The sequence below is a fragment of the Flavobacterium sp. FG68 genome (genome assembly GCF_057808895.1).
Genome location: NZ_JBMDIY010000009.1, coordinates 57,672 through 115,342, shown reverse-complemented (window position 1 = coordinate 115,342; position 57,671 = coordinate 57,672). Strand labels below are relative to the sequence as shown.

55 protein-coding genes (1 of these 55 only partly in view) are annotated in these 57,671 nt (G+C 34.1%); 24 read left to right on the top strand and 31 right to left on the bottom strand.

From position 1 onward, the window contains the following. Positions 1 to 191 precede the first annotated feature (191 nt). The 3 genes from ACODSB_RS08050 to ACODSB_RS08040 all read left to right on the top strand — a co-directional run bounded on the left by ACODSB_RS08050 (position 192) and on the right by ACODSB_RS08040 (position 4,666). Complete coding sequence (locus ACODSB_RS08050) at positions 192 to 1,283, top strand: hypothetical protein (protein WP_488936662.1); 1,092 nt, start codon at positions 192 to 194, stop codon at positions 1,281 to 1,283. Positions 1,284 to 2,087: 804 nt separating this feature from the next. Then, the gene (locus ACODSB_RS08045) at positions 2,088 to 2,579 is read left to right on the top strand and encodes a CinA family protein (RefSeq protein WP_256634758.1); all 492 of its coding nucleotides are present in this window, start codon (positions 2,088 to 2,090) and stop codon (positions 2,577 to 2,579) included. Positions 2,580 to 2,932: 353 nt separating this feature from the next. Beyond that, positions 2,933 to 4,666 (top strand): FAD/NAD(P)-binding protein, encoded by a 1,734-nt coding sequence (locus tag ACODSB_RS08040; RefSeq protein ID WP_488936661.1) that lies wholly within the window; start codon positions 2,933 to 2,935, stop codon positions 4,664 to 4,666. A gap of 130 nt (positions 4,667 to 4,796) precedes the next feature. Here ACODSB_RS08040 and ACODSB_RS08035 read toward each other — a convergent pair whose 3' ends face one another. Beyond that, the gene (locus tag ACODSB_RS08035) at positions 4,797 to 5,960 is read right to left on the bottom strand and encodes a zinc-dependent alcohol dehydrogenase (RefSeq protein ID WP_488936660.1); all 1,164 of its coding nucleotides are present in this window, start codon (positions 5,958 to 5,960) and stop codon (positions 4,797 to 4,799) included. A 235-nt stretch (positions 5,961 to 6,195) separates the two neighbouring features. Continuing rightward, positions 6,196 to 6,843, bottom strand: a complete 648-nt coding sequence (locus tag ACODSB_RS08030; RefSeq protein ID WP_180860326.1) for a YciE/YciF ferroxidase family protein — start codon at positions 6,841 to 6,843, stop codon at positions 6,196 to 6,198. A gap of 417 nt (positions 6,844 to 7,260) precedes the next feature. Between ACODSB_RS08030 and ACODSB_RS08025 the strand changes: the two genes are divergently transcribed. The 9 genes from ACODSB_RS08025 to ACODSB_RS07985 all read left to right on the top strand — a co-directional run bounded on the left by ACODSB_RS08025 (position 7,261) and on the right by ACODSB_RS07985 (position 13,277). Next, positions 7,261 to 8,925, top strand: coding sequence for a hypothetical protein (locus ACODSB_RS08025; protein ID WP_488936659.1), 1,665 nt, complete (start codon positions 7,261 to 7,263; stop codon positions 8,923 to 8,925). A 113-nt stretch (positions 8,926 to 9,038) separates the two neighbouring features. Then, on the top strand, positions 9,039 to 9,443 hold the full coding sequence (locus ACODSB_RS08020) for a hypothetical protein (RefSeq protein WP_488936658.1): 405 nt from the start codon (positions 9,039 to 9,041) through the stop codon (positions 9,441 to 9,443). 55 nt (positions 9,444 to 9,498) lie between these two features. Further along, positions 9,499 to 10,257 (top strand): SDR family oxidoreductase, encoded by a 759-nt coding sequence (locus ACODSB_RS08015; protein WP_488936657.1) that lies wholly within the window; start codon positions 9,499 to 9,501, stop codon positions 10,255 to 10,257. Positions 10,258 to 10,489: 232 nt separating this feature from the next. Further along, positions 10,490 to 10,762: a PrgI family protein gene (locus ACODSB_RS08010; protein WP_488936656.1), complete on the top strand. Its 273-nt coding sequence runs from the start codon at positions 10,490 to 10,492 to the stop codon at positions 10,760 to 10,762. 82 nt (positions 10,763 to 10,844) lie between these two features. Next, complete coding sequence (locus ACODSB_RS08005) at positions 10,845 to 11,057, top strand: hypothetical protein (RefSeq protein WP_053471218.1); 213 nt, start codon at positions 10,845 to 10,847, stop codon at positions 11,055 to 11,057. A 27-nt stretch (positions 11,058 to 11,084) separates the two neighbouring features. Further along, positions 11,085 to 11,756: an SRPBCC family protein gene (locus ACODSB_RS08000; protein WP_488936655.1), complete on the top strand. Its 672-nt coding sequence runs from the start codon at positions 11,085 to 11,087 to the stop codon at positions 11,754 to 11,756. Positions 11,757 to 11,932: 176 nt separating this feature from the next. After that, entirely contained in the window at positions 11,933 to 12,358 is a 426-nt protein-coding gene (locus tag ACODSB_RS07995) for a response regulator (RefSeq protein WP_488936654.1), read from the top strand. Between the two features lie 15 nt (positions 12,359 to 12,373). After that, entirely contained in the window at positions 12,374 to 12,685 is a 312-nt protein-coding gene (locus ACODSB_RS07990; RefSeq protein WP_488936653.1) for a CorA family divalent cation transporter, read from the top strand. A gap of 7 nt (positions 12,686 to 12,692) precedes the next feature. After that, the gene (locus ACODSB_RS07985; protein ID WP_488936652.1) at positions 12,693 to 13,277 is read left to right on the top strand and encodes a CorA family divalent cation transporter; all 585 of its coding nucleotides are present in this window, start codon (positions 12,693 to 12,695) and stop codon (positions 13,275 to 13,277) included. Here ACODSB_RS07985 and ACODSB_RS07980 read toward each other — a convergent pair whose 3' ends face one another. Beyond that, positions 13,278 to 13,655, bottom strand: coding sequence for a response regulator (locus ACODSB_RS07980; protein WP_488936651.1), 378 nt, complete (start codon positions 13,653 to 13,655; stop codon positions 13,278 to 13,280). A 262-nt stretch (positions 13,656 to 13,917) separates the two neighbouring features. On the opposite strand from ACODSB_RS07980, the gene ACODSB_RS07975 reads away from it, so the two are divergent. The 4 genes from ACODSB_RS07975 to ACODSB_RS07960 all read left to right on the top strand — a co-directional run bounded on the left by ACODSB_RS07975 (position 13,918) and on the right by ACODSB_RS07960 (position 17,748). Beyond that, positions 13,918 to 14,871 carry a hypothetical protein gene (locus ACODSB_RS07975; RefSeq protein ID WP_488936650.1) on the top strand — a complete coding sequence of 318 codons (954 nt, stop codon included), beginning with the start codon at positions 13,918 to 13,920 and terminating at the stop codon, positions 14,869 to 14,871. 251 nt (positions 14,872 to 15,122) lie between these two features. Continuing rightward, positions 15,123 to 16,106, top strand: coding sequence for an SDR family NAD(P)-dependent oxidoreductase (locus ACODSB_RS07970; protein ID WP_488936649.1), 984 nt, complete (start codon positions 15,123 to 15,125; stop codon positions 16,104 to 16,106). Between the two features lie 164 nt (positions 16,107 to 16,270). Further along, positions 16,271 to 16,834 carry a TetR/AcrR family transcriptional regulator gene (locus tag ACODSB_RS07965; RefSeq protein WP_488936648.1) on the top strand — a complete coding sequence of 188 codons (564 nt, stop codon included), beginning with the start codon at positions 16,271 to 16,273 and terminating at the stop codon, positions 16,832 to 16,834. 38 nt (positions 16,835 to 16,872) lie between these two features. After that, on the top strand, positions 16,873 to 17,748 hold the full coding sequence (locus ACODSB_RS07960; protein ID WP_488936647.1) for an alpha/beta fold hydrolase: 876 nt from the start codon (positions 16,873 to 16,875) through the stop codon (positions 17,746 to 17,748). 174 nt (positions 17,749 to 17,922) lie between these two features. On the opposite strand, the gene ACODSB_RS07955 is transcribed toward ACODSB_RS07960, so the two are convergent. Continuing rightward, positions 17,923 to 18,750 (bottom strand): M57 family metalloprotease, encoded by an 828-nt coding sequence (locus ACODSB_RS07955; RefSeq protein ID WP_053471208.1) that lies wholly within the window; start codon positions 18,748 to 18,750, stop codon positions 17,923 to 17,925. A gap of 514 nt (positions 18,751 to 19,264) precedes the next feature. On the opposite strand from ACODSB_RS07955, the gene ACODSB_RS07950 reads away from it, so the two are divergent. Beyond that, positions 19,265 to 21,949, top strand: a complete 2,685-nt coding sequence (locus ACODSB_RS07950) for a S8 family serine peptidase (protein ID WP_488936646.1) — start codon at positions 19,265 to 19,267, stop codon at positions 21,947 to 21,949. 202 nt (positions 21,950 to 22,151) lie between these two features. On the opposite strand, the gene ACODSB_RS07945 is transcribed toward ACODSB_RS07950, so the two are convergent. The 4 genes from ACODSB_RS07945 to ACODSB_RS07930 form a co-directional block, all read right to left on the bottom strand. After that, positions 22,152 to 22,658, bottom strand: a complete 507-nt coding sequence (locus tag ACODSB_RS07945; protein ID WP_053471206.1) for a PRC-barrel domain-containing protein — start codon at positions 22,656 to 22,658, stop codon at positions 22,152 to 22,154. Between the two features lie 99 nt (positions 22,659 to 22,757). Then, positions 22,758 to 22,925 carry a hypothetical protein gene (locus ACODSB_RS07940; RefSeq protein ID WP_488936645.1) on the bottom strand — a complete coding sequence of 56 codons (168 nt, stop codon included), beginning with the start codon at positions 22,923 to 22,925 and terminating at the stop codon, positions 22,758 to 22,760. A gap of 188 nt (positions 22,926 to 23,113) precedes the next feature. Beyond that, on the bottom strand, positions 23,114 to 23,674 hold the full coding sequence (locus ACODSB_RS07935; protein ID WP_488936644.1) for a hypothetical protein: 561 nt from the start codon (positions 23,672 to 23,674) through the stop codon (positions 23,114 to 23,116). A 203-nt stretch (positions 23,675 to 23,877) separates the two neighbouring features. Continuing rightward, positions 23,878 to 24,672 carry an SDR family oxidoreductase gene (locus tag ACODSB_RS07930; protein WP_256634742.1) on the bottom strand — a complete coding sequence of 265 codons (795 nt, stop codon included), beginning with the start codon at positions 24,670 to 24,672 and terminating at the stop codon, positions 23,878 to 23,880. A gap of 84 nt (positions 24,673 to 24,756) precedes the next feature. Here ACODSB_RS07930 and ACODSB_RS07925 point away from each other — a divergent pair, with 84 nt between their 5' ends. Together ACODSB_RS07925 and ACODSB_RS07920 are read left to right on the top strand one after the other, a co-directional pair. Continuing rightward, positions 24,757 to 25,110 carry a winged helix-turn-helix transcriptional regulator gene (locus tag ACODSB_RS07925; RefSeq protein ID WP_256634741.1) on the top strand — a complete coding sequence of 118 codons (354 nt, stop codon included), beginning with the start codon at positions 24,757 to 24,759 and terminating at the stop codon, positions 25,108 to 25,110. Positions 25,111 to 25,297: 187 nt separating this feature from the next. Next, positions 25,298 to 25,717: an XRE family transcriptional regulator gene (locus tag ACODSB_RS07920; RefSeq protein WP_488936643.1), complete on the top strand. Its 420-nt coding sequence runs from the start codon at positions 25,298 to 25,300 to the stop codon at positions 25,715 to 25,717. Between the two features lie 100 nt (positions 25,718 to 25,817). Here ACODSB_RS07920 and ACODSB_RS07915 read toward each other — a convergent pair whose 3' ends face one another. From ACODSB_RS07915 to ACODSB_RS07900, 4 genes are all read right to left on the bottom strand, one after another. Continuing rightward, a complete protein-coding gene (locus ACODSB_RS07915) occupies positions 25,818 to 28,301 on the bottom strand; it encodes a hypothetical protein (protein WP_488936642.1) in 2,484 nt (827 codons plus the stop codon). A 467-nt stretch (positions 28,302 to 28,768) separates the two neighbouring features. Then, positions 28,769 to 29,467 (bottom strand): DUF1826 domain-containing protein, encoded by a 699-nt coding sequence (locus tag ACODSB_RS07910; protein WP_488936641.1) that lies wholly within the window; start codon positions 29,465 to 29,467, stop codon positions 28,769 to 28,771. Between the two features lie 103 nt (positions 29,468 to 29,570). Then, a complete protein-coding gene (locus ACODSB_RS07905; protein WP_488936640.1) occupies positions 29,571 to 30,098 on the bottom strand; it encodes a GNAT family N-acetyltransferase in 528 nt (175 codons plus the stop codon). A 73-nt stretch (positions 30,099 to 30,171) separates the two neighbouring features. Continuing rightward, positions 30,172 to 32,547, bottom strand: a complete 2,376-nt coding sequence (locus ACODSB_RS07900) for a TonB-dependent receptor (RefSeq protein WP_488936639.1) — start codon at positions 32,545 to 32,547, stop codon at positions 30,172 to 30,174. A 59-nt stretch (positions 32,548 to 32,606) separates the two neighbouring features. Here ACODSB_RS07900 and ACODSB_RS07895 point away from each other — a divergent pair, with 59 nt between their 5' ends. After that, positions 32,607 to 34,322 carry a histidine kinase gene (locus ACODSB_RS07895; protein ID WP_488936638.1) on the top strand — a complete coding sequence of 572 codons (1,716 nt, stop codon included), beginning with the start codon at positions 32,607 to 32,609 and terminating at the stop codon, positions 34,320 to 34,322. Further along, a complete protein-coding gene (locus ACODSB_RS07890; RefSeq protein ID WP_488936637.1) occupies positions 34,319 to 35,014 on the top strand; it encodes a LytR/AlgR family response regulator transcription factor in 696 nt (231 codons plus the stop codon). Before ACODSB_RS07895 ends, ACODSB_RS07890 begins: the two co-directional genes overlap by 4 nt. A 287-nt stretch (positions 35,015 to 35,301) precedes the next feature. Here ACODSB_RS07890 and ACODSB_RS07885 read toward each other — a convergent pair whose 3' ends face one another. The 8 genes from ACODSB_RS07885 to ACODSB_RS07850 all read right to left on the bottom strand — a co-directional run bounded on the left by ACODSB_RS07885 (position 35,302) and on the right by ACODSB_RS07850 (position 41,070). Next, entirely contained in the window at positions 35,302 to 35,919 is a 618-nt protein-coding gene (locus ACODSB_RS07885) for a hypothetical protein (protein WP_488936636.1), read from the bottom strand. Between the two features lie 187 nt (positions 35,920 to 36,106). Next, entirely contained in the window at positions 36,107 to 37,048 is a 942-nt protein-coding gene (locus tag ACODSB_RS07880; RefSeq protein ID WP_488936635.1) for an aldo/keto reductase, read from the bottom strand. Between the two features lie 178 nt (positions 37,049 to 37,226). Further along, entirely contained in the window at positions 37,227 to 37,598 is a 372-nt protein-coding gene (locus tag ACODSB_RS07875; protein WP_488936634.1) for a nuclear transport factor 2 family protein, read from the bottom strand. 432 nt (positions 37,599 to 38,030) lie between these two features. Next, positions 38,031 to 39,053 (bottom strand): LLM class flavin-dependent oxidoreductase, encoded by a 1,023-nt coding sequence (locus tag ACODSB_RS07870; RefSeq protein ID WP_488936633.1) that lies wholly within the window; start codon positions 39,051 to 39,053, stop codon positions 38,031 to 38,033. Between the two features lie 171 nt (positions 39,054 to 39,224). Next, positions 39,225 to 39,461 (bottom strand): hypothetical protein, encoded by a 237-nt coding sequence (locus ACODSB_RS07865; RefSeq protein ID WP_053470499.1) that lies wholly within the window; start codon positions 39,459 to 39,461, stop codon positions 39,225 to 39,227. 437 nt (positions 39,462 to 39,898) lie between these two features. After that, complete coding sequence (locus ACODSB_RS07860) at positions 39,899 to 40,513, bottom strand: pyridoxamine 5'-phosphate oxidase family protein (RefSeq protein WP_488936632.1); 615 nt, start codon at positions 40,511 to 40,513, stop codon at positions 39,899 to 39,901. A gap of 142 nt (positions 40,514 to 40,655) precedes the next feature. Continuing rightward, on the bottom strand, positions 40,656 to 40,829 hold the full coding sequence (locus tag ACODSB_RS07855; RefSeq protein WP_488936631.1) for a hypothetical protein: 174 nt from the start codon (positions 40,827 to 40,829) through the stop codon (positions 40,656 to 40,658). Between the two features lies 1 nt (position 40,830). Beyond that, on the bottom strand, positions 40,831 to 41,070 hold the full coding sequence (locus ACODSB_RS07850) for an outer membrane beta-barrel protein (protein ID WP_488936690.1): 240 nt from the start codon (positions 41,068 to 41,070) through the stop codon (positions 40,831 to 40,833). Between the two features lie 704 nt (positions 41,071 to 41,774). On the opposite strand from ACODSB_RS07850, the gene ilvN reads away from it, so the two are divergent. Further along, positions 41,775 to 42,272 (top strand): acetolactate synthase small subunit, encoded by a 498-nt coding sequence (ilvN, locus tag ACODSB_RS07845; protein ID WP_488936630.1) that lies wholly within the window; start codon positions 41,775 to 41,777, stop codon positions 42,270 to 42,272. 19 nt (positions 42,273 to 42,291) lie between these two features. Here ilvN and ACODSB_RS07840 read toward each other — a convergent pair whose 3' ends face one another. The 7 genes from ACODSB_RS07840 to ACODSB_RS07810 form a co-directional block, all read right to left on the bottom strand. Further along, on the bottom strand, positions 42,292 to 43,131 hold the full coding sequence (locus ACODSB_RS07840) for an HvfC/BufC family peptide modification chaperone (RefSeq protein WP_488936629.1): 840 nt from the start codon (positions 43,129 to 43,131) through the stop codon (positions 42,292 to 42,294). 9 nt (positions 43,132 to 43,140) lie between these two features. Then, positions 43,141 to 44,055, bottom strand: coding sequence for an MNIO family bufferin maturase (bufB, locus tag ACODSB_RS07835; protein ID WP_488936628.1), 915 nt, complete (start codon positions 44,053 to 44,055; stop codon positions 43,141 to 43,143). Beyond that, positions 44,045 to 44,632: a hypothetical protein gene (locus ACODSB_RS07830; RefSeq protein WP_488936627.1), complete on the bottom strand. Its 588-nt coding sequence runs from the start codon at positions 44,630 to 44,632 to the stop codon at positions 44,045 to 44,047. The genes bufB and ACODSB_RS07830 overlap by 11 nt, the downstream gene beginning before the upstream one ends. Before the next feature lie 16 nt (positions 44,633 to 44,648). Continuing rightward, on the bottom strand, positions 44,649 to 46,163 hold the full coding sequence (locus ACODSB_RS07825) for a ferritin-like domain-containing protein (protein WP_488936626.1): 1,515 nt from the start codon (positions 46,161 to 46,163) through the stop codon (positions 44,649 to 44,651). 20 nt (positions 46,164 to 46,183) lie between these two features. Next, a complete protein-coding gene (locus ACODSB_RS07820; protein WP_488936625.1) occupies positions 46,184 to 48,178 on the bottom strand; it encodes a flavin monoamine oxidase family protein in 1,995 nt (664 codons plus the stop codon). 43 nt (positions 48,179 to 48,221) lie between these two features. After that, positions 48,222 to 49,940 carry an alpha-keto acid decarboxylase family protein gene (locus ACODSB_RS07815; RefSeq protein WP_488936624.1) on the bottom strand — a complete coding sequence of 573 codons (1,719 nt, stop codon included), beginning with the start codon at positions 49,938 to 49,940 and terminating at the stop codon, positions 48,222 to 48,224. An 84-nt stretch (positions 49,941 to 50,024) separates the two neighbouring features. Then, positions 50,025 to 51,395: a heme-binding protein gene (locus tag ACODSB_RS07810; protein ID WP_488936623.1), complete on the bottom strand. Its 1,371-nt coding sequence runs from the start codon at positions 51,393 to 51,395 to the stop codon at positions 50,025 to 50,027. Positions 51,396 to 52,004: 609 nt separating this feature from the next. On the opposite strand from ACODSB_RS07810, the gene ACODSB_RS07805 reads away from it, so the two are divergent. Both ACODSB_RS07805 and ACODSB_RS07800 read left to right on the top strand, forming a co-directional pair. Continuing rightward, on the top strand, positions 52,005 to 52,364 hold the full coding sequence (locus tag ACODSB_RS07805) for a hypothetical protein (RefSeq protein WP_488936622.1): 360 nt from the start codon (positions 52,005 to 52,007) through the stop codon (positions 52,362 to 52,364). A 324-nt stretch (positions 52,365 to 52,688) separates the two neighbouring features. Further along, positions 52,689 to 52,823, top strand: coding sequence for a winged helix-turn-helix transcriptional regulator (locus tag ACODSB_RS07800; RefSeq protein WP_082356364.1), 135 nt, complete (start codon positions 52,689 to 52,691; stop codon positions 52,821 to 52,823). A 24-nt stretch (positions 52,824 to 52,847) separates the two neighbouring features. Here the strand turns inward: ACODSB_RS07800 and ACODSB_RS07795 are convergent, their stop codons facing one another. The 4 genes from ACODSB_RS07795 to ACODSB_RS07780 all read right to left on the bottom strand — a co-directional run. Next, the gene (locus tag ACODSB_RS07795) at positions 52,848 to 53,321 is read right to left on the bottom strand and encodes an energy transducer TonB (protein ID WP_488936621.1); all 474 of its coding nucleotides are present in this window, start codon (positions 53,319 to 53,321) and stop codon (positions 52,848 to 52,850) included. A gap of 15 nt (positions 53,322 to 53,336) precedes the next feature. Then, positions 53,337 to 54,017, bottom strand: a complete 681-nt coding sequence (locus ACODSB_RS07790; RefSeq protein ID WP_488936620.1) for a 3-keto-disaccharide hydrolase — start codon at positions 54,015 to 54,017, stop codon at positions 53,337 to 53,339. A 182-nt stretch (positions 54,018 to 54,199) separates the two neighbouring features. Beyond that, positions 54,200 to 57,448: a TIM-barrel domain-containing protein gene (locus tag ACODSB_RS07785; RefSeq protein ID WP_488936619.1), complete on the bottom strand. Its 3,249-nt coding sequence runs from the start codon at positions 57,446 to 57,448 to the stop codon at positions 54,200 to 54,202. A gap of 100 nt (positions 57,449 to 57,548) precedes the next feature. Then, positions 57,549 to 57,671, bottom strand: the end of a protein-coding gene (locus tag ACODSB_RS07780) for an RICIN domain-containing protein (RefSeq protein WP_488936618.1). It continues 2,001 nt past the right edge of the window; only the last 123 of its 2,124 coding nucleotides appear in the window; the start codon falls outside the window, past its right edge; its stop codon occupies positions 57,549 to 57,551.

The following is a 57,671-nucleotide window of genomic DNA, read 5'->3' as shown; positions in this document are numbered from 1 at the left end:
AAAAACTGTTCTATTCTGAAAAGTAGTTTTAAATTTACCTCGCTAAAAACGACCAAAAATATTTTACAAGATTCTACTTGCTGTTTTGGGAAGAAACTTGATAGTAAAGTGGATCATGTTATTTTGGTTTCAGCATTAATTATTGGAATTATAATTAATATATATTTATATCATTTTAAAATTAAAGAAAGATGAAAAATTTTCATTTCTATTATGTTTTGCTATTAATTCTTTTATCTACAGATTTGTTTGCTCAAAATAATTGGGAAGTTCAAATTTCGCCAAGACCTTATGAGGGAAAAGCACATTACGGCAACACAGTTTCAACATCTGTAAAAAAAGTAATAATCATTAGTCAAAGACTACAAAATCAATTTATGAATGATACTTTGTCTATTATAACTTATAATAATAAAGGTTTGATTACTGAGAATATTTCTTTTGACAAAGGAAAACCATATTCGAAAAGTGTTTACAGATATGATACAAATAGTATCTATCTAGGAATTACTCAGGAAAGTTTCAAAAAATCTGGGGTTAATTCATATAGTAAAATTGGGTATAACAAGAACAAAATTAGAAATACAGAATACAATTGCTCAATAAGAAACAACGATACAATTCAACGTACTTTAATAAAATACACTTACAATAATGATAATCAATTAATTGCTAAAGAAAGTTATTTTAAAAATGAGCTGGCCTTAAAAGATGAATACACCTATACAAATAAATTATTAACTTCAAGAAAGTCTTTTAATTCCCCTTACAATGTTAAGAGATATTCTGAGGTTCGCTTAAGTTATTCGTCAGCAAATTTACTGTCTGATGAGATTGATCTTAACATTAATGATTCTAAAACAGATACAATAGCTACTGTACATTATTCGCATACTAACGAAAAACTTACAGAGCAAAATTTAATTACATTGAGTTCTGTAAAAAGGATCTTGAATACCAAGTATACTTATGATTCAAATAATAACCTGGAAAGTATTTTTGCAACTAAGGATTCAGATACTTTAAATGTTAAATATCTCTATAATATCGACCGTAAATTAGTGCTTAAAAAAGCAGTTATTAATACTCCTAAAACTTTTGTAGAATGCCCTATCATTGCCAATCTTTACGGCTTGGATCCTAAAAAAGCAATTGAATACCAAGAAGAATATAACTACGATAAAAGCGAAAATATAATTGAAGCAAAATATAAATTAAATGAAGATTTAGTTGCAAAAACAATTTTCATATTAGAATATTTTGACAAAAAAAGAAATAAATAAGCTAATTTTTAGATTCAGCGGAAAAACTTTCAATAAATAAGTAAGCTTAAATATTTTTATCTGCTCAGAAAATTAGCAAATATGATCATCGAACTTTATGAATAATCCCAGAATTATTATTTAAATATATTAAAAACTAATTTGGATTCTTCATTTAAATTTCAAGTTATCTATTCTGATTTAATTATCGTATAATTTATTTTTAAATTAAAACATTCTAATTGTTTAACATGTTTTGAATGTTTAACCCTTAAGATACATACAAACCGTTTGTAAATAAAAATTTAATATAATTATCTTACAAATTCACTTAAAAGTAAGCCAATTTCTTTAAATCATTCACAAATGGTTTGTAAATTGTTCAGTAAGGGTCACAAAAACTAAAATCCCATTTTTAACAAAATGGGATTTTTTTATACTTTTCTCACAAAATTTCATTTTACTTATAAATATGAATCGGCTTGTAAATCAATTAAAACTTGACTTTATTGGATTCAAATCCTTTTTTTGCCAAACTTCTGACACAATTACTTATTCTACACAATTATTCAGATATCTGCGTGATTTCCTAGCATAACAAAGCATTACTTAATAGTTTCCGTCAGGATAATAAATAATTGGTACGAATTAATTTTATAAGTAATAGAGCAAAAGATATAACAAAATAAAACAACTGTTTTCTGAAATTTGGTTAGTTAATAGAGCTGGCATGAAAACATTTTTACAATACAACAGACTGCCTGCCGTTTATAAACACTTCTTAACATTAGTCCTGCTGGAGAATAATAATATAGACAAATAAGTATGACATCTGAAATTATAATCAAATGCAGCGAAGCCATAGCTGCCAAAGGCTGGAACATTGCCTTTGCAGAAAGCGCATCAGCTGGAAAATTAAGTTTTGAATTTTCTTTGTCTCCTGTCTCAGGACAAATTTTAAGAGGCGGGATTGTGTGTTACGAAGTATTTGTAAAAGAAGAAATCATGCTCGTGCCACACGATCTTATAGAGACCTATACGCCTGAATCAGCAGAGGTGACCAGTGCACTTGCAGAACGCGCTGCTGTTATATTTAATTCCGATATTACCGTTGCCCTGACAGGTCTTACCACTCCAGGAGGAAGTGAAAACGAGGAAAAACCTGTCGGTACAATATTTCTCTCTATAATTACACCTATGGGAACCATAAATCACAGAGAGGTTTTCACCGGCAGTCCGCAGGAAATCCTGCAACAGGCAGCAGACAAAACCGCTTCGCTGATTTTTGAAAAAATAAAATCTAATAAGCCGTATTAATATTTACAGACAATATAAATCAAAACCGCAAGAGCCAAAGTTTTTTTTAAGACTGTCTCTGCATTAAACCTATCATTATGAGCACAATATTTAAAAAGGACAAGATGTAAAACAGGAATTTGGCGGACCTGTAATGAAAGTAATCGGTTTTGAACCCGATTTGATAGAAAATGTCATAACACAGTGGGAGGACGAACAAGGAACCGTTATAACTGGAAAATTTATGGATTCAGTTCTGGTTCCCGCTCAGCAACAATAGAAATTGAGCTCGATGCAGATATACATAAATTGAATCCATCGCGCAATAACCTAAAGGAAGTCTCTTAAATTCTCAGTAATAAATACAATTACCAATGGATATTGAAAAAATAAAAAAACGAATTGCCATTCTCGGTGGAGGTCCAAGCGGGCTGTTTGTCTATAAGAGATTAATAGAATCAGGAAGAAATGATTTTGATATTGATATTTTTGAAAGAAAAGCAGAACTTGGATCGGGAATGCCATACAGCATTGAAGGCGCCAATGATGAACATGTTACCAATGTGTCGGATAATGAAATACCTGTAATTGTGAATGCTATGGCAGAATGGATTAAAACTGCACCTTCAGATTTACTGGAAAGATTTAAAATTGATCCGGAGCGCTTTAATGAATATAAAGTAGTACCGCGCCTTCTTTTTGGCTATTATCTCAGCGGACAGTTTGAACTTCTTCAGCAAGCAGGAGCAAAAGCCGGTATTGTCACAAAGGTTCATTTAAACAGCACGGTTACTGATGTCATTTGGAATTCAGCAAAACAAGTTGTAAATATTGAAGCAGCTCATAGTGAAAGCCAGGAATTTGATTACGTAGTAATTTGCACCGGACACAAATGGCCTGTACGTTATGAAGGTACCATACCGGGATATTATGATGCTCCTTACCCTCCTCAAAAACTGGCACAACGGCTTAATCATCCCATTGCTGTAAAGGGTTCTTCCCTTACTGCAATTGACGCTATAAGAACACTTGCCAGACATAACGGTAATTTTGAAGAATCAGCAGATGGCAGCCTCTTTTTTGAGCCGCTGGCCGAAAATGATGCGTTTAAAATTATCATGCATTCCAGAAGCGGGATGCTTCCGGCAGTGCGTTTTCACCTTGAAGACTCCCATCTTTCCAACAGCTCCCTGCTCACAGCAGAAGAAATTGATACGCACAGAAAAAATAATGATGGTTTTTTATCACTTGACTTTCTCTTTGAAAAGGATTTTAAAGAAATCTTCAGAGAGAGGGACCCCGAATTTTATCAGCAGATTAAAGGATTTACAATTGAAGATTTTGTAGCTGAAATGATGGAGCTGCGTGAACGTCTGGACCCTTTTCAGCTGTTAAGGGCAGAATTTAAGCAGGCAGAAAAATCCATTAAAAGACAGGAATCTATTTATTGGAAAGAAATGCTTGCTGTACTTAGTTTTGCAGTGAATCATCCCGCAAAATATTTATCGGCCGAAGATATGCAGCGTTTGCAGAAAGTACTCATGCCGCTTATATCGATCATAATTGCCTTTGTACCGCAGAAATCTTGTTCTGAACTTTTGGCACTTCATCAGGCCGGAGTACTGGATCTGGTTCCTGTAGGAGCCGAAAGCACTGTAGAGCCTCAAAATAACGGCGGCATACTTTATAAATTTACTGATAATGATAATATACAGCAGTCTGTTTATTACAAAACATTTATTGACTGCGTGGGTCAGCCTCATCTCTCGTATAATGATTTTCCTTTTCAGGGTCTGCTCTCCCAGAAGGCTGTCAGCCCGGCACGATTAAAATTTAAATCATCCGAAGAAGGTTTCACAGCATTTAATAAAAATAGCCCTACTATTGAAAAAGACGAGCAGGGCGACTATTTTATGCAGGTTCCCGGAATTGCAGTCAATGATAATTTTCAGATTATTGACCAGTACGGAGCCTACAATAAAAATATTTATATGATGGCTGTTCCCTATATGGGAGGTCTTAACCCCGATTATTCAGGTTTGGATTTCTGCGAGGCAGCATCGATGCGAATCGTGACGGAAATACTTGAGACTTACAGTAATCCATAAAGCAATAATGTGGAAATTTATAATATAAAAAACATGTACTATTTAAAATAAAAAACCTGCACAGTGTGCAGGTTTTTTATTAATAATATTTCAATTATATTATAAAAAAGTAATGCGATATTATAGCCGCTTATTTCCATGGATCAAGAACTACCTTAACACAGCCATCTTCCTTCTTATTGAAGATATCATAAGCATGTGAAATTTCAGAAAGCGGAAGCCTGTGGGTAATAATGTCATCAAGCTGAACTTTACCCTCTATGACGTATTGTAAAAGTTTATCGATATGTTTATGCGCAGGAGCCTGTCCGCCTTTTAAAATTATACCCTTATCAAAAAACTGTCCCAGCGGAAAATTATCGTAATTGACAGGATAAACACCCAGAACAGAAACAATACCGCTTCGTCTGACAGCGCTCATACAAGCTTCTAATACTTTAATGGAACCTTTTTCAAAATTGATAGTGGCTTTGATTTTATCGGTCAGACTTCTCTCTGGTTCAAATCCTACTGCATCGATACATACATCCGCACCACGGCCTTTAGTAAGGGCTCTGATCTGTTCAACAACCTCTTTTGGATCATCCCATAAAATAGTAGTGGCTCCCGTGGAAACCCTGGCTTTATCAAGACGATACTGAAGGGTATCTACTATTATCACCTGCGATGCGCCCCTAAGCCATGCACTTTTAGCGGCCATGATCCCTACGGGGCCGGAGCCAAAAATAGCAACGGTCTCTCCTCCTTTTACTTCACCCCAGTCCACTCCTGTATATCCGGTAGGAAAAATATCGGTGAGAAAAAGCACCTGCTCATCCGTGAGGTTTTCAGGGACCACACGCGGTCCATAATTGGCATATGGAACCCGTACATATTGTGCTTGTCCTCCATCATAACGTCCGTAAAGATCTGTATAGCCAAAAAGCGCTCCTCCTTTTTCAGTCACTATTCCTCCCTCAGGTCCATAATGCTCAGGATTACTATGTTCACAATTTCCCGGAACATCATGATTGCAGAAAAAACAGTTTCCACATGCAATTGGAAAAGGAACCACTACCCGGTCTCCTCTTTTTAAATGGGTAACTGCTGCTCCTGTCTCCTCTACTATTCCCATAAATTCGTGGCCCAGAACCATTGGAGAAGTCGGCATGGCCCCGGAATAAATATGCAGATCTGATCCGCAGATCGCTGTAGAAGTAACCTTTAAAATAATATCGTCCTGTGCATTGATTTTCGGATCTTCTACAGTATCGTATTTAACAGAACCCGGTCCGTGTATAACTGCTGCTTTCATAATAGTTTTTTTTAAATTATCAGAAAACTAAGTAACTGTAAATTAAACGATTACTCTTACATAATAATTCCTAATTCTTACAAATACAACATGAATCTACAGCTAAACCATAAAGAATACTGCTGTCAATATTATAAGGATGAAGAGTGGATTTTTATCGGTAGAAAAAAACCTGCACTATTAAAAATAGTACAGGTTCTTTATTTCAAATCAAATTTGGGATTTGCAGTTGAAATTATTTTTGATCTTCCTCTTTCGCATCAAAATTGATCGTATTATAAGCCGCTTCAGTTAATAAAACATCCGCTTCTTTTTCTTCAGCAAGTGTTTTTTCAAGCAAAAGTACCGCATCATCTTCTCCCAAAGTCGTTGCAAAAGCCGCCAGTGTACCATAAGTAGCAATTTCGTAATGCTCAATTTTTTGAGATGCGGCAATAATTCCGGCATCTCTTACCGGTCCTGATTCTGTTTCCTCCATAATGCTTTCGCCCTCTTTTATAAGTCCTTCCATAGCATCACACTTTTTAGCTGCTGCTTTTTCGCCTACAGATTTAAAAACTTCTTCAAGTCTGGCTACTTGTTTCTCTGTTACAGCTAAATGATCGTTTATTGCAGTAATTAGATTTTGAGATGTGGCATTTTTTGCCATTTTTGGAAGTGCTTTAACCAATGCTTTCTCAGCCCAGTAGATATCTTTTAATGAGTCTACAAACAATTCTCTTAGTCCTTCAGCAGCAGAAGGTTTTGCTTTTACTGTTCCTTTGGCTGTGGTTTTAGATGTTGTTTTAGCAGTTGCTTTAGCTGTTGTTGTTTTATTGGCAGCAGTACCTGTGTTGCCTGATTTGCTTTTTGAAGCGGTCGTTTTTTTTATCGCAGTTTTCATAATGTTTTTTTTAAGGTTAAATGCCAAAATTACAATAGCCTATATCTTAAGACTTTATAGATTTTAAGCAATTTCTTATAGTATTCAAACCTTGCATCGCTTAGATTAAAAAAAGTCTTTTCTAAAAAACTAATATAAATATGCTTTTAGGCAAAATCTTATAAAATGTTATATAAATTATGTAAAGAAAAAATTAGTTAACCTTCTGAAATTTGTTGTAAATCAATTTGATATGAAGCCATTTTTACACAGATACGGATTATTCATTTATTTTATGCTTATCTCCTTCGGTACGATGATAGTGGGCATTTATCTTTAATAATAACAGTGAGCTTGCTAAAAGATTATAATGCATGGCTCATGTTTTATTTCTTACTCGCTTACACGCTATTATATAACTAACTAAAAAATATCATTATGCATACAGTTACACCTTGGAGCGCGACTGCTCAGGCAGATATTGAGAATAGTGAGATCCTTTTAGAAAGAAAAATTAGTTCTTTTACTTACCAGCTTTATAACACAGGTGATTCGCTCTGGATTGCTGTTATAATGCCAAATAGTGGAAAAATAGCTTTTCGTACTGCCTTTGCTATGAACAGCTGTTTTGAAGTATCAAATTTGTTTGATGATCAAGATAGCATTGTTATTATTTTAAATTCAAGACTTGGGAGCTATGAAGTCCGTATTAATTTTCCGGATATTGTAACACCTGTTTTACACTACACCACGTCATTTACGGCCGTTGTTCCATTGATGATGCCCTTTTGGCCCCGTGATATAATTCCGCTGACACAAAATGGAAGTGTCGAAAATACTGCAGGAACAATTCATATGGAACAATTTGGTTCCCGCTCCGGACTATTGTTTGCCAGCATAACAAAGCCTAAAACAGGATCGTTTTTTTATTTCCAAAATCTTACTTCATTATCGGAATATTGTGAGGCTACCCAAACTGAATCTAAAAATACAGTCGGGGGAAAATGGCCCGAACTTGGTTTTCAGCTTCCTGCCACTGATAAACTGCCTCTGCCTGCAGGTAAAGCTTTTATCCTGTCAGACGCCTATGTCATATTAGAAACAGAAGTTGTAAATAAACCGACAGCCATTTGTGAACACTTTTTAAATAATCTTGTCAAAATATATAAGGTATTAGAACAACCCGCAATTGAATATAACAATTGGCCGGATATTGCAAAAAAGGTAATTGCCGACTTAACTAATAATAAAGGTTCATGGACTCAAAAAAACGGAATTCCGTATTTGAATGCTTATTTATGCGATTATGAAACTCCCGCTGAAAGTATGGTTCAGCTTGCTGTACTAACTCCTTTTAAAGAATATGAAAAATGGAGCGGCGAGAAACAGGCAGTGTGCGAAGATTTGATTAAAGGGCTTCCTGCTTTTTACGATCCCAAAATAAAATGTATAAACCGCTGGCTTCCCGCCCTTGCTGATCAGCTGGATGGTTCTGAAGAACAGAAAAAAGAAATGGTGATGGATTCCTGGTACCTGCATCACCCGCTGATGAATCTGGCGAGACTGGCGCTCCAAGGCAATAAAACAGTAGAGAAACTTCTATTGGATTCCGTTGATTATGTAATCAGGACTGCGCGTCATTTTAATTATAAATGGCCTGTATTTTATAATATGGAAACACTCGAAATTATAAAAAAAGAAACTGCCCCCGGCGCAGGAGGGGAAAATGACGTCCCGGGCTCCTATGCTCATTTAATGCTTTTAGTTTATAAGCTCACAAAGGAAAAACGTTATTTAAACGAAGCTGAAAGAGCGGCAAAAAAACTGGAAGATCTCGGCGTTTCTATTTTATACCAGGCCAATAATACTGCCTTTGCAGCCGGTGCGCTACTAGAATTGTATAAAATTACCAAGAAAAAAATGTATCTCGATCTGAGTTATATCTGTCTTGCCGGGCTTTTTAAAAATGTACAGCTGTATGACTGCAGGTATGGATTTGGAAAAATTACACCAATTTCTTTTCGATATTTCCTCTCAATGATGCGCCTTATACTGCTGCATATGAAGAGCTGGAAGTATACGCCGCTTTATCAGAATATTTAATTAAAGCGGAAGATGTAGAGCTGCTGCCTGCTGTAAAAACGCTGATTCCTGAATTTGTTAAATATGCCGTCAATAGGATTGCCTATTATTACCCGCCTTTACTTCCGAAAGAAATGCTTTCTGATGAAGTAAAAACTGGTGAGTTGCAGCGTGACTTATGGATTCCGTTAGAAGACCTGTACAACGGCTGGGAAAAAAGCGGCCAGGTGGGTCAGGAAGTCTATGGTGCCGGAATGGCATTTGGCGTTGTACCAAGACAATACATCAAAATCGATGAAGACTTTTTAATTTTTATTGACTATCCCATTACCCGCCAAAGTAACAGAGGAAAATCAATCACTATAAAACTTGACGGCGATAAGGAAATGTACTGCAATTTGAAAATTCTAAAATTGGGCCAGAGCAGCATTAAAATGACTGTTTTTCAGGATAAGGAACTACAAAAAGCTTTTCATAAAAAGGCAGCAATACATGAATATAAAATTTCAGGTCGGGGCACAATTAAAATTCAGTGGTAATATTGAATTAAAGCTGCAGGATAACTAATAATAATCACTTTATAAAAGATATATAATGGAAAAATTGACAAATTACTTTGGACAGAATATTAAAGGTAAAAGAATAGTAATAACAGGAGGAACAACCGGAATAGGAAAAGCAATCGCCGATGTTTTGGTATCGCTGGGAGGCAGGGTGCTGATTTTTGGGAGAGATGAGAAGGATTTTAAAGATGCCGTTGCTGATATTCAGAAACAATTTCCCGGCAGTGAGGTTTACGGTACTCCTGCCGACGTTACTAAAAAAGAAGACATACAGAAAATCTTAAAAATAGCAGACACAGAACTTGGCGGTATTGACATTCTGATCAATAATGCGGCACTTGCAGCTCCAGGAATAACCAAGGAAAGTTATGATGAGTACAAATACATCATAGACACTAATATTACCGGATATCTGGCATTTGCACAGGAAGCGGCCTTAAGGATGAAACAGCAAAAATCAGGGCATATTATTAATATCGGGTCCATGAGCGCAGAAAGCAAAGAAGCAAAAAGTACCATTTATGTAGCAACAAAATCTGCTATTAGAGGTTTTAGCACTTCGCTTCGTAAGGAATTAAACCCATTGGGCATTAAAGTTTCTTTAATTGAGCCGGGAGCCGTTACAAGTGATATGCAGCCGGACACTAAGGCCGAACAAGAAGAAAAAATAGAAAAGTTAGAAATGCTAGAGGCGTATGACATTGCGATGAGTGCATTATTTTGTCTTTCCCAGCCCAAAAGGTGTGATATTGTAACCATGCAGATCAGGCCGCATCTTCAGCTCATTTAAGCTTTGCTCAATGGGCAGGCCCAGCACTCGATGGTGGAAAAATTTTTATTTCCATAATGTCCAAAATAATAACTGGCTCCAAAGTATGAGCTGCAATCAACAGAGTTTCAAATAGAATAAAAAAACTGATTTACTGATAATTATGCAAACAAAAACATCTTATTCTGTAAGCTGAATGATTGGTATTACTTGTAATTTTAAATAAAACACAGAACGTCAAATAAATATAGTTATGGAAAATTTATTCACTCAGGAAAATTTGAATGATATCAAAGAATTAATAGAAAATAAAATTGCAGATATTCCCGGAGAATTCCTTCTTCTTGGGGGACTCGGCACCTTACTGTTATCATCTTATCTATTAAAAAAAGGAAATAAACAGGCTGCCGCGGCGATAGGCTCTTTAGCTGTACCGATAGTGGGAATAGGTCTTACTAAATACAAAGATCTTTTAAAATCAGATTTGGAAAGTTTTAAGCAATATGTACAGCCTGCTGAATCATAATTCTGACTATTTTATTGCAGATTAAATTCAGGTCTTAATTCAGAAGGCTTTAGGATTATTAAAAATATTAAATTTAAAAGTCATGGAAAATTTACATAATTACAGCAGTGAAGAACTTCAAAAATGTCCGTACCATCAGCAGTTAAATACATCTGCTGACAAGACTCCAGGTAAACATATCAACACAGGAGACTGGGGCGAAGAACGCGATGAGGACGGAACAGATCCAAACCGCTATGAAAAAGGCTTCAACAACAATTCCGGAAAAACAGGAAGCGCGGCTGCTAACAAATAAAAATCTATAAATTTTAAAATATACATTATGCACACTTCAACTATATCCAATAGAAAGGTCAACTCAAAAAGTAACGTAAACGTTTCTACATTAGAACGTATCCTTATGACAGCGGCAGGATCCTATCTGCTGTACAAAGGCTTGACCCAGGAAAAGAAAAGTATTTCGCAGATTACATCTGGAGGCGCCATGCTCGCGCGAGGCATAAGCGGCTACTGCCCTGTTTACAGCGCTGTTGACCATTTAAAAAATGACAAAGGCTCTAATGTTAACATCAGAACTAATGTGACTATCAATAAACCTATCAGTGAGGTATATGCCTTTTGGCGCAACCTAGAGAACCTTCCAAAATTTATGAACCATCTGGAATCAGTGAAGACTATCAGCAGTACACAGTCAGAATGGACTGCTAAAGGACCAGCCGGTATTGGGTCATTGAGCTGGAAAGCCGAAATCATTAAGGATCAGAAAGAAAAGCTGTTAAGCTGGCAGTCCAGCGATGGTGCATCGGTTAAAAACTTTGGAAAAGTGCTGTTTAAAGCTAACGGTGATACTACTGAAATAGATGTAACAATATCTTATCGTGCTCCTCTGGGAATTGCCGGTCAGGGTGCCGCAAAACTAGTGAACCCACTTTTTGAGAAAATCATACACGATGATATCATAGGGTTTAAAACCTATATTGAATCAAAACAATAAAGAGAAAATGTTCTTTGTTTGTTTTAAAAAACCTTTTGGAAACTGGTTTCCAAAAGGTTTCTTTTCTTTCAGGATTCCAAAAAAACGTATGAATCAAGCAGATAGAATTTCACAATTAATTTATTTTAAAAAGAAAAATAGATAAAAGAGTAACAATTAAAATGTAACTTTACTACATGAGAAGAAATGGTGAAATTATTATAATTGAAGATGATGAAGATGACAGGCTTTTTTTGAAAGATATTTTTGAAAGTCTGGATTATCCCAACAAAATAAAGTTTATAGAAGACCCAATGGAAGCGATACCTTATTTATCCAAGCCATCAGTTCTGCCCTTCCTTATTATCTCCGACATTAATATGCCGAAAATCAACGGCTTTGAACTCCGTGAGCAGATCACTTCCATTGCGGAGATCAGCCATAAATGCGTACCGTATATTTTTCTTTCGACTTCCCAAAATCCTGAAAATGTAAATAAAGCTTACAGCTGTAACGCACAGGGATATTTTAAAAAAGAAGAAGATTTTTCGGTCTATAAAATCAAGATGAAAAATATTGTCGAATACTGGCTTACCAGCTTGACACCGGCCGCTATGCTTTAATAAATATACAAGAAAATGGCACTAAGCACCTGCCGGATAAAAGGCACCGACATAACCTGGATCGACATATACGATCCAAGTGAAGAAGAAATCGAATCAGTCAGCAGCAAATACAGTTTGAATTCTTACGCCCTGCTCGATTCACTTGATCCTGATCACCTTCCTAAATACGAAGAGCACAATGATACCCATTTTTTAATCATTAGGCTCCTGCACGACGAAAGTCAGAAACTGCCAACAATACAAAGCCTGAGCAGCAAAATTGCCGTATTTTTTACCGATAGTTTTATCATTACCATACATCGACAGTGCGCAGCCGCTGATTGAAAATATCATGAAGAATGTCGTGAGTGCGGGAAAGATAAAATCTGCTTCGGGAATTGCCATACATATCGTGGGTGATGCCCTGCGTTCATTTGAAGAACCTGCCATGAAACTCTCAGCCGATATTGATTCTTATGAATCCACCCTATTTTTAAAGAAAAATATACCCGATGATATGATCGAGGATATTTATTACTTGAAAAATCGTGCAGGCCTTTACAAAAAACTGCTCCTGCTGAGCAACGAAGTGGTAAACTCCATCAAAGCCGAGGGAGAAGAACGTCCTGCCCAGCGTGACGTACGCGACCTTCATACCAAACTGGTCCTGCTTTATGACCAGGTACAGGAAGATGCCAACAACCTGCTCAATATTTATCTTTCCCTCTCTGCCCGTAAGACTAATGACGTTATGAAAATCCTCACGGTTTTCTCAGTCTTTTTTATGCCACTTACTTTTATCGTGGGAATTTATGGAATGAATTTTAAATTTATGCCTGAATTAGAATCGCCTTTAGGATATCCCCTTACAATCCTGTCGATGATTGTAATATCTGTTTTGATTTTTTTCTGGTTTAAAAGAAAAAAATGGCTGTGATTATAAAATTGAATCCAGTATGGCAATAAGTTCTGAATAACTGTTAGGTTTACTAAAGAACTTGATGATTTCATTTTGGTCAAGTTTTAATTTCATAAATTCCTCAGAAGGAGTTGAAATTAAAATTACAGGAATAACGGAAAGCCTTTCACTACTTTTTAGCTTTTGCAACAGTTCCCCTCCATTGATACGGGGCATATTGTAATCCAAAAAGATAAGATCTGGCAGCTGCTCTGCAGACTGCAGTTCATCAAGTGCCCTTTCTGGATTTCCAGCCCATTGCAGCTTTACTTCTCTATTAAGTGCTTTAACAGCATCCTCGAATATCTCGGCATCTTCGGGGTCATCATCAATGAGTAAAATATTTTTATATGACATTCAAATACATTTTTAATCTGCTGCAAAATACAGTTATTATAGTTACGTATTTTAATCTGCTGCGGTTTAGCAATCTACAAAAAAAATAAAAAAATATATGGCATTTCTATTACGCAGAAATTATAAGTGGAAATTTTACAACAATACAGAAAAATTATATAAATCCAGTTCTTTTCCAAAAATTATTTTTGCATTTATGTGATACTTTTTTAGTTATACACACTGCTTTGTCAGTATTTAAGATTTATATTTAATCAAGACCATGAGAACAATACTAATCTTTTTCTGTTTTTTAAATGTATGCCTTTGTCATCCGCAGCAACAGCAGCATTATTCTCCCAAAGTACAGCTTGCCATTGAGACGTACGCTTTTTTGAAAGCACAAAGTGCCGCCCTGAAAAAAGTCGCCATGCAGTTTCCTTGCTTTACTAAAGAAGTCAGATCCTTAGAAAAAAATGCTCAGGCAGTATTTGGCAGGGCTGAGAAAAACATTGAACATTTTCTGCAGGAGGAACTTAATGATTCGCAATTCACCAGTTTAGAAAAACATATCGACTCACTTGTAAAAGAACAGCTAAAAAATCCCATACAAAAGAAAAAATATGCAGACGAATTTCTTGAGAATATCAAAGACAAAATAGAGTTTAGCCAAGACGCCGCTGTTCACAAAGGAATTATCTCTTTCGCCTATCATGATGCCCCACATCAGGAAGTTACTGATGGACATTCTGTAAAATTTACTATAGAAGGCCATCCCAAAGCAGAAGAAACTGTACTCACGCTTCCAATACCTAAAAGCTGGACAGCCCAGGAAGCTGAAATGCCTGCTACCGTGCAGGAATTTACCAGCTGTGATGGAAAAGGAAATGAAAAAATACTCATCTTGATTCATGAACTTCCTCAGGAATACCAAAACTTTGTCCTTACTGAAAAATCAGTTTTGGAGATGATACCGCCACAAAGCAGACTCATTCGTACAGAGCCGGTTATCATCGATAATAGGACAGGCATAATGGTTGAAATTGAAGAAATCTTAGATTTACCAACAAATAAAATGAAAGTGCGTATGCTGCAGTATATGCTGGCTCATGAACAGAAATTATTCTGTCTGCAAGGCAGTATTGGTCCTGTCTCTGTGCACCAAAATCTGGATCTTGAAATGCGAAAATATGAACCGCTTTTTAGTATGGTTGCCAAAGGAACGCAGATAGATTAAATGAAGGAAAAATATCATCTGTAATTTAATGAGCTGCTATAATTTTAAACTTTCATGATCAAAAAGATATTACTTCTAAAGGTTAAACTTCGGAGGTTTTTTTATGGACATGCACAGCAATAGTTTAAGATGAAAATTGGATAATCCCCAGCACAAATTGTATAACAGATCCATTGTAGTAAAGTATTAATTTAGATATCTAAAATGAAAATTAGAAATCCAGCATTAGTATTAATTAAAATAATTACAATATGGACGATATACAAATACAAAAAAACAGCCTTAAAGGAAAAGTTGTCGTGATAACCGGTGCCAGCAGCGGTGTGGGCAGAGCCGCAGCTGAAGCTTTTGCAAATGAAGGGTGCACTATTGTTGCAGCAGCCAGAGGCAGTAAAGGTATTGATGATGTGGTACAGTATTGCCGTTCATTAAATGTTCCGGCTTTTGGCATTTCTGCAGACATGTCTATTGCTCAGGATGTTGAGAAGATCGCCAGCACAGCTTTGTCTATAAACGGAAAAATCGATATTTGGGTTAATAACGCCGGTGTTATGGCCAGTGGCAAATTTGAAGAAATACCAATGGAAATCCATGAGCAGGTCCTTAAAACCAATTTGTTTGGATATATGCACGGAGCTTATAATGCTGTTAAAATTTTTAAAAACCAGAATGAAGGTATTTTAATTAATAATATATCTATCGGCGGATTTATGCCTGCCCCATATAGTGCCGTATATTCGGCATCTAAATATGGAATAAGGGGCATGATGGAATGTCTTCAAGGTGAAATTTCTAATTATAAGCATATTCATATCTGCAATTTGTATCCGCAATTGCAAAATTCTACCGGAAATCTGCATTCAGCCAAGTATTCCGGTTTTAACATGACAATTCCTTTTATAGCTTCAGATCCGCGTGAAACTGCTGCCAAAATGGTACAGCTTGCCAAAGAACCGCAAAAAGACCTTTTTCCTGATTTGCGCGCTGCGGCAATCACAAACCTTTATCGATTATTTCCAAAGACCGTAATTAATACAGCCTCTGCCGCTGTTAGGACTAAAATGGCACTTAATACCAATAAGCAAGATGATTCTGGAAATGTTTTAAATATTTCTAAAGATCCGCTGAGAGTTTACGGAAGTGAACCGTCAAAAAATGCTCCCAAAATAGGTTTAGCCATGCTTGTGGGAATTGGCATTACTGCTGGCTTATATCTAATGAGTAAAAAGTTATAGACTAAAAAAAATTAAAGATAAACGACTAGCATTCGGCTAATTTCCTTCTTTACTCTTCTTCTATATATTCAAAAATAAGCAACGTTAGAAGCAGCTTAATTAAAAAATCATCATTATATAAAAAATGTCTCACTATTGAGACATTTTTTATATACCTTTGTGACATGAAAGACACTAAGGGCAAAATAATAGAAGCTGCAATATCAATTCTTAATAAAAATGAAACCGCTTCTATAGAACAGATAGCAGCAGAAGCAGGAATTACAAGACGTACTATTCATCGTTATTTTAACGATAGACTCAGTTTAATTGAACATTGCAAGGAGAATATGCTGACTGTATGCAACGAAAAAATGACCAATGCATATAAGTCCAGTCAGGATCCTATTACTCAAATTGAATATATGCTGTATGCTGCGATTGAAGTAGGTAATCAATATTGCTTTTTGAAAAAATTATATCAGCATACTGATTATTCTGAAATTAAAAATAACAATGAATCTGAATACAACAACATTAAACTGCAATGGTTTAAGCTTATAGAAAATCTGCAGTCTGGTGGTTATATCAATACTGAACTAACTATTGGATGGATATACAATTTATTTGGAGGAATAATTGAAACAGCAGTTCTTTCTGTGCAATCAGGAAATATATCACTTAATGATGTCAAAAAATTTGCCTGGATTTCTTTCAAAGGAGGTATTGGTTTACATGAATCAGAGTAATAACCGATAGTTTTTACAAACATATCAAATAAATAAAAATGAATCTATACAGCGACGAATCTTTAATACAACAATTGCCAGGTTTTAAAAATAATTATACTACCGTAAACGGAGTCAATATACATTATGTAACCGGAGGACACGGGAATCCATTGGTCCTTATTCCGGGATGGCCGGAAACCTGGTGGAGTTATCATAAAATTATGCCCATTTTAGCAGAAAAACACAGTCTAATCGTAATAGATTTACGAGGAATGGGATCATCAGAAAAACCTTTAGATGGCTATACGAAAAAAAATATGGCTAAGGATATACATGAATTGATTACTCATTTGGGACATCAAAAAATAAATATAACAGGTCATGATATTGGAGCTGCAGTTGCTTTTAGTTATGCCGCTAACTTTCCTGAAAGTACAGATAAACTTATCATTTTAGATACTCCACATCCCGATGAAAACATATACAAACTGCCCATGATGCCAATAGGAAATCCGGTGTTTCCGTGGTGGCTGGCATTTAACCAGGTCAAACAGCTGCCCGAAGAATTACTGGAAGGACGTTATGATGTATTACAAAATTACATTTTTAACCATCTTTTGGTCGATCCGGAAGCAATTAATGACTTTGACAGAAAAGTGTATGCAGAGGCTTATAACAATAAAGATGCAATTAGAAGCTCTAATGGCTGGTACCAAGCCTTTACACAAGACATTGAGGATATAAAAAAATACAAAAAAGTATCCATCCCTGCTATGGGAATTGGAAGTCCTGAAGGTGCAAAAATGCTTAGCTTTTTCTTTTCTGTTTATCTTGAAGATTTTAGCATAGAAGAAATAGAAAATTCCGGTCATTTTGTACATGAAGAAAAACCCGAGATTACAGCGTTACTGATAAATAAATTTTTAAGTTAATTCTTTATAATCTGGTGTAAAACTTTAAAATCCCATTTCTAACGAAATGGGATTTTTTTATGTCTTTTTCGTATTATTTAATCATCTAAAAAAAGTACATCAAATAAAAATAGGCCGCTTCATAAAATTATGAAGCAGCCTATTATATTTTGTAAGAGAACTCTAATTCAACTTCTAGTATAAATAATTCAGAGCTGTAACATCATTCGCATTGAAAGCTCCTGTTTCGTTTGAACTAAAACATGCTCTCATGTAAGATGTTGCATCATATCCTGAAGGTGTTCCCGGAATTTGGATTGCTCCAACGCCAGCTGTTCCTTCATTTGAATTTTGCCCGCAGCTTTGACGGCTGAACCAGTCTGTATGGCGTAAACCTATACAGTGTCCTATTTCATGTGCTGCTACGTGTGCATTTACATTTGTTGAATAAGAATCTAATCCGGAATATAATGTAACTGAATTATATGGATTTCCTCCAGATGGGAATCCTGCTACTCCACCCGCAGACCCAGTTTGTCTCCGGACAACAATATTTGCACCTGAAGTACTTGAACTAAAGGTTAGTGTAAAGTTAATAGACAATCCTAAATTATTGTATCTGTTTATTGCAGCCTGCAATCCGTTACGCATATTTGTGGTTAGGGCTGTCGTACCAGTTCCTGATAATCCAACAACTCTAATAGTTCTTGGGGCAGATACTAAATTAGTAGTACGGTATTGTTCTGTAGTAATACCACCATGAAGATCCATTTTATTTAATTGATCTTGTGTCACGATAATATCTCCTTCTATAAGGAAAGCATCCTCAACATTACCATCTAAATTAGTATTCTTAATCACCTGAACATCTGAGGTATTTAATGACAGTGATCTAAGTTTGTTTAACACCTCTGGTGTTACTTTAAGAGATTCCTGATTTGATTGTACTGCTTCATCTTTGTTACAAGAAAACAGTGTTAGCGCTATGAATGACAGAGCTAAAATTGATTTAATTTTTTTCATAATAAGTTCTTTAGTTGTTAAATAAGTTGATAAATAGGGGCTCTTTTACAAAATATTGTAATATTTATTATCAAATTTATATAAATTTTAATCTTAAAATACTTATAAAATAATTATTTAACAAAATTAACATTTTTTGTTATAAAAATTTAACAAATGTTTTTAACAAAAATTATCTCATATTAATGCAAACCCAGTAAAATCAGTAAGAAAATACAAATCAGGTTGTTAAGCATAAAAAATTATTTTGAAATTTTATTTTGTTTTGAATGTGTTAAAAAATGATTTCACAGTTTTTGTACATTATTTAAAATATAAAACCGGCTTCAAAAGAGAATATTATTCCTGCAGATTTTGAAGATTATGCAGGAAATAAAAAATCATATTTTTTTTACAAATATTTTAATAACTTTGATTTACACACGACAGATAATTATTTCAAATAGAAATCATTATGTATAAATTTCATCTTTGCTTTATCTAAATGAAGACAAAAATTACTTTTTTCATTCTTATGATAACGACAATCAGTCTCTCACAAAGCTCTGATAAATGGAAACAATACATAAAAAAGGAAACCGAAAGAAAATTTGAAAGATATTATTTTACATCTTTAGCAAATGCACATTTCAACAACTACAAGGTTGTGAAAAAACTAGACAATACTTTTTGCATTGTTGAAAATCAAAGTACAGGAATTCAAAAATCTTCCCAAAAAATTTTCCCGGTTAACAATTTATGGAAATTACCCTCCAATTTTTCAAATCATAAAGAAGACAAACCGTATATAATAGCAACAGATTCTCTCAAAGCGTTAATTACAGACTTGAAATCAATGAATATTTCTGGAATCGAAATACTCGATAACCATCTTGTAATGATAAAAAGTGATTCCCAAAAAATCACTAATGAAGTGATAGCTCTGAACAGTGTATCTTCTGTTTCGCAAGAATCGCTGCAGCCAAAAGCTGAATCTAAAATAATAGATCAAAATTTTAGTATCAATTTTATAAATAAAGCCCATGCTGATTTTCCTCTTTTAAAGGGTGAAAATCAAACTGCAGTAATCAAAGATGATTTTTTTGATGTAAATGATATTGATCTTTTAAATAAGCACATTATTTCCACCACACAATCTAATATTGTATCGAGCCATGCAACGGCTATGGCCACTATAGTCTGCGGATTAGGAAATAGTTCTGCTTTAGGAAAAGGCGTCGCGCAAAAGGCAAAAATATTATCATCAGATTTTTTGAATATTTATCCTGATGAAATAGCGACGTTACAAGGAGCCGCCACTCAAAACCATTCTTACGGTACAGAAATTGAAAATTTTTATGGTTCGCTTGCTAATGCTTATGACGCTCAATTATTTTCAAATTCAGATTTGACCCATTGCTTTTCATCTGGAAATACCGGTCTTCAGGGTTATAAATCTATAACCGGTAATTTTAAGCAATCTAAAAATAGTATCGTATTAGGCTGTATTGATCAAAACGAAGTAATTATGTCTTTTTCTTCAAAAGGCCCGGCTTATGACGGCCGAATAAAACCAGAATTAGTCGCGTTTAGTACACAGGGAACTTCAAATTCTACGGCATTGGCTACAGGAATTATTACGCTGATGAAAGAACATTATAAAAACATCAACAATGTGCCTCTGAACAATGCCACTACAAAAGCTATTTTAATTAATAGTGCCAAAGATTTAGGCAATCCAGGCCCTGATTTTACGTATGGTTATGGTAATATTAATACGGATAAATGCCTAAAAACTATCAGCGAAAATAGAATCATATCCGGCAGTTTGACATCTGGACAAACAAATGCACACACTATAAATGTTCCGGAAAATGCAGAAAACTTAAAAATTACATTAGTCTGGAATGATGTGCCTGCCGAAATCAACAGTAATATAAGTTTGGTTAACGATTTAGACCTTGAAGTTATCGCTGCTGACAATACTTCTTTTTTACCCTGGATTCTTAATCCTGATATTCCAGAACAGCAAGCTGTGAGAGGAAAAGACAAACTTAATACTATAGAACAAATTACTATTGAAAACCCCATATCAGGATCTTATACAATAAATATTAAGGGTTTATATGTTTCAAATACTTCTCAGCAATACAGCATTGCTTATGAATATGATTTGAAAAATCAATTTGAATGGAATTACCCCATTGCAAATGATAATTTCCCTTATGATGGTAAAACTATTTCACCTTTTAAATGGGATGCTTCTTTTTCTGGTACTTCGGGACAATTGTCTATTAGTTACGATAATGGGCAGACTTGGGAAATTATCGCAAAAGGTATTAATGTGGATTCTGAACAATTTCTCTATACTCCTTCTGAACAAAAATTTTCGAAAGCAAAATTAAAAATGACCATTGGTACTACTGATTATATCTCGGACAGTTTTATTATTTCTTATGATTTAAATATCAGTACCAGTTTAATTTGTGATGGCACAACAGAAATTTATTGGGAAAAACCTGCCAATGTTACTTCTTTTAATATTTATCAGCTTACCGGAGATAATTTAGAATTTAAAGAACAAACAACAAACGTCAATTATACCTATACAGATGGAAAAATTTACACTGTTACTCCGGTATTTGACAATAGCGAAGGAATAAAAAGTGAATCAACTTTACAGTATGCCCAAAACTCAAATTGTTATTTTGAGCTCGCTTTCGCAGAAATTTATCAGGAGGATAAAGTAAAGATTGATGCCAGTCTTTTTAGTTTGTACAATATTAAAAGAATTGAGCTGGTAAAAATAACTAACAATACCGAAGAGGTCATTAACACCATAAATAACATCGATTCAAAAACATTTTCTTTTATCGACAGCACGCCCATAAAAGGCAGTAATCGATATAAAATAAATATAATTTTAGAAAACGATACTATAATAAGTTCTTCAATTCTTGATGCCAATTATTTAGGCGATGATTTGTTTTTTATCCATCCTACGTTATTAGGCAAAAACGAAGAATTATTTGTCGAAGCCAAAAAAGACGAAAACGCTGTTTTCTATTTGTATAATATGAGCGGACAAAATACATTTACTTCTCCCCTAATTTCTAAAATCAATAACATTAATCTAAAAAATACGGCTTCGGGAATTTATATCTATAAAATAATCACAAGTTCGGGCGCAATTCAAACAGGGAAAATTGCAGTTTTTTAAGCAATTTATAGAATTAGAATAATCCATTTTTAACTAAATGAACTTTTTATATCTTTCTTATTATCACGAATAAGAGAAAATCGATGTTGAGGTTTTCTTAGTATCAAAAAAAGATCAAACATTTTAAATATTTGATCTTTTTAATTGATTTTTTAATAAGGTTTCGAATTCGTTATATTAAAATTCCAAGGGAATATAAGTATTAGTGATTTTCAAATTCTCTTTGATTGTAAAAATTATCATCATCACTGTCAAAACCGGACTCATTTTTAGGATAATAGGACTTCAGCACATTTCTTTCATAATCCCTGTCAAAATTATGCTGTCTGTTGTATCTGCTTGTGCTTCTAAAAGTATCATATCCTATACTGTTAGCCATGACAATTTTGGTATCTTTATTTATACTTACAGATCCAATTGGTATAATAATATGGCTGTCTCCATCTTTATATATAAACTCCCTTCCATTCTCGTTTGCTATAGCATCATGCACCTCATTGCGGCTGTCGTCTATTAATCCTTTATCTAAATTAACATCCAGATAAACAACGCGCTGCATATCTTTATTAACCCAAAGATTATCTATTTTGCCTATAGTTCGGTTATCAGAATCTACTATTTTCCAACCTCTAACATCAGAATAGTTAGAAGCAATTTTGTAATCAGAAAGTTCGTCGAGTCTGTATAAATTTCTTTCTTTATTTTCCATACTTTCTTTTTTAATATTATAATTTATTTTTTCTGGTAAGTCTCGCTGCAGGAAACTTTTTCACTTACGTCAGCCCTTACCTCTTTACAACAAATGCATTTAGTTTGTCGTGTTATCTGTACTTGTAGTGTTTTCGATTTGTACGTTGTTTTCGATTTGTACGTTGTTATCTCTCAAAAAGATATAATATATAATTGCTGAGATTAACAGAACAGCTACAATCCACGGCCATACTGGCTTTTTTTTCTCAATTTTAATTTCTGCCATAATTTATGTTTTTTTGATTATCAACATTTTAACTTGATAATAAAGTTACAAATGACAACGGACTATGAAGTATTTAATTTCAGCAAGAAGTTATACAATTCCCAGTAGAAAAAAATAAAAAAGTTGATGTTGCAAGAGATTAATAAGCCTTAAAAAAAGAAATTTATTTAGTGATCGCTATACTTTATTTATTCCGTTACAAAATCAATATTATTCTTTTTCCTGATTTTTTCAACGCCCCTTTCTCTTATAATTTCTGCTGCATCGAGCATTTTGATTAAATGAATATAAGGCGTTGTTATGTCAGATTCCGGATCTCCAATATCTGGAGACAAGGAATGCTCGAGGATTTGAAATAGAAATAATTCAAATTCTTCAAGCGTTTTTTCATCAAATGCTTTTTGAAATACAATAAAAGGATTATTGTATTCTTCCTTTGTTAGGGATGAAAAATGATAAACCTTTTCACTACCCAAAGACGCTGTAATTTTCCATTTTTTACTTTTCTTTTGCAGACAGTAACACACCTTGATAAAAAAGCTGAAGGCTGTATACAAAACAAAAACATCGTTGGGATTTTCTTTTTTGTGCACTTTTCTTTTATAGCTGTAAATTACCGCCTCACTTAAATTTTGTTTATAATAATCAAGAACTGCAAAGTCAAAAAAGGCTTCAATTGCCTTAAATGGATTTCCTGCCTCAAACCCTGCCCAAAATCCTGTATCGTAGGATATTTTATTCATTTTCATAATAATGAGATTTAAAATTATCAAGCGAAATTCTATTCTTTTAAAAGGATAACCTATTCTCAACATAGGTATAATATCTTACAAAATTGATGTATTATGGGATGTTTTTATCTTTTAGAAAATTCAGTTTTTTTAATTCAAACTATTATATAAAAAAAGCCGGGATAATAGTATCCCGGCAATTGAAGTATGCTTTAAAATTATTATATAACAGGAAGACTTCCTCCGTCTATTGCATAAATAGAACCTGTTAGATAAGATGCCCTTGGTGAAACCAAAAAACCAACAAGATCTGCAACTTCTTCAGGTTCAGCCATTCTACCCATTGGTACACCACCAACATGTTTCATCAATTCCTTTTCGGCATCTTCATTTTTAATTCCTGATGAAAGAGCAAAATCTTCAACAAATTTTAACATTGGCGGAGTTTTAGTAGCGCCTGGTGCAACAGTAATTACGCGTATTCCATCAGAAGCTACTTCTGTTGACAAGGCTTTACTGTAGCTGTTTAATGCAGCTTTAGAAACGGCATAAGCCAGATTAAGATTCCATAAAGCCTGTTTTCCTGCAACAGAGGAAATATGTATAATTACACCGCTTTTCTTTTCTTGCATTTTAGGCAGTAAAGTTCTGTCTAAACGTATTGCTGAAATCAGATTCAGCTCCAGCTCATTCTCCCAATGCGAATCAGTTAATACTTTGTAGCCACCACCCGGTGTTGTAAGTCCGCCAACATTATTAATAAGAATGTCAATAGTGCCAAATTTTTCAGCAATTTGTTCTTCCAGTTTTAAAACATCGTTAGCAACCGTAAGATCAGCAGCAATAAAATGAGTCTTAGTGTTTTCTAATTCAGGTTTATTTCTTGCCGTAACTATTACGACTGCACCTGCTTGGTACAAACGTTCAGCAATAGCTTTTCCAATTCCTTTTGTTCCGCCTGTAACCAAGGCAATTTTACCTTCTAATTCGGTATTGTAATTTGATTTGATTTCCATTTTAAAATATTTTTAATAAAATTCAAATCTATATAGTTTTTACTATACTTTTGTTATCAATTACCTTTAGGAAAGTTACTATTTATGGATAAAAATTTTTGTATAGAAACCAGTAAAGAAAACATGCTGGCATTAAAAGATTCTCTCGAATTACTTAGCGGAAAGTGGAAATTTTGTATACTTTTGAGTTTATACATATATGGAAGTCAAAGATTTAAAGATTTACTTGCAAATTCTGTAGGAGGTATTTCTCCCAAAGTTCTATCTAAAGAATTACAGGATCTGGAAAATAATTTACTTATTACCAGAACAGTAAATAATACTAAGCCAGTTACAGTTACTTACGCACTTACCAAGCATGCTGCTGAAACGCAGCCTGTTATAAATGCCTTAATTACATTTGGGAAAAAACACAGATCTCAAATTATAGCAAAATAAATTCATATTGCATTGCTCTATTTCATATTACATTGGGATATGCCGGAAATTGGTCTAAAATAGAAACAGAAACGGTATAATATCTGACAAAATAGATGTATTATGGGATATTTTTTTATCTTTGAAACTCAGGATTTTTAAGCAAAATGGCTTTATCTTTGAGTCTTCAGAAAAATTGATATTCATTATGGAACAGAAAATACATCAGGGAAGAAACGTAAAACGCTTTAGAGAAATGCTTAACATAAAGCAGGAAGGATTAGCTTATGATCTGGGCGAAGACTGGAACCAAAAGAAAATTTCTTTACTGGAGCAGAAAGATGTAATTGAAGAAAAACTGCTGAAACAAATCTCTGCAATTTTAAAAATTCCTGTTGAAGCTTTTCAGAATTTTGATGAAGAACAAGCGGTGAATGTTATTGCAAATACTTATTCGTTCCAAGATTTTAAAGATAACGCTGTCGCTTCTGGATTTAGCTACCAGCCTTCTTTCAATCCTGTTGACAAAATTGTTCAATTATATGATGAAAAAATTGCTTTGTATGAGCGTATGTTGAGAGAGAAAGATGAAATGATGTTGAGGCTTGAAAAATTGATTGGTAAATAATTATTTATAAAGATATATTAAAAACAAAAAAGAGACGTTCGAGTCTCTTTTTTGTTTTTGGCAACATGTAAATTAATTAAAAAATACTTTTTATGATTATTTATTGTTCAACTTTTAAATTTGGAGTACCATATAAATGCATTGCACACCATGCGGCAGGAGTCGGATATTTCTCGTAGACCTTTTTATTCGCCTTAAATAGTGCGATATCTATTGAATCACCTCTATTAAATGAATTTAAAAATTCTGGCAACCAAATTTCTGGGACATTAATATGCAGACCCCAAAATGGAGCAATTACAGCTTTATAGCCTTTCTCGATATATGTCTTAACTAAAGATGTAATATTGTTTTTAAATAATTCAGACTGATATGACCCCGAGTGACATATTAGAAAAATTAATATTTGTCCTTTTCCAATTACAGTATTTAGATTTGTTAATGCCTTATCCGACGGATAAATAATTTGTTTTTCTGCAATATCTTTTGCTCCATGAGAACAAATAATATTTATATCAGAAGTAGTTGATGAACCTTTTTCTAATTTTGTATTAATTTCAAAATTATTTTGGATTAATGTATCTTCTATTTTTGCGTATAATTGATTTAGCGTAAAATCCCCTTCTTCTATTGGAATCCAAATAGATTTAGAATAATCTTTTTTGATTATTATAGATTTAGAAATAGACAAGTACCATTCTGTAGATAAAATATTTACTATTGGTCTTTTAAAGTGTAGAAATTCACTATTTTGGTCAAGAAATAAATTATGTGGAAAATTAGTTAGTTCCATATCTTTAATTATGTGAATAGAATTACTCTCATCATCTATATGTAACTTTGCAAATAGGATTTCGGAAATTATTCTTTTTCCTTCTTCAATATGCTCTTCTTCATAAACATTTCTCACTCCTCCTTTATCTTTAATAGTGTCGTTAAATATTATACTTGAAAAATAATCTTTTTCAATAAGTATTTTGTATTCGTGCCAATCCCAATTTGTAAGTTTTAGATAATTGAATTCTTTATTTCTATATGTGAGTTGAAATACTTTACCTTCAGTATATGCAAGCCAAATAGTTGACTGAAATTCGTCATTAGAAATATTAATTTCAATTTGATCTCTTTGACTATACAATTTATTGAAATTTTCTATTTCTGCTTTAGGTAATTTAAAAGGTGCAAATTCGAATGACTCTTTAGATTTAAAAATTAAACTAAAATCTGATTTGAGCATCATAGCTAATAAAATTGCTTCAGAATCTTTTTTTGTAAACCCATCTTCTATAATCCTATTTGCAATCTTAAGAGACATCTCATTATCATAAACAATATCCGATTTGTTTCTAGTTTCGTTCAATTTAACAAGAGAATTTTTTAATTGTTTTTTGAGAGAGGTAGAATTTCCATCAACAATGTTTTTGTAATCACTTACTGATTCTTTAGGAACGATTTGCTCAAATACATTTAGATAATATCCTAGACCAGTATCACTAAAATTTGCTTTTGGAAAAATTCTCTTTATATTGTATAAAGTAATTAACCAAGGCAATGAATCGTGAATGCCACCGGAAAAAATATTTTCTCTTTCCTTATTTAAATAATCCAATAACAAATCAGGTAGTTTTTCGTCTAACATATGCACTAAACAAGTAAAATACGTGTGATCTATAGAACGTTGACTATATGGTGAAAAAATTATTTTTTTTGGAATATCTTTATATATCCTTACTGAATATGGGTATAGACCAGTATTTCTAAAATATTTCATTGATTGCCATATTAACTCTTTCAGATATTTCTCTGAAATTCTTTGTTTATTTTTTAATGCATAATTCATACTTATATTTGCATAAAGTAAAGCCGCCTGAGCACTTCCTTGTGCAGAGTAACATCTGAAAGCGTTAAAAAAACCTAATTCTGGATAACCATCATTAAAACTTGAAATTATAATTTCTTCAGAAACATCTCTAGCTGCTTGATAAAATTCAGAAGTGTTAAGTCTGTCAATAAAAATTGAAATAATAAAATAAAAAAATTCTATATTATTTATTTTTTTAAGTAAACCTCTTAGGATAGGTAATTGAAGCATTATATTTTCACTTTGATCTTCTCTCCATCCAATTTCTTTAGCGATTTCTTGAATAATGCTAATTTGTAGAGATATAATTTCTTTAATTTCTGCTTCAGTTAAATTATTTGGAGGCAACTCATACTCAGAGATTCTTAATTGATTATTTATCTTAAAACTTTCTTTTAGAAGTTTTACAAATTTGCTTTTTGATTGATCTGTAATTTCAGTTTTAGCTACTGACTGGTCTAATGTGCATAAATTTTCTAAATCTATTATTTTTTTAAATAGATCAAAAAAAACAAATAATGAATAAGAGATGGATTTTCTGTTATTGTCTTCCAAAGCAGAAAGTGCAATGGGAGAAAATTTTCGGTAAGTTTCAAAATCTGTCGCTAATATTTCAAGTATTTGATAATAATGTGTTATAATTTCCTCTTCAAATAAGCTATTGTCATATAAATTTTCAGATCGCATTTTAGCGGAAAAATTTTCAAATACTTTTTCAATCATTATTAAGTTTTTTTTAAAATTTTGAATTTGCTTATAATTTTATACAAACCAAAGAATAGCTTTAATGAGTCTTATTTTTTAAAGCTTTATATAATTAAACTCAAACATAATAAATAGTTACAATTCTGTTCTATGGTTTTCAGTAATCGAATTACAAAGTAGTTCTTATTTATTAAAAGCAATCAAGTAGAAATACTTGATTTTTACTTTAAAAATAGACAGCATTTACATTAATTCCGATCCGATCGCGCGGATTTGTAATCCGTGCCCACAAAGTATTTCTTAACAATTAAAAAAATAGAAAATCCAGTTTTATTAATATTAGGAACGGGCACGGAAAAAATTTCCGCGCTATCGTTGTATATATCCGAGCGATCGGGACTTCAAGGTTTAAACAATTACGCAATTAGAAGAAATTATACTTAATAAAAATGATGGCGATAAATCAAGTGCAACCAATTTGTCCCTCAACAAATCAACAACAACCTATATTCACCATCATTTTCTATTGGCGCTCTATGAATACAAGGCAGCACTTGTTGTTTTGGATGATCTACAGCCAGTCGCCAAAGATGTCCTAATCCTAAATTAACAGGTTCTGCATCTTCATGTACCTGATAATGCAAATCAAAATAATTTTCTGTTAAAAAGTCTTCGAATTCTTCTGCTGGTCCATCGTGCAGCTCTTTTAGCTTTTCTCGTATTTCTGGAATCAGGATTTTTTGTTCTGCCTGCGAATTAGCAACAATATCACTTGCCGCTCCGTGATAAGTGCATAAAAAAGTATCTGTTGCAATGGGCGAACGATCAACATGAAACGAATACACATCTGTCGAAATGAAATCAAATTCATCATCACGTTCGTAACATTTCAGTAAATTAAGAGAAGGCGAAGCGCCAAAATCAGTTAATAATTGCAAATCATTTAAAATTATTTCCCTTGCTGTATTTCCCTTTTCTGAGAGTTGAAGTGCGATTAGGTCTTCGGGATGAATTTCTGTTATATTTTCTTTTAAAGATAACTTGGCTACAATTTCGTTAAAATCGCCATCTAAATTTCTGTGCCAGCATAACGCATTCATTTCTCCTTTGAAATTGGTATGTACAAGATCTGAGAATGTAGATACGATTCCAATTTGGCTGCTTTCAGAAAATATATTATTCATAATATGATATCAAGAGATTTAGTTACTTCTCTAATAAAAAATAGAAATGATACAACCATAGTTTCTGCTAAATCACAAATTAAAGAAACTTTAAATTCAAAAATTATTTGACCTCTTTCTCCATTACAACCATACCTTTTAATTCGTCTTTGATAAAAGGATACGTCAAATCCATTTCGGCTGTCACTTTAAAATTTTGCTTTTCATAAAACTTTAGTGCGTCTGAACACTTCATTGCTTTGAGCCAAATCGTTTTTTTATTTTCATTAGCCGCAAGTTGTAAAACCATTTTAAGAGTAGCTTTTCCTAAGCCTTTCCCTGCAGCTTCTTTTAGAAAATACAACCGCTCGATTTCTAAAGCATTAGTATCTTTTTTTCCGTCTGCAGATTTATTATTATTAATTTTTAATACGCCTATAGCTAATTCCTGATCGTAAATGAGATAGAACTGAGTGTGAGGCACATTCATTTCCGAAGTTATTTTTTCTTTTGTAAAGCTGGCGTTCATATAGTTTTCACCATTATCAGTCCATAAATAGAGATAATGTTCTTTATAGGACTGCTTATATACTTCCAAAATCTGCGGAATATCATCTTCTGAACAAATTTTGTACTTAGGTTCTTTTATCATGTGCTAATAGTTTCAATCTTGATTTTCAATAGAAACGCAAATGTAAGCATATAATAAATAAATTACAGCCGTATTAATTACGATTAGCACTACTCGCCTGCCTGATTGCTTTTGGATCTGTTAAATTAAAACGATACACAAAACTAAGTCTGTAGCGGGCTGCATTTGGAATACTGTTTTCGGTAATATAATAATCTGTACCCGTTGTTGTGCTTTTATTTTGGCGTAAGTCAAAAGCATTTGAAACATCAAATACAATGGTAGCTTTATCTTTTAAAAAAATTTTGCTTAAACCAAAATCAAGCGATTGCAATGCATCGTTTTTTGTTTGCGCATTTTGCTGCGCGCCGCGAAAGTTATAACGACCCTGAAAACTGAATTTTGATGGAAGTTTAACCTGAGTGCTTAAACGTCCTGTAAAAGTTTTTCCGCTATAATCAAGGTTTTCGTCCTGATAACTTCCTTTTTGCGTAAAATGATAAAAATTCATTTCTAAATTTACCTGAAGCCATTTTAACGGATTATATAAGGTCGAAAGCTCTATACCACTTCGTATTTCATGCTGAATATTAATAGGCGTTGTAAAAAATATATCATTTTCACGATAAGTAAAATCCTGAATATAACCACTCTCCCATTGATAATAAACAGAAGGATTGAGCGTAAACTTTTTCCATGCTTTAAGAAAAGCCAATTCGAACACATCAGAATAAGAAGGATTTAAATCTGGATTACCAACATATTGCGCATTTAAATCGGTCAGCTCGTTAAAAGGATACAAAGCATATAAAGGCGGACGGTTAATTCGTTTGCTGTAATTTAACTGCAAAGTAGATCCTTCAAACTTATAATTCAAATTAACGGTGGGAAATAATCTGTTGTATTTTTTATCATCGTTATAAGTGTTTTTAATATCTGTAATCGCAATTTTGGTGAATTCTGTACGAAGCCCGAACATATAATTAAATCTCCTAAATTTGTTGCTGTATTGCGCATAAGCACTTGAAATGGTTTCGGTATAATCCAGATCATTATCAATATTTTGATAAATCGACCAAATATTCCCCTGTTCCTGCTCTGCCAAAAACTGACTGGAAACTTTACGAATCTCTGTTTTAACACCCATTTCAAATACAGAAACAGAATCAATTGGCTGAACAAAATCAGTCTGCACAAGCAAATCTTTACTGCTTCCTATTGAGTTGGTTCTAATACCGGGATAAGCCTGCGTTTCCGGATAAATACGCTGTGTTGAAAGATCCCACTTTTTATCGCTGTTCCACCAATCGTACTGAACATCGATAGTCCATTTTTTTGAAGGTTTTTTAAAAGTCTGCGTATAATTAAACTCGAATTGGTTGTAATCTCTTTTTTCTAATGATTTTCCTTGTCTTGTTAAAAGACTGTCTTGTACATGGTTTGCATTGCTGTAATCATACAATAAACGGGTTTTATCATCATCTGTCGTGGCATTTTTTAAAAAAGCTGCAGTAATGGTGCGATGTTCATCAATATAATAATCAGCACCCAGATAAATCAATTTTCCGTCGTCGTGGCGATCCTCATTTTGCACATGGTTAAGGTAATTTGGAGTACCATTATTCATAGTCGACTGATTTGTAGTATATAATCCAACATAATCCGAAGAACGTATACCAAAATTGGAAAAAATATTGATTTTATCCGATTTAAAATTGATGCTTGGATTAAGTCGGCTGTCATTTGGCGATCCGGCAACTAATCGAACCTGACCGCTGAAACCACTTTTTTTATTTTTCTTTAATATAATATTGATAATTCCCGCCGAACCCGAAGCATCATATCGGGACGAAGGATTTGTTATTACCTCAATGCGTTCAATTTGGTCGGCGGCAATTTGGTCGAGTGAATTGCTTTGCGTTAAACCAGACTGACGTCCGTTGATTAATACCAATACGCTGCTGTTGCCACGAAGGCTTATTCCACCCGTTGGACTAACTGTTACAGAAGGAACTCCGTTTAAAACATCGTGAGCAGAGCTATTCTGCGAAAGCACATCTTTTCCCACTTCAAAAACTTTTTTATCAAGTTTTAAACTAACGCTGGATTTTTGTCCTGTAACTTCAACTGCATTTAATTGCACAGCATCGGCATTTAAAAGAATAGTTCCTAATTCTGTTTTGGGTTTCCCTGAAATGATTTCGAATGTTTGAATATAATTTTGATATCCGATATAACTAAAAGAAATGGTCATTTTACCGATTGGCAGTTCTTCCAGATTAAACATACCTTGATCGTCTGTTACGCCAACTGCAATTGTTTTTGAGGTATTGTCTTGTATGGATACGGTCACATACGGAATTGCTTCTTTAATTATGTTGTCCTGAACTTTACCGGAAACAGCTGCTTTCTGCGCAAAGCTAAACATTGGAATAAATAAAATTAAAATACTGGCTATTAAGGTTTTCATATTTATTGGTTTTGATGATACAAGATTACTTTATAAAATAAAATCTTACCTTTTAAAACATGCAAACGGCTCCAAGAGCTTTTGAAATGCATTTAGGTATTCGATATTTATTTTATCTTTATCTCATGTATCGACCGCCCTTTTTTATCGTTTTATTACTGCTGTTGTTTTCATCTTGTAAACAATATACTGAGTACGTGAAATCGGATGTAACGTATTATGTTGATGATGAAAATCGTCCTCATGATTATTTGGGAAAATCCGACAACTCCGTTTTTAAAGTTCCAATAGAAATCGAAATCCTTAAACGTGAAAATAAATCTACTCCGTTAGGTTTACAGGTAACTGCTTTTGGCTCTTTTGATGTTTATTGGGATGGTGTTTTTGTGGGAAGCAACGGTAAAATGGCAAAATCAGGCCAGCCTGAAATTCCGGGAACTGAACTGACTTATTATCAAATACCCGAAAAATTGGCTAATACAGGTAAACACATTGTTACGGTAATTGGAACACAATCTAAAATTCGGGAGGCAAATCGCAGCATCGGCTTAAAACTCGAGAGCTTTTTAAGACTTCATCGTGCTCCGCTTGTTGTCATGTCTTTTATGAACCTTATGGCAGGGGCTTTTCTAATTGCTTTTATTTATTATTTTTTTCTCTACATAAACAGTACACGTAAAGAAGCAACGGTTTTACTTTTTGGAATAATCTGTCTGCTCTTTTTCTGTTTGCTTATTATAGAATACGTGAAATTTTATATCGATATTCCGTATACCCACTTTTATACCCGATTACAGATTGTTGGTTTGCTCACATTTATAATTTCTATACTCGTTCCATGGTATTTTATGCTGCAGTTTGGATTTAAAAGAAAACGGTTGTTTTTATTTCTTTTGATCGTAAGTCTTTTAACGATTTATATCGTCTACTATGGTCATTACGATTACACGGCCATTTATTTTAGTTATGCCATGTGTGCATTATCTTTAATTATTGCTATCGATGCGGCATTTAGAAAAATTAAAGGCGGCTTAATAGTCGTGATGGGTTTACTGGCAAGTGTAATTGTAAATAAATATATGTTTTATGATTTTGGATTGTTTATAGCGTTTACAATCATTGTCCTTTCTATGCTTTATCTGCATACTATTCGGGCAAAAGCTCTCGAAGAAGCTCATAATGCATCTTTATTGCTTTCATCGAGATTACAGCTAGAATTGGTTAAGAAAAATATTCAGCCTCACTTTCTGCGTAACACACTGACTTCATTGATAGACTGGATCGAAGAATCTCCGCAGCAGGGCGTTGTATTTATTCGGGCACTGGCAGATGAATTTGATATTATGAATGCTATTGCGGAGGATACCTTGATTCCTATTCAGCAGGAAATCGAATTATGCCGAAAACATTTAGAAGTAATGTCTTTTCGAAAAGAAGTATGTTATAATTGGGAAGAAAAAAATATTGATGCCAATGAAGAAATTCCGCCTGCAGTTATTCATACCATTATAGAAAACGGAATTACACACAGTTTACCTCCAAAACAAGGCAGTATTACTTTCTGTTTAAGTTTTACCAGAGAAAAACAATACAAACAATATACTTTGCTAACCTTGGCAAAAAACCGAAACAGAAAAAAAGAAAACAGCAACGGAACAGGTTTTAAATACATCAAAGCCAGATTAAATGAAAGTTATGGCAGCAATTGGGAATTTGATTCTTTTGCTGTAGAAGAAGGATGGTGTACAACAATTAAAATTTTTGATAAAAAATGAAAATTCTAATTATTGAAGACGAAGCCCGAATTGCTAAACGAATCGAAAGAATGACCCGTGATTTTTTTGATAAAGAGGTTCAGATTCTGCTTAGCGATTCTGTTGAAAACGGACTAAACACAATCGAAAAACAGTACATTGATTTACTGCTTCTCGATTTGAATTTGAATGGCGAGGACGGATTTGAAGTGCTGCAGACCGTTGTCGCAAAATCTTTTCAAACTATTATTATTTCCGCTTATACAGATAAAGCGATTATGGCTTTTAATTATGGCGTTTTGGATTTTGTTCCGAAACCATTTGATGCAAACAGACTTGCTCAGGCCTTTACACGTTTTACAACACCGGAAAAAACAAATAGTCAGGATATTCAGTTTTTAGCCGTAAAAAAGGCAAAAACAATTAAACTGATCACAATTAAAGACATAACATACATAAAAGGCGCAGGAATTTATACTGAACTACATTTAATAAACGGCCGTGTAGAACTGCATGATAAATCATTGGAATCATTAGAAAAACTCCTCCCAACAGATTTCGAACGAATTCATAAATCCTATATTCTGTGCTGGCAGGAAGCAGATAAACTGATTGTTGAAGCCGGCGGAAAATATAATATATTACTTAAAAGTGGTGAGTTATTACCTGTGGGTCGTTCAAAATACAAAGAAATCAGACATAAGTTGATTTAGTTTTTGGTTTGAATAATTACTCAGATTCAGACATGTTATTTTAAAAAAAAAATCAGATAAACTTTATTTTCCAAATGTTTTAATATTATAAACTATTTTCTGGTAAGTCTGTCTTACCTTTCTGAATTGTGATAAGCTAATTATAGGAAACTGTCAATTTTTGTATCTGGAAGAGATATTTTTTAAGAGTGTCATAATATTGCCAATGCAGTTGTTATATCTTTAGCAGTTTTTTCTGTTTATGAGAATTTCTGGGAAAAAGGGAAGAATAATTCTAAAAAAATGAATTAAGACAAGAAATGTTCTAATCTGGTTTTTAGTGTTTCTTCATTTATATGACCGAAATGATGTCCTAAAATATTATAGTTGTCATCAAAAATAATAAAAGAAGGAGTTCCTTGTAATTGATTAATTGTGAAGGTTTCTGCTATTAAAGGTATCTCAGAGTAGTATGACTTTATTTTCATCAATAATATTTCTTTTTCTTTTTCTGAAAAATTTGAAAAATTTGGAATAGCATTACAAATTACTTCAATCTTATCTGAGTTTATTAACTCTTCAGAAGATATAATACTGTCAAAAGCTACAGGAAATTTTGGAATTTCTGAATAGTTAGAAAGTCCATAATTTGATTTAAAATATTTTTTGGTTTCTCCAACTAATGTACCGTTATCTAATAAAAGTTTTAAGTTTGCTTCGTTATTGTATTCAAAGTCTTCAAAAGCAGTTGCTACCCCAATAAAGCCAACATTACTGCTAAATAATCTGTAAAGATTATTTATAATAGGAATACCATATATAAAACACCCCGGGCAGTTTACTTGAAATACAAATGCTATATTTACCTTTTGTATTTTAAATTCCCCTTGAACTAATTTCTGAATATTGAGATGAAATTTTGACATTGGTGAAATAATTATTCATTAAGTTATAGTACAAAATTAGTTAGGATTGCTAACTTGTTAATAGACCAGTTTTTACAATAACTCTTATTTTCTGGTATACATAATGCTCAAAAAACATAAAAAAAGCCTCTAATTAAAGAGGCTTTTTTAATATATGATCAGAGCAATACAGTTACTATATCATTACTTAACTCCATTCTGGAAACTGGGTTTTATTTAAGTCCAGCTTTTCAATCGCTTTCATATCTCCAGAATCTAGTTTGAAATCAAAAATCCCAAGATTTTCTACAATGTGTGCTTTTTGGGAAGATCTCGGAATGGCAACAATACCGCGTTGATAATGCCATCTCAAATTTACCTGAGCAACAGTTTTACCGTGCTTTTTGGCAATTTGAGTGAATACTTCGTTTGTAAAAAGTCCATTGCGGCCTTCTGCAAAAGGCGCCCACGCCTGCATCTGGATATCGTGTTTTTTTAACAAATTATAAGCATCTCCCTGCTGAAAATAAGCATGTGTCTCAATCTGGTTTATAACTGGTTTTACCTGAGCATAAGACAAAAGATCAGCCAATTGGTTTGAATCGAAGTTACTTATGCCTATAGCCCTGATTTTTCCAGCTTTGTAAAGTTCTTCCATTGCTTTCCAAGATCCTTTTACATCACCTCTTGGACGGTGTATAAGGTACAAATCAAGATAATCAAGTCCCAATTTAGTCAGTGTTTCTTCAAAACCTTTTTTTGCATTTTCATAACCGGCATCATCAACCCATAGTTTTGAGGTAACAAAAAGTTCCTTTCTGTTAATTCCGCTTTGTTTTATTCCTTTGCCTACTGCTTCTTCATTTCCATATATTTTTGCAGTGTCAATAAGGCGGTAACCTACTGATAAAGCATCTGCTACAGATTGTTGGCATACTTCACCTCTTAATCCGTAAGTTCCAAATCCCAAGATTGGCATTTTTACGCCATTGTTCAGCTTAACATTTGTAATTTCTTTAGCATTATTATCCATTATTTCATTACCGAATAGATTGGGCATTCCAAATAGACCCAGGTAAATTCCTGCAGCTGCAGTGCTTTGTAAAAATCTGCGTCGGTTTATTTCATTTTTTTGGTTTTGGTTATTCATAATAGTTAGTGTATTAGTCAATTTAAATGAGCTAATAAAAGTATATATTATATTTTAAATAGAATATTAATTTTTCAATGCGAAATTAATTATTAGGATATCAACGCTTACCATAAAAAAAAACTCCAAATCAATGATTTAGAGTTTTTATAATGCATTTAAATTATTTTTATAATCATTACTGAGACAACTCAGCTTCAGTATGCAAAGCACAAACCCAATTATTATTTTGTTTGATCCAGGTCGAAGTGCAGGCACATTTTACAGGAGCTTTTTCTTTAGCATCTTGTATTCCTAATTCTATTACGTATCCTATTATTGCAGTATTTTCAATCGACCTTGCTTCGACATCAGAAATACTTAATACTTTTATTTTATCACCATCGCCTGATTCAAACATCTTTTTAAATTTGGCTTCATCGACACTTTGTACACCATTTTTGCCGGCAATTATACAAGGAAAATATGTAAGCTGTTTTACCGTTTCGTAATCGTGATTCTCCATTCCCTGCCAATATTTTTTTTCCAGTTCAATAATTTGCGTTTCCATAATCAATCTTTTAATAATTAAACAGTTATACAAATTACAAACTAATAATGAAATGCAGGTAAAGCTTTAACATAGATTTAATCCTTTATAAATTACATTATTTCTTAAATAGATGACAAAACAACCTTTTATTTTACATGTTTCTTTGTTCTGTAGAAACATCTCATTGGTAGAAAAATTATATTGCAATAATGGTTTACGTTCCGTAGGAACGTTTGATTTTGACATTGTTTTTCAATAATCTGATCTGTCAAACGTTCCTACGGAACGTAAAATTACTGATCCTTATTTTTTTCTACCTACGAAACATTCCTACGGAATGATAAATCGGATACCAAAAAGTGACCAATTTAGTCCCTAAAAACAAATTAATTATAGTAAAAGAGGCTGTCTCAAAAATTGAGACAGCCTCTTTTATTTATTTAAAAAAAATTAACGCCAGCCCAGTTCCGGGGCAATATATTTTAGAATTGAAGACAATATATGTACATTATAATCAACGCCCAAAGTGTTGGGAATAGTTAGTAATACTGTATCTGCTTCCTGAATCGCTTCGTCCTGAGCAAGCTCTGCAATAAGTTTATCCGGTTCGGCGGCATAACTTTTTCCGAAAATGGCACGTTTATCACTTTCTATATAACCAAAACTATCGGCTGCTTTACCCTGATTTCCAAAGTAAAGTTTATCCTGATCGTTTACCAGAGCAAAAATAGATCGGCTTACCGAAACTCTTGGTTCGCGATTATGTCCGGCTTTTTTCCAGGCTTCTTTGTATATCCTGATTTGTTCTGCCTGCTGGATATGGAAAGGTTTTCCGTTTTCGTCAAATTTCAACGTCGAACTTTGCAGATGCATTCCGTTTTCAGCTGCCCAAACAGCAGTAGCATTAGAGGCAGCTCCCCACCAAATTCGATCGCGTAATCCTTCAGAATGTGGCTCTAAACGTAATAAACCAGGCGGATTTGGAAACATCGGATATGGATTTGGTTCGGCAAATCCTACACCGTCTAATCTCTCTAAAAATTCCAACGCTTTTTTGCGTCCCATATCAGCATCTGTTTCCCCTTCTAAAGGTTCATAACCAAAAGAACGCCAGCCGTCAATAACTTGTTCCGGTGATCCCCTGCTGATTCCTAATTGTAAACGTCCTTCTGAAATTAAGTCTGCGGCACCGGCATCTTCAACCATATACAAAGGATTTTCATATCGCATATCGATAACGCCCGTCCCAATTTCTATTTTGCTTGTTTTAGCACCAATGGCTGAAAGCAAAGGAAAAGGAGACGCAAGCTGCTGTGCGAAATGATGTACTCTGAAATAAGCTCCGTCTATGCCTATTTCTTCTGCAGCAACGGCTAAATCAATTGATTGAAGAAGTGTATCGCTTGCTGTACGTGCTTTATATGATGGATGATTGGCCCAATGCCCAAACGATAAAAATCCTATTTTTTTCATAGATAGCATTGTTATAATTTATAATCTCAAATATACGCATCATTATTGAGTGAAACTATACTCTTTATGTCGAAACTGTTATCATTTGCTAAGATTTATCGTAACTAGCACATAATATGTTTTTAAGTTTTAGCAGGAAATTGATCTCGTGTAAATATCCTTTTTATCTTTTCAATTGTTTCTGTAGATTTTTCCTGTATCACTTTTCATCAACAAATTATAACAGTTTTTTAAAAATTTTTTGATCCAAAAAGTATGAGCAGCTTTGTTTTTTTCAATAGTAAAATCAACTAATTCCTTAGCTTCTTTAACTGCTGATGTTTCTATTTTATTTTTAAATGAATTCGAAAAGAAATTTTTCTTAGCTAAGTTTATTTTAGGGTCAATTATAGGATTTATAATTTTCATAATCTTTAAAATAAATTCTGTTACTATAAACCTAAACTATTTTAGAGATTAATAAAACAGCAATAAAGAAAACGATGGCAAACACCATTAAATTTATAAATCTGTCTTTATTCTGCAAAGATTTTTTTGATACATATTGTTTCGTAATCTCCTTACTTCTTGTTTTATCTGCTTTCATATTAGTTTTAATTGATATTGATTTATTTAAATTTCTCTAACAGAAACAAATGACATGCCAGAGCATTTTAGACAAAAGCAAAATACTAACTATCAATAAACTACAAAAAAAGCATAACCCTCTTATTTTTAAATACCTATCAAAATGATAAGATAGGCTATTCAAAATGAAAGGGATATGCTCTAAAAAGAAGTTCGAAAAGAACTTGATTCGACTTTTTATTTTAAATTCTTCAAAAAGAGTAACGCTTTTACTCTAATTATTTTTTGGATAATTCCAATTCAAGTTCTTTTACCCTATTTTCCAAATCAGAAATATATTTTTTCTGCGGTAATAAGGCCTGTTCAATTTCTTCAGTTGAATAACGCGGCGTAATATGCTGCGGACAGTTCCAGTCGTAAGCCTGAATTTCAAAAACCATCATGCGCTCCGGACGAAACTTATAATCTTCTGGTTTTAAGAGATCATATAGTTCCTTGTTCTCTTCTAAATCAACAATTTTCGCTTTTGCATACAGTTTTAATCTAGCTCTTTGCGGATATGAAATCATAATTAAAGCTACTTTTTCATTTTTAGAAATATTACCCGTAGAAATATATTGTCGGTTACCCGAAAAGTCAACAATTCCAATTGTTTTATTATCGATCACTTTAATAAATCCGGCTGGGCCGCCGCGATGTTGAATGTATGGATATTCATTTTCTCCAAAACTGGCCATATAAAAACTATCTCTGTCACCAATAAAGTTAATTTCGTTTTCTGTCAATCCGTCTACAACCGACATTTTTTCCATGCGATCATAAGCGCTTCTGCTTCCCGCTTCTTCCTGCATTTTTTTAATAGTATCTGTAAAAGCTAATTGTCCGTAATTCATAATAGAAAATTTAAATTGTTTTTAATCTTTCCTGTAATTAACTGTAAAGTTCAACTATTCGATGTTAATATCAAATGGACAATTTTTACTTTATGATGGATAATTATTGTAGAGGCAGAAAACAAAAAAAGGTTCGCTATTGCTAGCGAACCAAATCATCTTTTTTAATACCTAAACTGCTGTCTATCTTTTCGTTTAGTTCTATTCTCGCTTTCAGGATATAAGTGATCGCTGTGCTTATTAGAAAAAATAAGGAGATAATCAGGATTACTAATGTAACTAAAAGTCCTTTTATTATTTTCCAGGAATTCATCATTTTAAAACAAACGAACAGATAATCCTGCCTGAATTTGCTGGCTGTTTGCTTTTTCTCCAAAATTACTCACATCAGAAAATCCCCAGATATATCTTCCATAAATAGTAATAGGTCTTATATTGATTTCTGCTCCGGCAACAACGGCAAAATCGGTTTTTTTGAAAAGTTTTTTACTATTATCTAAAACACTTTGATTACCGCTGGCCAAAAAACTGAACTGAGGACCAGCCGTAAAAGTGATTAATCCTTCACTGTTTAAATAATTATTTTAATGGGAAACTGCAGCTTAAGATAAAACACAGCAAAGATGAGGCTGTAATTGTAAGCAGAACAAAAGCTTCACTATTGAAATTGTGGCTGGATTATTAAAAGAATGCTTCTTTGAACATATTTAATTTAAACACATAGAAACATAGTTTTTCAATGTCGTTAAAGGCGTTTCAATTGCATTAACACATCCCGATAGCTATCGGGACTATGTGTTAGAAACATGTTTCTTTTTATATTCTTTTGCACACATAAAACCTATGTTTCTATGTGTTAAAAAATCATTTTTTACTTCATTCAAAACCGATTATTAAACTGAAAAAACATTTTGTAATCTTATAAAAATCAATACATTTGTCGCTCATCCATACCAGAAAATGAAAAACTTAATTAACATCACTATTATTAGCAGCATTATTATCATTCGATAATGATCAGGGATGTTATATAAATAAGTACACGATACAATTTAAAACCTTCCTATTTGGGAGGTTTTTTTATTTAAAATATACATGAAAAATTCAGTACAAATTATTATCAGCGCAATTATCATTATTCGTCTACCGTGACGAGGCAGGATTCTATTGCATAATAAAAGCCTTTCTCTGTCAAACGAGAAAGGCTTTTTTATTTCTAAAAAGCACTGCTTACAATTAATTCAAATAATTAAACTTTTAAATGAAACAAGAATATACTTTAACCGCCTATACAGAAGATCAAATGGGATTACTGAATAAAATAACTGTTATACTTTCTCGCAGAAAAATCAGTTTGGAAAGCCTGAATATATCTACTTGCGAAATCGACAAAATGTACCGATGTACGCTCGTAATCAATGACACTTATGAAATAGTTAGAAACATAGCACTTCAAATTGAAAAAATCATCGAGGTTTTTAAATGTTACTACAGCACAAACGACGAGATTGTATGGAAACAAATGGGATTATTTAAACTAAAGACTTCGAGCATCATGAACGAAGAAATGAATCATTTATTTAGAAAATATAACACTCGATTTATAACTATCGAAAAAGATTTTACGATTTTTGAAGCAACTGGCCATGAAGACGAAATCAATAATCTTACTTTTGAATTAAAGGCTTTTGAATTGATCGAATTTGTAAAAAGTGGTAGGATTGCTGTTGCTTTTAATAATGAAGGTTTTGAGGTATAACTATATTTCGTTTATTCTATTAAACCCTAAAAAAATTAGCACCCAGCCAACGCTCCTTCCAACTGTTCCAAACTTCTTCAAACTGAACATCATTTTCTTTATATTGATTTTTAAACAATTCTTTTACTGCAGCAATATCTTTATGCTCTTTCAGAATACATAAAAAATCATATTGTTCTTTGTGCAGATCGTAAATTGAGAGCTTAAATTTGTGTCGTAAAACCACGCAATAACTTTCGTTTTGAAGAGGCAAATCAGGATTCTTGTCATTTTTGAATTCAGAATAGTACTTTCGAACAGGAAACTGGAACTTAAATAAGGCAAATACAGGCAGTAATTTTAGTTCATTTTCGGGTGTATCGATTGTAGCTAACTGGTAATTTTCGTCTGCTTTTTCATCAAAAAGAACACCAATGGCGTATTCAAATCTGGCGAGTTCAATCATAAAATCGATCCAATCTTCTTTGATATCTTCATCAGCATCGGGTCTGTTATTTTCCAGATATTCTGCAAAATGAGCTCCCAAAAAAGATAAATTGTAATTATAAGAAGGTTTTGAAGCCAGATAATCATCGGCGAAAGCGCAAAAAATAGCTTCGCCTAAAGCATATTCTAAAGCACTAAACTGCTGTGACATACAATTTCGCAATCGCGCAATATAACTTCGCTGGTAAATAGCTAAATGTTCCTGAGCTGTAAGTTTTTTCGAATGACAAATTACATCTTCAATTGAAACTGCATTTTCTGCATTCGAAAGCAAATCATAAGGGTTTACTCCTGTTTGCTGATAAGGATCGAGCAAAAGCTGCTGGATCCATTGCTGAAAGTCTTGTAATGGTATTTTTACCGTTTTCTGCATTTTTGGAGTTTATAAAAATTTGTCTACAGCGAATAAATTCAATGGATTTGAAACTTGTTCTTTATCAATAGAAAAAACTTCTTTTTCAACTCCAACAAATGCTGCATCCATATATTGTTTTGATTTCAATAATTCAGAATGGTACACATCAAAAGCCGGAATGTTTCCATCCCACTCTAATAAAATTGATGCCTGATTGGCCAATTGATAAGCTTGCTGAAATAATTTCCAAACCTGATTATTTACTTCTCTATCGTGTGTATCAATAATATAATTACCGCAATTTTGATGACCTGCCAAATGCATTTGAACTATTTTATCATGTGGAATTCCGTTAATGTATTCTACAGGATCAAAATCATTATTAAAGGAAGAAACATATACATTGTTGACATCCAAGAGTAATCCACAGCCAGTTTCTTCGGTCATGATTCGTAAAAACTCCCATTCCGGAAGAGTTGAATTATTAAAAGCTGCGTAGGTACTTGGATTTTCCACAATCAGCGGTCTCTCTAAATAATCCTGAACTTGTCTGATTCGGCTGCAAACGTGTTTTAATGAATCTTCATTTAGCGGAAGCGGAAGCAAATCGTGCGAATTAGTTGTTAAAACTCCTGTCCAGCACAAATGATCACTAATCCAGGCTGGCTTGACTTCACTTGCGAGTTGTTTTAAACTCTTTAGATAATCAAAATTTAAAGGATCAGTACTTCCTATAGAAAGCGATACCCCGTGCATTACCACGGGATATTTTTCTGCTATTTGTTGTAAAATATATCTTGGACGTCCATGTGAATCCATGAAATTCTCAGAAATTACCTCAAACCAATCTACGGCAGGGTTCTTCTCCAGAATATGTTCAAAATGCTGGCTTCTGAGCCCTAATCCCAATCCTAAATTGGGTAATCCAAGTCTAGTGTCCATTATTTTTCGGTTGACAATTTGAAAGACTTTCCGGTAGTTTTTTAGCGCTTTCTTCTTCCATTTTTAAAACTCTTTCTGCTGCTGCAGCTTTTCTTTCAGTAGGATTATTAATGTAAGAACAAGATCTTGAACCGCTTTGTCCGCAAGAAGAATAATCTACGCCTGAAGTACCGCGAATGGAGTTTACATATTCGTCACTTGGTCCGTATTGCTGCGGAGCTTCACCAAAGGATTCTCCCTTTTTTATTCTTTTTTCTTCAAAGCGTATTCTTGCTAATTGCCAAACACTAAGTCCTTTATTTGGACCTTGTGCCATAAAACGGGAAGATAAAATAGGTACACCACAGCTGCCCTGATAACGACAATCATTTTCGCCGGGATGGCAGAGTTCTTCTGTTGTACCAAAAATCCCGCAGCCTCCCTGCCCTTTACAAGCGTTTAAGGTGTGGCAGGGATGACCAACTGCTGTTGAGCAATCGCCTTGACCTGCACAATCATTATTTCCTGAATATCCCGCATTTTTGCATGAATTAAGCCCCATGCATACATGAAGTTCTTTTGTTACTAATTCTGACATGTTGTATATTTTTATATTAATGATTGTGTTTATAAGGTGTACTTGGTACTTTAGGAATATCGGCTTCAATGCTGTAATCCAATCCTACGTCTGGTAAAGACGGGAAATAGTTTTCGCTTTTGATAGCCCAGCCCCAATTAACAGGATCGGCTTTCGCCAATTGATCAACCAGATTCATGATTTGTGCTTTTGGTCTTAAGAAACTTTGCTCAAATGAAAAAGGTTCAAATGTTAAAGCGCCTTTATAAGCCTGATTGCCTTTGGTATAAGTGTATTGGTTAATTTGATTACCAACACCGCTTAAAAGCCAAATCATTGATTTATGAATACCAAAAATGAATAAATCGTATTGTGTACTTTCATCTTTATGATAACAAGCTTCAATCATTAAAAGGATATAAGCAAAAACTGCATTACCTAATTGTGAACATAGCGCCAGCGCCTGATTGCCTGAAGCTATATAATCGGCTGTTTTAGGATTAGCATCAGTATCATATACAAAATAGCTGAAGAAATCATCTAATCCCTGAATGTTACGGAACTTTTGCTGATAATGCCCGCCAAGTGTGTAGGCTTCAAGAAATTTGGCAAAATGAGCAGGTTCTTTCCCGGAATCATCATAATCACCTTCCCAAAAAATTACTTTGCCATCAACAATATCCATTGGTACCGGCATTTTATTTTCGCCCCAAATTAAAGTATGCTGCTTGTATTTGCTTTTTCCTTCTCCCTGTTCAATGATGCGATGTATAGCTTCAATTGCCGAGTGAGCGTCGTGTACGCCAACAAGTCCTTCACTATCATCTGTATTGGCAAATTGAGGATTGTGATCTCTGTCATAATGTACCGTATTCATTGAATTTTGAGAATAATACGGTCTCGGACGATCCGGATTATCCGGAGGAAGCAATTGTGGTCTTTGCTCATAAGGTCCCGGAAAATCCTCTTTTATACATTTGATAATCATTTCATATAAAAGTCCAATCGTTTGATATTCAACAGTATCCAACAATTGTGCATTTGCATAAGGATCTTTAAACGGTTCAGGACTTTCAATTTGTAAAAATGTAGTCAATTGCTTCAATGACAATTTTGCTGCATCAATTTGAAATTCAGGAATATGTCCGTCTAATTGTGTTGGAAATGTCAATACTTTTCCAATTCCCATTAAATCAGGCGCTGTCTGACAAACTGCTTGTTTCACATTGCATGAAAGTGCCAGATGCAGCATTTCTTCAATAACAACGCTCATAATTAAGGCAGCCGATTTATTCGAATAAACTAATATATCGAGTTTCAGTTCTTGCGCCAGTTCGTCGATTTCGGCAGCAGTACGCACGCCGGATTTTGAAAGCTGCGCATGAAGTTTAGCATACAATTTATCCTGATCCTGTGCTCTGTTTATCGAATAATAGGTCGATAAATACGTTGGAATTGTAGCAAGCTCCAGTGCAATTGCCTGCTGCATTACATCTTTGATATTGTCTTTTGTTACCGAAGTAGAAAAGTTAAATAGTTTTTTAGTTTTCATTTGTTTTTGGTTAAAATAGATTACTCCGGACTGATAAATGGATAGTATTTTTCGTCAATAATAGGTTCGATTCCAAAGAAATCATTCAGCACAGATTCAGCAGTACAAAATGCACCTTCTACCCAAGCCTGATCGTTTGAATAGGTTTCTCCTACAATAAAAATTTCGCAGTCTGTGTTTGGAACTAATTGAGATGGCTTTCTAATTTTTCTTTGCACATCACCTAAATTATAATGCGATTTATAAGCATGATATCCTGCATTAAATGGAGGAAGTGACCAGTCCATATATTTTGTTTCTAAAGGCTCAGGCACATACGAATAATCAGCCTGCGGCCCAAAATGCAATGATGCCAACTGTGAACGAAGCATTTTTACCATTACCGGAGTGGCATCTCTTGGCCCTTCAAGCGGCTGTAAATCTCTTGATTCAGGAATTTCACGAGTTGCATCTGGTCCAAGTTCCAGAGGTTTCCAGAATGTTGAATATTGAATATCATCGTAACTGGCCAAAATACCGTATACTTTTTTTCCTTTTCCGTCTCTGGCATTATCACCAAAATAAACCACTTGTCGAATAGGCATATCTGTAATACTTGGCCCAATAGTATCTAATTCGGCTACAGTCGAAATTTGTTTCTCTTGTTTAAAAGTTAAACGTTCTTCGATTGCATTTTCTACAGCAGTTATAAAGCTTACCTTATCGTTAAACGAATTAACAATGATAGCCGGATTTTTAGCCGTTTCTATTTTTTTAAGATAGTTAGAAAGAAACCCCTCTTTTCTTAATTTCTCAATTCCTTCTTGTGTCAGGAAATAACTCGTTAGTTTAGCAGGATAAGTTGGGCTTCCGGCCTCAGTTGTTCTCCACCAAGGTGTATCGAAAAACATTCCTATTTTGTATGAAGGTTCCATTAATACAGACTCTAAATACAACTGTACTTTTTCATGATTTAATACATCGGTTGCTTCTTCATCACTGTATCTGCTTGCCTGCGCTACTAAGTCAATTGCTGCTCTAGGCATAGCAAGAAATGCTGCATCACATTTTTTTCTTTCTGCAAGTGCATCTGGATCTTTGCGTGTTGCAGTTGTAAAATTCACTCCAGATTTAGTGTGCACAATAGAACGCAGTCGAATGTTTGGATAATAATTTAAAGTGATTCCTTTTTGTTTTGCCAGTTTTTCAACTTCTTCAAATAAGGAATCAAATAAGCTCGAATATCCTTTTATTAAAGTTTTGTATTCTGTTCCCGGAAGAAACTCATCATTCACATTAAATGATTGTGCACTATTACTGTTTACTACGTTTGAACTATAACCATTTCCATCAGATAAATAGCCAAATCCTTCTTGGTCAAGCATGTCATAACCCAGGTTCCAATATCCAATTTCTTTTAGTAAATCTCCTTTTTGGTAGATTGAGCTATCAGGCATATCAATATTGATCCTTCCTTCTTCATAAAATTTGCACCATTCTCTTCGGGTAGTCGGCCCTGATGTTTGTGTGATTGCGACAGATTGTATCGTTGTAAAACCATCATCTGGCGGAGCATCCTGAGCGTAATTGTTTGCGAAATACGGAGCTGGCTGATTAGAATTGATATCTGAGATATACATGTTTTTTGAACGCAAAGACATCAATGGGTCTGCTGACTCATTAAACGGAACTGAATCTTTCTTTAAATCCAGTTCTTCAATGGTTTTAGTTACTAAACGATGTCCGGGTCCTTCAGGAGTTCCATCCCAATATAAATATCTCATACCTCCTAATTCAAGGTACGAATTGTCTTTGTCATCTTTATAATGCCATGTACAAACACGTGCACCTGGTTCTCTCGTTCCCGGATTTTTTTTAGAAAAATCATATTTTCCCCAGTCGTAAAGTTCTAATACATCGCCCTTAACGAGCATTTTTTCGTTTTTGGCGAGTTTAGATTTTCCATCAAGTAATCTCCACGCCGTATAGAGTCCGGCTGCACCTGCTCCAAAAATAGAGTATGTTTTTTTGCTCATGATAGTATGTTTTTAGATTTTTTAGTAGTTATAGATAGTGGTTTTATTCATTTCCAAGTCTTGCCATTTGCTGTGCCAGATCTTTTTGAGGAATTACAATTTCTACCAGAGTTGGAAGATTTGTTTTTTTCTTAAGATTTAGAAGTACATGATCTAACTCTGAAACAGTTTCAGCACGATAGCTGTTTGCTCCAAATGCTTTGGCAAGTGCCTGATAATCCCATTTTGGAAGAATATCAAATGCATCAAACTTATGATCCGGACCTGCTTTAAATGAGTCCATGTCAACATATACTTGTTCTATAGCATATACTCCATTGCTCATCACGAAGATTACGGAGTTGATGTTGTATTTTACAAGGGTAGAAAGTGATTGTGCAATCATCATAAAACCACCGTCACCGGCTACAGTCCAGGCTTGTTTACCGCTTCCTAACTGAGCTCCTGAAGCTGCACCGGTTTCAAAACCAATACACTGCCACGCAGCCGAAGAAATATAGGCGTTTTGAGATAATCCGTAAATATTGGTAGCCACGTACATTGATGAACTTACACCAAAAGTCATTACAATATCGTCCAGCATTTTTTCTTTTTTCAGAAAAGATGTAGCATGTTCAAAAAAGCGGTTAAACGTTATTACTTCCGGAGTTAAATCGTATTTAGGATCAGAGTTAGATCGCCATGGTTCCGGGAATCTTGGCTGAGCCGGGGCTATTGCTTTTAAAGGATATCCTGACGCTCTTTTAAATCGTTCTGTTAAGGCTTCGATAAAGTCTTTTAAAGTTACTCCTGAATAGGTAAAATAACCAACTCTCGTTTCCTGAGTAGTTACCTGAATCATATCCGAAAATTTATTTTCTACCAGCCATAAATAGTCATCGGTAATGATAGTTCCTAAAGATAAAATACAGTCTGAAGCTTCGACCACTTTTATAACTTCGGGTATTGAAGCCTGATCAGAATAAGTTCCTATAAATTTATCGCCTTTCTCATCCAGAACCGTTTTTCCAAGTGAAGTTGTTGTGTACAACATTCCGCTTGCTTTAATAAGTTCTTCTAATTGTTTGGTTAGTTTATGTCGCAAAAGCTCTACTCCGGCAAAAATCAAAGGATTTTTTGACTGACTAATTTGTGACCATGCCTGAGAAACAGCATTTTCTAGTGCTGCCGGTTCACTTTTTATTATTTCAGGTTCTAGTTTTTTACTGGAAGGTTTTGGGCAAGGTTCGCCCCACACCTCTTTATAACACGCTATATACACAGGACGTTGGTGTGTAAGTGCTGCGATAAGTAATTTATCAATTTTTTCAGGAGCACCTGCAGAAGTGCTTAGTGTTTCGGCAGCAACAGTTACTCTTTCATACACTTCCTGATCTGCGTTAAGATTACCTGTAGAGTGATGGTAAAGTACATTGTACATACTTCCTATTTGTCGGGCATCGGCTCCGGGTGTTGCACTAATTACAACAACTGGGCTGCGTTCTACATAAGCTCCTGCAATAGCATTTAATGCGCTAAAAGTACTTACTCCGTATTGTAAAGATACGGCGGCTAAACCTCTGGTGCGCGCGTAAGCATCTGCCGCGTAAGAAGCGTCTAGTTCGTTTGAAGTCCCAATGGTTTCAATTCCGTCAAAGTATTCCAGAGCCTGTGTAAAATGCTTTACATAATCTCCCGGAATTTGAAAAACCTCGGTAACATTTAATTGTTTGAGTCGGGTCAGCAGATAATCTGCGACCGTAAATTCTTTAGTAGGTTTCATTTTTTGGTTATTAGAATTAGGAGTATTTTTGTTTTCAATAAAAATCTCTTCAGCAATAAAACTGAAGAGATTTTTATTAGTCTTTTAAATTTTGATACGTACCTGCAGACTGCCAATATTATCAGCTAATCCTGCTCCGTATTCAGCGTTTAAATCATCGTTGATGCATAACTTCAATGGTCCGCTTTGATCTGCAGGAGTTGTAACGGGTCCATTTCCAATAAAAAATGGAGCATTATTTCCAACTTGTCCTATAAGGGCACCCATATTTACATTTTGAATAGGATATCCTGATTGTGTTACAATAATGCCCGGACATCCATTTGCGTCATACAGGTTACCATTATTCGTTTGCGGATCTGCTGTCCATAATCCAGATTCGTAACTTACTGTTATCGTATTACCTGGCTGTACGGCAATTCCGGTGTTTTGCCATGCCTGATTTGCATTAACCGGAACAAAGGTTTCTACCAGCTGTAAAGTATTAGCATCAATATGTAAAAACTGAGTTGGCATACCATTAATCAAAAATTGTAAAACAATATTTTGAATGTATTGTAACTGAGTTGTTCCGTTACTTAAATTTTCAACATACCAGGTAGTGGTCATGGAAAGCACTTTTCCAAAAGAAGTTTCAAAATTTATATTGCTTACTGCACCGCCTTCATTATTTGTACTTACCGTAATACTTGAGTAGCTCTCAACCGTAATTCCCTGACTGTTTAATGTTTTCAATTGCTGTGTCAAATAAGTTGACGGATCAATTATCGTGGGGTCTGTAAATGGTAATTTGGTTCTGTCTGCAGTTGGAAAAACCGGATTTCCTGTTCCCGAAGCAACTGGTCCTCCCGTCATTAAAACTGAAACACCATGAGGTACAGAAATTTGTTTGTTATACTGAGTTGCCGGATTTTGTACCGGAATTGGATTTGAATCCGGAACAAAACCAGGGCCATAAGGGCCTTCAACCTGATTTTGTATTACGTGATAAAGCCACGTTCCGTTCTCAGCATGAATTAAAGTATTTTGAATGGGCTGTGCTCCGTTTGGATCTGCATTGTTGGCAATGTAAACTCTTTGTTCATAAAATAGTACACTGCTTGCCTGTGTGTATTGCCCTTCCCTATTTGGTGCTCCGCCGGCTATAGACGAAAATGAGATTTCTTCGAAATAAGGAAAGTTTTTAGTGATATAACCACTTGGAGCATCTGTTTGCGGCAAAGGCATAACATTGTAACCTGTGGCATTTGCGCCCGTGGGACTGTTCCAGGTGCCAATAAAACTATTTATAAGCCCAAGATTATTAGTACCAATAACCGGCGGCTGATTTGTTGTTGATACAAGCGGAGTTGTAATGTCTGGAATTACCGCTGGTGCTGCTGTTGTCACTGCATCCACTGCTTGTTGAGCCTGATAAGGGCATTTTTGCTGTTGTAAACCGTTTAAATTTTCCATTTTGTTATGTATTTTGTTCCTTTTCAGGTTAGTTACGTCTCGTTTAGGAAAGTGATTCTAAGGCACATTAGCGCATGCATCTTATCTCATTTCTGTAATAAAATTAGTGTGAGGCCATAGTTCAAATTAAAAAAAAGGCATGAGTGCGGAATTTTTATCCATGAGAGGTCGAAATAAAAGCACAAGATCATTTCGCTGCATTCTTGAATATTTCGTTTTATTTAAACATGCTTTGTTTAAGAGACAAATCAACATTTTGACAAACGGATAATTAATAAGAAGTAAAATCAAAATGATGTAAAACAAAAAACCGCTATGACAGCGGTTTTTTGTATGAAAGTATATAAATGACTTTACCTTGTATTGCAGTAAAATTGGCTGTAACAATCTGAAAATCAAATAAAACTTATTCTTTTCAATCGTTATTGTAATATTTTATTTACCTTTAAGCTCTTCTACAAGCCGTCTATGTATTTCACTATTAGACAATTATCTACACTACCAAAAGATTACTGCAAATAAAATCCATACTCAGAAAGGAGTATTTATAGAATTAGAAAATCAATTTTATATAAATCAAACCATTATTAACCATTAATTTTAAGAACTATGAAAAAAAAGATTATTACTAGTACCATACTATTATTATCATTATGCATTAGTCCGGAATTTAATGCTGCGACACCCAAGCAACAACATGATAATAGCACAAACAAATTTTCTGCAAACATCTTTTTTCAATTGACACAAAATGGTCTTTTTGTTCCCGCAGTAACGTATACTATAAGGAATACCACAATAAGCGCCCGTGGGAAACTGTATCCGGTGCAAAACGCATGGCAGGTTTTAGCACAAGAGGGTGATGTTATAGCCTTTTATTTAGGGGGCTTGATAGGTATCAAATATTATACTGTTACCGCAGAAGATGAAGAATCAGGTAGCGTATCTCTTGATTTATTAAATTTATAGTTACCCTGTAATAATTAATATAAAAACTGCTAAACGAATGGTTTAGCAGTTTTTTTAAGATAAAAGAATTATTACTTTTTAATGACATTCAAAATATCCAAAATAGTTGATATGTTATCTACAGATTCATTCATCATTGAAATCTGTTCCTTTTTATTATAGTTTTTAATGTGATTTGCAAAAGCTTCTGCTTCAAAACTAAAACCGTTTCCAGAATCAACCTCGATCTTTTCTAACTCATAATTCCAGTCTAAACCTCTTTTGATTTCTACAAAGGCTGTGCTTGGTTTTGTAGTATTGTTATATCCGAGGTAATGATACCTTTTGCACCTATCACACGGACATTATCCTGTAGTACCTCCAAAAGTGGAATACAGCCTCACCGAAAACGGTAAAGGCATTATTCCTGTTATTATTGCTTTGAGAAATTTTGGCTGTTTTTTAAAACACCGCAGTTAATAGCCAATTTTGCTTATTAAAAATTTAGTACTGAACATAAAAGGGAAAATTGTACAAACATCTTACTCGTTTTCCTCCCTTTAATGCAGGCGTCCACTTAGGACATAATTTCATAACCCTTAGCATCTCTTTGCCTGATCCATAGCCAAAATCACGAAGAACTTCTATATTAGATACTGTTCCATCTTTTTCAATTACAATAGTTGTAAAAACTGGCCCCATCGCTTCTTCTTCAACTGCTTTTTTTGGCAAAACATAAGTCTTCTTTAAAAAAATATTAAACCTATCTATTCCTCCCGGATATTCAGGTAGAGAATCCACCGATGGCCGACTGTAAATTTCCTTGTCATTTTCATCAATACCATATTCTAATACAGCTTTTTTTGGAGCTTCTTTTTTAACTTTTAAAGGAGGATTAACAATTACAGGTTTACTGCTCTCTTTTTGACAGCTTGTAATTAAGATCAAACTAAAAAGTAAAAAAAAAGTTTTCTTCATTTTGTTTCTGTTAATTTATAATTGTTTTAGTTCAATGTTGCGGTACCATACATTGTTTCCGTGATCCTGCAGCGCTATTTTTCCTTTTTTGAATGTTCCAAATCCTGCCCAGTCGGCAAATTTACTTCCTGCTATTAATTTTTTAAAATTATCGTCCCAAAGTGTAGTTTCAACTACGACAACGCCGTTTAAAATAAGCGTTAGTTTTCCTTTATTGCTTATAACTTCAGCTTTATTCCATTCCCCAACTGGTTTTACCGGTTCAGATTTACTTTCAATTAAATCGTATAAATTTCCCGCGCGGTGTTTTGTGATTTTTCCGTCCGGATGTCCGTCGTTGTCCAGAACCTGCATTTCTAAACCTGTACTAAATGTGTTTGGATATTTTTGAGGATCTTCGTTGACATAAAAAATAATTCCGCTGTTTCCGTTTGGTGATATTTTCCATTCTAATTTTAAATGAAAATTTTCAAATTCAGCATTGGTTACTAAATCTCCTCCCTGTCCGTCTTTTGCGGCATCGGGATTAAAATGCAATAATCCGTCTTCTACATTCCATCCGGCCAGAGCCGAATCTTTACCATAAGTATGCCATCCTTTTGTAGTTTTTCCGTCAAAGAGAGGTTTAAAACCTTTTTGCGCCTGGATGATTTGTGTGAAAGATAAAATCAAAACTGCTGCTATAACTTTTTTCATGTGGTTTATTTTTGTTGATAAACTGAATTTTATTTCAGTCTTTTCAGTTAGTAAATTCTTAAATATTGGGTAAAGATTGCATTTTGGATTTCCAACCTTAGTAAAAATAGTAAAAAAGGATGAACATTTTGCTCATCCTTTTTTAATAGTATTATGTCTTTTTTACTTCTAAAAAATTCTCTTTAAATAGAAGGAAAAAGACTGGTTTTAGCGATTTTGTCTGATGAAAAGTCAACTGATAATCCTGCGCCATAACTTTCCTGAAAATATTCTAATCGAATTGGAACTAATCCTTTCTTTAAGATTATTTCCGATTTTTTTTCGTCAAAGCCATGTAATCCATCATTATCAATAAGCAATTGATCGTTGATATAGAATTTACTTCCATCATCAGATGAAACATAAAAAGTATATTTTCCGTCTTCCGGAACATTTATAAATCCATTATATACCAAGCCATAATTATTGTCATCATGATTAATTTTATTTAAATCAAAATCTGGGGCATAACCTTTATCAACCGGAGTAAGTTTACTGAAATCAGGTATTTTGCTCCACTTTCCTTTGTATAAATTATAATTTAAACCTGTTTTTTTATTGTAAAATATCTTCGAAATAACAGAACTCGCTGAGCCTTCGCCCGCAGGAACTGCAATTGCATTTACACGCGCCGGAACATTAACTTCAAATGTTTTTGTATAAAGCTGCGAATTACGTGTTGGAACAGAACCGTCTGTGGTGTAATAAATTTTATCAATTCCTTTTTGAATAAACTCCACTTTTGCTTTTGTGTCAGATTCTAACTCCGTATCGTTGCTTTTAAATTCTGGTCTTTCGGCAATTTTTCCATAGATTTTCAGTAATTCGTAATACGGTTTGTAGACTTTATTGGTTTCACTGATTGATTGAATAGTCAATAAAGCACTATTCCAGCGGGTGTTAAATCCATCAATTTCTTTTTTAATATCGGTAATATTATATTCGATATTTTGACCAAATTGAGAAAGTGACATTATTTCGAATGGACTGTATAATCCATCATTCCAATTGTTTAACAAACGAAATGTTTCGAAATTTTTCATGTATTTAATTTGCCCTTTTTTACGGGAAAGAAGCTGCTGATCGTAATCTGGAAATTGTACCTCAACAGAAACTTTTGTATTCGTCGAAGATTCTGGTACATAAATACGGGTTTCAAAATCATCTCCAACATAAGACCAGGTTCCTGTTTTTGCTTCTTCGCTGTACGGAATATTTTGTCCGTTTACTGATACCGCTGTTGGAGGAAACGAACATGGAAAACGCAGTTCGTAACCTCTTGAAGTCAGCATTCCGGGAAATGAACCTTCAACAGGCGCGATCACAATATTTGTTTTATTTCCGGTTTGCTCCGAAGTTATTGGCGTGTAGGTAAAAGCATTTTTCTTGAAGTTGTTGTTATTACCTTCGTCTTCATACAGTTTTAAATTTCCTTTTTTTCCGGGATAAAAAGCAAGAATTAAAGGATTTAATGGTTTTTCATCTGTTCTTTCGACTTTTGACTGCATCGGAATAATAGCGCCTTCTTTTACAAAAACCGGAATATCTCCTAAAGTAAAAGGCATCGAAACTTTTTTGCCGCCTTTTATAATGCTTCCTGTACTCAATTCGTACCATTTACCTTCTGGAAGCCATGTTTCATGCGTCAGGAAAACACTTCCTTTTTCGATAGGTTTTGTTATGGGATGTACAATCATATCACGCCCAAACATATATTCGTTTGGTGTAGCATAAGCGGTTTCTTCCTTTGGATAATCATAATACATTGGATGTACTGTAGAAACTCCTGTTTCGTATGTATTACGTGCTTCGTTGTATAAATATGGCACCAGAGAATATCTCATTTGATACGCTTCTCTCATAATAAGAAAATTATCAAGCGGATATGCCCAAATACGTCTTTCGTGCTGTGGTGCAGCGGTTGCATGGGTTCTGAATATCGGACTAAAAACACCCCATTGAATCCATCTTGTATACAGTTCTGCAGTTCCCGCGTCGCCTTGATGTCCGCCAATATCATGGCTCCAATAACCAAATCCAACGTTGGCAGCTGTAGCAGTAAAATAAGGCTGATAATTTAATGATTCCCAAGATACGTGCGTGTCGCCGGAGAATCCTATTTGATATCTGTGATTCCCTAAACCACCCCAACGGTGAAATATAAGCGGACGCACTTTGTTTTGGCGTTCCATGTCACTGTAATGTACATAATTTAAGTAGATAGTCGGGTTAACACCGGGAATATTGGTACTTCCCCATTGCTGCCAGTCTAACCACCAAAAATCAACACCTGCTTTTTCAATAGGATGTAATACCAAATTCATATAATTGGTAGCAAATTTTTTATCCGTAATATCAAAAGGCACGTATTTTTTTGTAGAAGGATCAATTCCCATTGCTTTTGCCATTTCGGGATATACTTCTTCAAAAGGCTGAATTCCAGATGCGGGATGCAGATTTAAACAGGTTTTAAGATGCTGTTCATTGGTCCATTTTAAGAATTTTTCAGGAGAAGGAAACAAGTTTTTATTCCATGTAAAACCAGTCCATCCCGAATCTTCTCCGGCCTGATCTCTTTGTCTTTGTCCGTTTTTGAAAAATTCAGGTAACGATTTTACGTGCCAGTCCATATCGATTACAAATACATCAAGCGGAACGTCATGCATTTTAAATTCACCAACAAGATCACGAAATTCAGTATCAGAATATTCTCTGTATCGTGACCACCATGCACCAAAGGCAAATCTTGGCGGCATGGCTATTTTTCCGGCAATATCAGTGAAGTCTTTTAAGGCCGCTTTATAATCAGAATCATAAGCAAAAAGGTATAAATCTTGTGGTTTATCTCCGGGACGCGCCATAACCCACGGCCACTCTGAATTATCAAAAAGCGGGCGTTCGCTGTCGTCTATTAAATACCATCCATCGCGAGAAATTATACCTTTTTCCAGTTCTTTAGCCGGCCCGTCAACTCCATCCAGCGTTCGGGTTGTTCCTAACAGATTTTTAGTGTTTGCTAAACCGGGTTTCCATGAAACAGGTTTACCGTTTACTATAAAATCTACACTTAAATTTTTGTCGTTAAAATTGCCTGAACCTGTTTTGTATTTAAGTTTTACGACATCGGTTACAATTTGTAGTACACCATTACTTTCTTTTTTGGTAAACGACGGCACGGGAAGATTTCGGTTTACAAAGGTCAGCGAAGCATTGTCTGTAAACTTTCCGTCTGAACTCCATTCCATACGAATTACTCGCGGAGAAAGTACTGTAAATCTGGCATTGCCTGAAACTACCATTGCTTTAGGATTCGCTTCGGGTTTGTATTCCTGAGCGGATAAAGCTGCGGAAGCAAGACAAATAATTGTAACTAAAAATTGTTTTGTTTTCATATTTTATTTTAAAATTAATCTTAAATAAATACTTCAAATCATTTCGTTAAAATAATGATTTTAATGATCTTATTTGAAGTATTTACTTTTCATTCTCCGTTTATTTTTTAATAAATCGTTTTGTAACTTTTGTTCCGTCTTTTTCAAAAACAGCAAAATAAATTCCTGTTGCTAAGCCCGAAACATCAATACTGTTTTCTTTTACTATTTGCTGCAAAACCAG

Bases quoted from the DNA above. Each gene is read 5' to 3' on its own strand.
- ACODSB_RS07820 (WP_488936625.1), bottom strand. From the start codon at position 48,178: ATGAGCAAAAAAACATACTCTATTTTTGGAGCAGGTGCAGCCGGACTC.
- ACODSB_RS07980 (WP_488936651.1), bottom strand. From the start codon at position 13,655: ATGTCATATAAAAATATTTTACTCATTGATGATGACCCCGAAGATGCC.
- ACODSB_RS07965 (WP_488936648.1), top strand. From the start codon at position 16,271: ATGAAAGACACTAAGGGCAAAATAATAGAAGCTGCAATATCAATTCTT.
- ACODSB_RS07890 (WP_488936637.1), top strand. From the start codon at position 34,319: ATGAAAATTCTAATTATTGAAGACGAAGCCCGAATTGCTAAACGAATC.
- ACODSB_RS07990 (WP_488936653.1), top strand. From the start codon at position 12,374: ATGGCACTAAGCACCTGCCGGATAAAAGGCACCGACATAACCTGGATC.
- ACODSB_RS08050 (WP_488936662.1), top strand. From the start codon at position 192: ATGAAAAATTTTCATTTCTATTATGTTTTGCTATTAATTCTTTTATCT.
- ilvN (WP_488936630.1), top strand. From the start codon at position 41,775: ATGAAACAAGAATATACTTTAACCGCCTATACAGAAGATCAAATGGGA.
- ACODSB_RS07895 (WP_488936638.1), top strand. From the start codon at position 32,607: ATGCAAACGGCTCCAAGAGCTTTTGAAATGCATTTAGGTATTCGATAT.
- ACODSB_RS07960 (WP_488936647.1), top strand. From the start codon at position 16,873: ATGAATCTATACAGCGACGAATCTTTAATACAACAATTGCCAGGTTTT.
- ACODSB_RS07935 (WP_488936644.1), bottom strand. From the start codon at position 23,674: ATGAAAATGAATAAAATATCCTACGATACAGGATTTTGGGCAGGGTTT.
- ACODSB_RS07840 (WP_488936629.1), bottom strand. From the start codon at position 43,131: ATGCAGAAAACGGTAAAAATACCATTACAAGACTTTCAGCAATGGATC.
- ACODSB_RS07955 (WP_053471208.1), bottom strand. From the start codon at position 18,750: ATGAAAAAAATTAAATCAATTTTAGCTCTGTCATTCATAGCGCTAACA.
- ACODSB_RS07855 (WP_488936631.1), bottom strand. From the start codon at position 40,829: ATGATGAATTCCTGGAAAATAATAAAAGGACTTTTAGTTACATTAGTA.
- ACODSB_RS07910 (WP_488936641.1), bottom strand. From the start codon at position 29,467: ATGAATAATATATTTTCTGAAAGCAGCCAAATTGGAATCGTATCTACA.
- ACODSB_RS07950 (WP_488936646.1), top strand. From the start codon at position 19,265: ATGATAACGACAATCAGTCTCTCACAAAGCTCTGATAAATGGAAACAA.
- ACODSB_RS07970 (WP_488936649.1), top strand. From the start codon at position 15,123: ATGGACGATATACAAATACAAAAAAACAGCCTTAAAGGAAAAGTTGTC.
- ACODSB_RS07865 (WP_053470499.1), bottom strand. From the start codon at position 39,461: ATGAAAATTATAAATCCTATAATTGACCCTAAAATAAACTTAGCTAAG.
- ACODSB_RS07830 (WP_488936627.1), bottom strand. From the start codon at position 44,632: ATGTCAGAATTAGTAACAAAAGAACTTCATGTATGCATGGGGCTTAAT.
- ACODSB_RS08040 (WP_488936661.1), top strand. From the start codon at position 2,933: ATGGATATTGAAAAAATAAAAAAACGAATTGCCATTCTCGGTGGAGGT.
- ACODSB_RS07785 (WP_488936619.1), bottom strand. From the start codon at position 57,448: ATGAAAACAAAACAATTTTTAGTTACAATTATTTGTCTTGCTTCCGCA.
- ACODSB_RS07940 (WP_488936645.1), bottom strand. From the start codon at position 22,925: ATGGCAGAAATTAAAATTGAGAAAAAAAAGCCAGTATGGCCGTGGATT.
- ACODSB_RS08000 (WP_488936655.1), top strand. From the start codon at position 11,085: ATGCACACTTCAACTATATCCAATAGAAAGGTCAACTCAAAAAGTAAC.
- ACODSB_RS08010 (WP_488936656.1), top strand. From the start codon at position 10,490: ATGGAAAATTTATTCACTCAGGAAAATTTGAATGATATCAAAGAATTA.
- ACODSB_RS07805 (WP_488936622.1), top strand. From the start codon at position 52,005: ATGAAAAAAAAGATTATTACTAGTACCATACTATTATTATCATTATGC.
- ACODSB_RS07875 (WP_488936634.1), bottom strand. From the start codon at position 37,598: ATGGAAACGCAAATTATTGAACTGGAAAAAAAATATTGGCAGGGAATG.
- ACODSB_RS07915 (WP_488936642.1), bottom strand. From the start codon at position 28,301: ATGATTGAAAAAGTATTTGAAAATTTTTCCGCTAAAATGCGATCTGAA.
- ACODSB_RS08025 (WP_488936659.1), top strand. From the start codon at position 7,261: ATGCATACAGTTACACCTTGGAGCGCGACTGCTCAGGCAGATATTGAG.
- ACODSB_RS07815 (WP_488936624.1), bottom strand. From the start codon at position 49,940: ATGAAACCTACTAAAGAATTTACGGTCGCAGATTATCTGCTGACCCGA.
- ACODSB_RS07880 (WP_488936635.1), bottom strand. From the start codon at position 37,048: ATGAATAACCAAAACCAAAAAAATGAAATAAACCGACGCAGATTTTTA.
- ACODSB_RS07900 (WP_488936639.1), bottom strand. From the start codon at position 32,547: ATGAAAACCTTAATAGCCAGTATTTTAATTTTATTTATTCCAATGTTT.
- ACODSB_RS08030 (WP_180860326.1), bottom strand. From the start codon at position 6,843: ATGAAAACTGCGATAAAAAAAACGACCGCTTCAAAAAGCAAATCAGGC.
- ACODSB_RS07870 (WP_488936633.1), bottom strand. From the start codon at position 39,053: ATGAAAAAAATAGGATTTTTATCGTTTGGGCATTGGGCCAATCATCCA.
- ACODSB_RS07860 (WP_488936632.1), bottom strand. From the start codon at position 40,513: ATGAATTACGGACAATTAGCTTTTACAGATACTATTAAAAAAATGCAG.
- ACODSB_RS07995 (WP_488936654.1), top strand. From the start codon at position 11,933: ATGAGAAGAAATGGTGAAATTATTATAATTGAAGATGATGAAGATGAC.
- ACODSB_RS08035 (WP_488936660.1), bottom strand. From the start codon at position 5,960: ATGAAAGCAGCAGTTATACACGGACCGGGTTCTGTTAAATACGATACT.
- ACODSB_RS07905 (WP_488936640.1), bottom strand. From the start codon at position 30,098: ATGATAAAAGAACCTAAGTACAAAATTTGTTCAGAAGATGATATTCCG.
- ACODSB_RS08045 (WP_256634758.1), top strand. From the start codon at position 2,088: ATGACATCTGAAATTATAATCAAATGCAGCGAAGCCATAGCTGCCAAA.
- ACODSB_RS07975 (WP_488936650.1), top strand. From the start codon at position 13,918: ATGAGAACAATACTAATCTTTTTCTGTTTTTTAAATGTATGCCTTTGT.
- ACODSB_RS07810 (WP_488936623.1), bottom strand. From the start codon at position 51,395: ATGGAAAATTTAAACGGTTTACAACAGCAAAAATGCCCTTATCAGGCT.
- ACODSB_RS08020 (WP_488936658.1), top strand. From the start codon at position 9,039: ATGCTTTCTGATGAAGTAAAAACTGGTGAGTTGCAGCGTGACTTATGG.
- ACODSB_RS07930 (WP_256634742.1), bottom strand. From the start codon at position 24,672: ATGGAAATCAAATCAAATTACAATACCGAATTAGAAGGTAAAATTGCC.
- ACODSB_RS07945 (WP_053471206.1), bottom strand. From the start codon at position 22,658: ATGGAAAATAAAGAAAGAAATTTATACAGACTCGACGAACTTTCTGAT.
- ACODSB_RS07825 (WP_488936626.1), bottom strand. From the start codon at position 46,163: ATGAAAACTAAAAAACTATTTAACTTTTCTACTTCGGTAACAAAAGAC.
- ACODSB_RS07920 (WP_488936643.1), top strand. From the start codon at position 25,298: ATGGAACAGAAAATACATCAGGGAAGAAACGTAAAACGCTTTAGAGAA.
- ACODSB_RS08015 (WP_488936657.1), top strand. From the start codon at position 9,499: ATGGAAAAATTGACAAATTACTTTGGACAGAATATTAAAGGTAAAAGA.
- ACODSB_RS08005 (WP_053471218.1), top strand. From the start codon at position 10,845: ATGGAAAATTTACATAATTACAGCAGTGAAGAACTTCAAAAATGTCCG.
- bufB (WP_488936628.1), bottom strand. From the start codon at position 44,055: ATGGACACTAGACTTGGATTACCCAATTTAGGATTGGGATTAGGGCTC.
- ACODSB_RS07795 (WP_488936621.1), bottom strand. From the start codon at position 53,321: ATGAAGAAAACTTTTTTTTTACTTTTTAGTTTGATCTTAATTACAAGC.
- ACODSB_RS07985 (WP_488936652.1), top strand. From the start codon at position 12,693: ATGAAGAATGTCGTGAGTGCGGGAAAGATAAAATCTGCTTCGGGAATT.
- ACODSB_RS07885 (WP_488936636.1), bottom strand. From the start codon at position 35,919: ATGTCAAAATTTCATCTCAATATTCAGAAATTAGTTCAAGGGGAATTT.
- ACODSB_RS07925 (WP_256634741.1), top strand. From the start codon at position 24,757: ATGGATAAAAATTTTTGTATAGAAACCAGTAAAGAAAACATGCTGGCA.
- ACODSB_RS07790 (WP_488936620.1), bottom strand. From the start codon at position 54,017: ATGAAAAAAGTTATAGCAGCAGTTTTGATTTTATCTTTCACACAAATC.